The sequence below is a fragment of the Microcoleus sp. M2_D5 genome (genome assembly GCF_036701935.1).
Classification (GTDB): Bacteria; Cyanobacteriota; Cyanobacteriia; order Cyanobacteriales; family Microcoleaceae; genus Microcoleus.
In genome coordinates this window covers 1-57,671 of record NZ_JAUBRP010000007.1, presented here as the reverse complement: position 1 = coordinate 57,671, position 57,671 = coordinate 1, and the positions used below count along the sequence as shown (strand labels likewise).

Here is a 57,671-nt window from a genome sequence, read left to right as displayed (position 1 = left end):
AGAGCAAATTGCGGCGTACCACTCCATCAGGGTCGAGCACCAAGTCGTTAAAACCAACTCGATCGGGCGGTATCCCCGGAGGCGCAGGCACTCCCGGACTTTCTGAATCGCTCAATTGGTCGATCGCCACCACATTCGGTGCTTTCAGCGCCGCCAGCAATTCTTGGTGTCCCGGCGCTTGAGGCAAATCCCGGTACAAATCCAAACCGATGACTTTTGGCTGATACTTTTGCAGTTTTGTCAAGGTTTGAGCGATCGCACCGTCGGAAATCGGAAATCTCCCCAAAGCTTGAATATCGGCCTCAGAAATGGCCACTACCAGCAGTCGCGGATCGGGGCCGGAATCTGGCTGGAAGCGCACTAACGAGTCAAAACTCGCCAATTCCAAGCTTTGCAGGCCTCCCAACTGCCGAACTCCCATATTCAGCAGCGTTACAGTCGCGCCCGCAAGCATTGCAGGCAAAATCCTCACCCGTCGGTTTTGAGAACTCAGGTTGAGGCCAGTTGCCACAGACATGACATATCGAAGATTTCGAGAGAATTTGGCAGTCACAGAAAAAATATGTCGGTGCAAATTAGCTTTGCACAAGTCTGTTCTTACAGAATTGAGCTTAATATGAGATTGAATGTAATTTTTTCAGAACTTGTGCCGCAACCGAGTTTCTTTAAGCTAATTACTCGATGCAGGCAAAGTATTTCTCGAATGGGAACCTGGTTTTTGAAGATTTGCCGACAAATCCTGTCTTTCATTCCTTGTTTCCCCAAATTCGCACAAGCGTTAAAATTTAGTCGATCGAACTTTCAGGATATTTTTGAGATTATGGCGAATCAACTTCCGATTCCGGTGATTGTTAACGGTGCTGCAGGCAAAATGGGCCGCGAAGTAATTAAGGCGATCGCCCATGCTAGTGACATGACCTTATTTGGGGCTGTAGACCGCTCTCCTGAGTGCCTCCACGCCGATGCCGGCGAATTAGCCGGATGCGGCCCGTTAGAAGTTCCCGTGACTGACGACTTGCAAGGAATGCTGGTATTAGCAGCTCAGGAAAAGCAGTTAGGGGTGATGGTAGATTTTACGCACCCTTCGTCAGTTTATGAAAACGTGCGATCGGCCATAGCTTACGGCATTCGCCCGGTAGTCGGCACTACTGGCTTGAGCAGCGAGCAAATTCAAAAATTAGCTGAATTTGCCGATAAAGCTAGCATCGGCTGTTTGATCGTACCCAATTTCTCGATCGGCATGGTTTTGCTCCAACAAGCCGCCGTCACGGCATCTCAGTATTTTGAACACGTAGAAATTATCGAGCTCCACCACAATCAAAAAGCCGACGCCCCCAGCGGTACGGCAATTCAAACTGCCCAAATGTTAGCAGAAATGGGAAAAACGTTCAATCCTCCCGAAGTAGAGGAAACCGAAAAATTAGCCGGAGCTCGAGGTTCACTGGCGGATGAAGGGATTCGCATTCACAGCATCCGTTTACCCGGTTTAATTGCCCACCAAGAGGTAATTTTTGGCGGCGCAGGTCAAGTTTATACTTTACGACACGATACGAGCGATCGAGCTTGTTATATGCCAGGAGTCTTGCTGTCTGTACGCAAAGTCATTGAATTGCGATCGCTCGTTTACGGCCTGGAAAAAATCTTGTAGTCATCAATCATTAGTCATCAGTCATTGGTAATGTGGAATTAATCTGACTTCTAATATTATGTCCGGTCGATTACCCCTAATACGCTAGGGGCGGGTTCACGAAAAATATCAGCCAACAATCTCCAATCTCAAAAACCCGCCCTTTTAATCGCGGTTACTCGATCGCACATGATATAACTTCTGATTTGTGACTTAAACATCAATCAGTTAAATCTGTTAAATGCCTTAATATAATCAGCTTCCGAACAGACAGCCGTTTCATCCCGTACATTGCTCGTTGCCAAACTTCCTATGCTAATTCCCTTAACCCGCGAAACCTTTCAAGAACTAATTCCCGCCGTCGCCACGGGAGCGCAATACAAATATATCTGGGGAAAACCGCCCGATTTTTTGAGGCGAATGTTAATCTCTGCAGTCAGCGTAGTTTTCCTCCTGGTAGTCTACAACTTCGCCGGTTCCGATGTCGCGCCGCTAGTTTTAATCACCGGATTGATAGCTGGTTTGTACTGGCTGTGGGGGCCTATTCTGTGGGCGAGTTTGCGGAATGCAGAATGTCGCAAATATCAATACTGCGGTTTTTGGCAAGGACGAGTTTTGGATATATATATTACAGATGAAGTCACAAGTCAAGAAGAAACAGTCAATCAAAAAGGACAACTCGTAATAGTTGACAACCTAGAACCGCGCATCAACTTAGAAGTTGGTGACAAAACCGGATTTACTACTACACTTCGAGCTCCATTGCGGAAAGATCACCAAGGAATTGTCCCCGGTCAAGCTGCTTTAATGTTAATTATGTCAAATCAAGAAGATTTAGGCAGAATTGCCAAAGTTTCAGATATTTATATTCCCAGCCGTGACGTGTGGGTGAGCGACTATCCTTATTTACGCAGAGATTTGTTTGTCGAAATGAGCCAGCAGATTAAAAAAGGCAGGAAAAAAGACCGCGATCGCACTAATCAAAGCAGAGAGGTAAAAAGGCGATCGCCCGCTGATTATTAATCTGGGACTTATGCACGGGTGCGTGGGCAGAAACCGGGTTTTGGGGAGATACTTGGTTGTAGTCGCAAATTCAGGTGAAAAACCCGGTTTCTCGGAACTCATATCAATTCCGTTATTATAGGAATGACAAGCGAGGAGACGGCAGTGCCGTTTCCCTACCGAAAATAATATAGTAGGGAAACGGCACTGCCGTCTCCTAAATTTTGGCTAATAATTCCGATGCAACCGGAAACGATCTCACAGATAGAATGACTACTGACTACTGACTACTGACTAATGACTGCTGACTTCTGGCTCAACTGTTCCCCTCTTGGCCGTAAGCTTGCCAAGCCAAATCCACCAGCCCGTTAACAATAGCCACAGCCACCACCGCAGATCCCTTGCGGCCCTCAATCCGAATGTGAGGAATCATCGAATCGTGCAGCCGCGACTTAGCCACGTCCACCCCCACAAACCCAGAAGGCGTCCCAATTACCAAAGCCGGCCGAATTTCCTCAGATTCAATCAAATCTACGATCGCCGACAAAGCAGTTTGAGCCTGGCCCACCACAAAAATCCCTTCAGGATAGCGTCTTGCCAAAGTTTCAATCCCCCAAGCCGCCCGCGTCCTTTCCCTTTGGGGGCGCGTCAAAGCCTCCATCGAACAGTAAACCGGATTCGCAAAGGTACTTTGGATCAAGGGCGTAATGCCCACCTGCACCATCGGCACATCTACCACGATCGTAGTCCGAGCAGCCAAAGCGGCCGCCCCAGCCTGCAAAGCCTGATCGGAAAAACTAATTAAAGACTTGTACTCAAAATCAGCAGTAGCATAAATCACGCGGCGGACTATTTCGTACTCCGCCGCTGAAAAACCGTGGTCGCCAATTTCGTTATCGATTAATCCCAGACTCTGGGCATCGCTTACGTGCCATTCCATTTGTTGGATAGCTGTTGCCTGTGAGTTGTCAGGTATCAGCTTACCAGCTTTTAGTCATTAGTTGATTGTTGATTGTTGACTGTTGACTGCCAACTGACAACTAAGGATCGTCAATTAAATAATTTCCCTTTTTTCTTGTGGGACGGGCGGGACGCCCGCCCAGAAAGGACGGGCGGGACGCCCATCCCACAACAAACATGAAAAGTGGATTTTATTTAATTCTCATTCCTAAGTTTCCGACGAAGAAGATTTGCCCAACACCGGAGTCAGGAATGCCACCAAAACTCCGATCGCAAAACCGGACACATTCCGAACCACAGGCAACCAGTCAGAAGTCCGAGTCACCACGGGCCCCAGTCCGAAAGCAAAAAACAGAATGCCCCACAGCGGCGAAAAAATCAGCGCCCACTGCCAAGCCACAACCTGTCCCGGCTTCCGAGGCTGAGCCGCAAACCCGCAGATGACGCCGCCAACCACCGACGTAATTAAGGTTAGAACCCACTGTTCCCTCGGCAAACCGGGAACCACGCGGCATCCGCCCTGACGCAAACAGCCTTCTATGGACTCCAAAGATTCAATAATCGCTCGATCTTCCCCATTGTCCCGCACAAAAAATTGATTGCCGTAGCGGGTTTGCAGTTCCACCCAAAAAGTGCGCGGCAGCAGCGGATACAGCGAGTCGCCCACATTAAAATTGAGCAAATTGCCCCCTCGCGGGTCAGCAACTAATAACACACTCTTGTCATCTAGCCCCCAATAGCTTTTGACAGCCAAACCGGGGGTGCGATCGTACTGAGTCAGCACTCGCAGTTTCCAGCCGGTTTCGGCTTCAAATGCCTTTAAATTTTTTGCCAAACTTTGTTCTTCAATATCCGTGAGGGCTTTAGCTAAATCAATGATCGGCGTCTGAGTTGAGGGCAACAAATCGGGATTGTTGAAAGCGTGGGCCGCAGGTGCGATCGTCCACACCGACAAAGCCAGAAAAAATGCGGCAACAGAGGCTAGAAATTTTCGCGGGAAAAGCTGTGACATAGGAAATTCTAATCGGGGTCTTAATTGTGAATGCTAGCTGGCGGTCTTAACCAGAGGATAAGAGAAAACTCATATTTCTTTACAATTATTTACTTTACAGGAAGCCGAGAGCAAGGGGAAGGAAAAAATAGTTTTTGAGAAAGGGGGAGGGGGAGAAGGGGGGAGGGAGAGAGGGGGAAGGGGGGAGAAATTAGCGATCGAGCTCCTCAAGCGGGTGAGTAAAATCGAAAATCCACTCAATTCCCCAATCGAAAATCTAAAATCTAAAATCGAAAATCCACTCAATTCCCCAATCGAAAATCTAAAATCTAAAATCTAAAATCGATTTGGTTTTGTCCCAACCCCCTCACAGAGACGCCGATCGCGATCGCTCACATTAGGATTAGTTCTCAGATAATCCCCCACCCAGTCACAGCCCCTCACCAGCAAATCGTCAAGATCCAAATTCCACAAAATCACCCGATTATCCCGGCCAGCAGAAGCCAGAACCTTCCCATCCGGGCTAAAACTCACACTCATCACGCTATCTTTGTGACCCGTCAAAGTTTTCAGCAAAGTCCCGCTGCGGCTCCAAAGCTTCACCTTATGATCGTAACTGCCCGAAGCAACCAACAAACCATCGGGGCTAAAAGCAACGCTAGTCACGCTGTCGCTAGAACCCTTCAGCAGCGTCGCCACCAAAGTCCCGTCCACCTTCCACAATTTCACCGAATTGTCGTAACCCGCCGAAGCCAGCATTTTGCCGTCAGGGCTAAAAGCAACCCCCAACACAAAACTGTTGTGAGCCCCTTCAAAAGTTCTCAGCAAACGACCGTCCCGATTCCAGAGTTTTACAGTACCGTCATCGCTTGCAGAAGCCAGCATTTCTCCGTCGGGACTGAAAGTCACCCCAGTCACCCAGCCTGTGTGCCCCGTCAAAGTCTTAATCAGCCTGCCGTTTCTAGTCCAGAGTTTCACACTCTTATCCTTGCTAGCCGTTGCCAGAATCTCGCTGTCGGGGCTAAAACTCACGCTCATCACGCTGTCGGCGTGGCCGTCGAGAGTCAACAGCACAGAAGGCGAACACGGGAATAGGGGAGCCGAAGGACAAGGGAGAATATTATTCATGCCATCTTCTGTCAAACTCCAGACTTTCACCGTTTTGTCGTAACTCCCAGAAGCAAGTAGCTGGCCGTCGGGGCTGAAACTGACGCTGGCGACTCTCTGAGTGTGTCCTTCCAAGGTTTCCAGCAAAACCCCCGTGCGGCTCCAGAGTTTGATAGTGTTGTCCGTAGAAGCAGAAGCCAGCCTTTGGCCGTTGGGGCTAAAAGTCACGCCTTGCACCCGGTTTTGGTGTCCGTCGAGGGTTTTGAGCGGCACGTCGTCGAGTCGCCACAGCCGGATAGTTTTGTCAAAACTTGCCGAAGCCAAGGTTTTGCCTTCCGGGCTAAAACTCACCTGAGTAACTCGATCGGCGTGTCCCTCAAAAGTTCTCAGCAAGCGACTCTCTGGTTTAATGTTGCTAGCATCGGTTGGGCGTTTGTCGCCAACACCAGCAAGACTCCAGAGTTTGACAGTCCCGTCTGCACCTCCAGAAGCAAGTGTTTGACCGTCGGGGGAGAAACTGACACCAAATACCCACTTGGTGTGTCCCCGCAAAGTTGTTAACAGTTCACCTTTTTTTGCTGGTGTTGAATTTTCTGTTGGTGGGTGTTTGAGTGCAGCGATGCTCCAGATTTTCACCGTTTTATCTTCACCCGCACTGGCGATCGTTTCACCATCGGGGGAGAAACTGACGGTGTAAATTTTCGAGGGTTGTCTGTTTTCGCTGTGCCATAAATTAGCGATTAACTTACCGTCAGAACTCCACAGTTTCACACTACCGTCATCGCTCGCCACAGCGATTATTTTGCCGTCGCGGCTGAAGCTTAGCCAATTTACGGGAGCAAATTGTTCGATCGTTCGCAGCAGCGTGCCGTCGGTTTTCCAAAGTTTGATAGTTTTGTCTGTAGAGCCACTGGCGATCGTTTGACCGTCAGAACTAAAAGCCACGCTGGTAACGCTATTAGTATGTCCTTTGAAAGTTGCCAGCAAACTGCCGTCTGTTTGCCAAATTTTTACAGTTTTATCTAAACTTGCCGACGCTATGGTTTTGTTGTCGGGACTGAACGCGACACAGGAGACACTGTTAGTGTGGTCTTTGAAAGTTGCCAGCAAACTGCCGTCGCGCCGCCAAAGTTTGACGGTTTTATCTACACTGGAGGAAGCTATGGTTTCGCCGTCTGGACTGAAGCTAAGACCCCAAACTACATCGCCGTGTCCCTCCAAGCGGTTGCGTTCTTTGACTCCATAAACGGCCTGCTGGAGGGCTGCAGAAATCAAGATTTCGGTGTCTTTGAGAGTATACATTTGTTGGGAGTGTTCGATCTGTTTCCACTTTTTACCAGCTCTCAAACTTTCCATCATGGCGTCAAATTTGTTGTTTGAGAAATAAAGTGCTTCCGAAGCTGCTGTCAGGGTACTGATTTCGGCTCTCTGAGTTTGAGCGACAGCTAGCTGTTTTTGACCCACAGCCCGCCACCAAAAATTTACGGCTGCGATGGTGGAACTGGTGAGCAGCATGACCCCAATCACTGCTACTCCCAGCAGTTGTTTGAGAAAAGTATTGGCTCGGTAGAGCTGTGCTTGACTCATTTTTTTGTCTGCTTCTGCTTTGTGGAGTCTCGCTTCTAAGCCGAATCTTTGGCGAATCGGTCGCACTAAATAGTCGTGTACCAATTGATAGCGGTCTTCGGGCGCTTCCCGTAGCAAAAATAGCAAACCGTGACCAACCAAAATGTCTAAAATTAAGTCCAGGTTGTCGGTTTTCTTGGGTCGGCTTTCAGGGTATGCAGCGAACTGTCGCGGTAGGGAAATTCGGTTTCTGCCGATCGCCGATAATTCGGTTTCGCGGGCATCGGCTGGCTGCGTGCCTGTAACTAACGAGAGTTCGTGTTTGGTTTTTATCAGTCTAACGCCTCTTTCATCTGTCAGGGAAAACAAGATTTTCCAAGCTGCTTCTTCGTTAACGGGCCCGCAGTCAGAGATGACTCTTTCGAGCGATCGTTTCACTAATTCCGCTTTGGGATTGTCCCCCAATTGCTGGTATTGTGCTAGACTGATAATACCTTCTTCTTGCAGTTGCGCTCCTACTACCTGCAATTCGATCGGTCGCACTTCTTGCAGTTCGTCTGCTAAATCTTCTACGAAGGCATCGATCAGTGCAGGCTCTAAATAAAATTCCGCCCGTTCAGTTAAGTGTCCGATGACAGCCCGCGCGTCTTTGATAGAAAAACTCCGCAGTTGGTAGCGGATACTTTTGTCGAGAATATTATTGTTAATAGCGTCAAGATTTGGGAAGCGATCGCAATCTAGTAAGTAGTGCAAATAATCTTCGCGCAAGCACAGAATTATCTTGACATAAGGCAAGTTCAAAAACAAACGCAAAAAATTATAAAAAAGTTGTCTTTGTGCCACTGAGGTCGAAACAAAGAAAAACTCTTCAAATTGATCGAAAATCAGCACCGTTAACAAATTATTTGTGGCATTTTCGCGCAACTGTTCTATAATAAAAGAAGAGACTTCCGAGCTGCGAGCAGGAATAACCGAGCAACTTTTTTTATTGATTTCCTGTACTCCTTTCGAGATTAATTTCCTTTCCTCTTCGGCTTGTTTGTCGTACAGCGCGCTGTTCAAAGCATTTTCTAACTCCACCAGCCAGTCGGTGTAAACCTTGACTACTACGGGCAAGGTATCGCGCGCGCCCGGAGTAATATTTTTCAAAGCTGGTACTAAGCCGGCATTGACTAGAGAACTTTTCCCAACTCCGCTGGGCCCGTGAATAATAGTTAATTTATGATCGTCTCTGCTAATTCTTTCTAGCAAGCGATTGATATCTTTCTGGCGGGAGTAGGCTGTCATGGACGCTGCAATGGCAGCTTGGTTTTGAGCTGAAGGCCCCGAAGGATTGACGGCTTGGCGCTGCTGCTGTAATTGGCTGGCTCCGATAAAAGCTCTAAATCCGTATTGATATTCGATCGAACGTTGGGTTTTTTTTATCCGAAAAGCTTTGAGATACTCTCCCTGCTCGAAATAAACCGCTTGCAATTCCGTCAAAATATCGATGTAAAGTCGGGGGTCGTACTTCGGCTCGCTTTGAGATTGAGCCAACTCCAAAGAATGAACCGCCGCTTCCCACTGCCCTAACTGCCGCAAACTTCTGGCTAAAAGTAAAAGATACGAACTCCTGTCGGATTTGGGATGTTGGATTTTAGATTTGGGTTCGTTACTTAACTCGTTAGGGCCCACAAATTCTGGATAATTTCCCTCAAACCCCAATCTCAAATCTTCAATCAGCAATCTCAAATCATGAGGCGTTTGATCCAAAATCGCCAAAGCCAACTCGGCTAGCTGGCGGGCTTGACTCCACCTCGACTGTTGCAGGGCAACTTCAGCCAAAAAGCCGTAATCTTGAGCTAGTTGGCTGGGAGTACCGTAAGTGAAGTGCAACTGCAAAGAATTTTCCGCTAATGCTTGCAACTCTCCCCAAGCTTTCAGGCGCTGCAGCACTTCTCCGAGGTGTGCTGTCACCTCAGCTACCAATTCCGGGCGTGAGGCAAGGGAGAAAGCGTTTCTAGATTGTTCCAGGCTAATCCTAGCTTGTTCCCAGTGGTGGCGGTTGGCTACCGGGTTTCTGGCTGCTTGCAAGCGGTGACACAGGGCTATGTGAAACAGCACTATGCCTTCTCTCTCTAAAAATAAAATTTTGGGGACAGGATTTGACAAGGAGGAGAAGGTTTCTGGGTTTTCGGAATGTTCCAAGTTTTCCAGTTCCCAGCGGCCCGTTTTCTGCTGCCAAAAGACTAAACTTTCTTGGTAGTGAATTAAGGCAGTTTCGGTTTGGTCGCTGACATAGTAATCTCGACCGAGAACGAATTGCAGGCTGGCTTTGAGGGCGGGTTCTAATTCTTCACCGCGATTTTGTAAATCTCTTAAAGCTAATTCTAGTTCTCGGCGTGGCAAAGAGCCGATCGCCAAATCGAAGGTATTGCCGGGACTCAACGGCGAGTACGAGTGGACATCTGATTGTCGTCGGTTTTGGGGCCCTGAGTTAAAAGTTAGAAAGCGTTCTCCAGGGCTGATTTCGTGCTCCCGGCCGCGTTTTTCGCACGGGGTTTCGCAAGTTTCACAATTAGCGATCGTGCTGGCGTTGCTGCTGGCGAGTTCTTGATTGAGTTCGCCTATTTTAAATATAGTATCTGCCCGCCTAGCGAGGAAATTAATTAATTCGTCAACGCCCATTTCAAATTTTATTGTGGCGGCGGCCCAACTTTTGAAATCCGGGGCCAGACGAATCATTTTGGTTACGATGTCATCTGTTACCCACAAAATCACCGGGCAGGAAAAATTTTTGCGAAATTCGTCTCGCACTTGATTGGTAGAAGCCATCAGTTCGTCGATCGCTACTACTGTTTCTAAACCGAATACCATCAAAGCCGAGGCGACACCGACAGGCGAGTACCCCTCCTGGAAAGTGCTTGAGAGCAGAGTAGTGTAGAGGGTTTTGACTGAAGGTGGCAGGACGATATCTTGAATTGGAACTGGGGACACTTCTCGCAGCCGCTGCGCCCAGCCCTGCCGCAACTGCTCGTAGTTGCAGCGCACCAAAATTAGCGAGAATTGGTGTTGAGACATTGTGATTGACCTGACCAGAGTTTTGAGCGAGCGCTCGTTGTAGTTGGCAGTTTCTTGTACCTTAATTAGATCGGTCATGCGTGCACCTCTTTTGCATTAATCAATTACCTAACGCTCGCCAATCGTGACTGAAAGCGTATCTACTTAGACAGCGCCGTCTCTGTCTGACGCTTTATCTCTGTATAAATACGTAGTTTTTCCTACTTGTTCTATCAATACTTACCATATTTATTAGATCCAATGTAAAGATATCATACCTCTCTATCTCCGAGAATGCTAGAGTTGCGAATAAAAATTTAAGGTTATCTTAGATTTTTTGATTCAGCTATATATAAAGGACTACAGATCGTAAATAGCCAACTGCTTAGTTCACGCTCGTACCGAGGGCTAGCTATTAGTAAACAACTTCGATATATCTGTAGCAGGCATTTAGCATAACAGCAAAAAAAAATGTTCTCCGGTATGGGATTATGTGAAATTAAGAGCAACAGGTAAAAACAGACATAGGGGGTCTGACATTGCAGATATGATATTTGAGAGTGGGCAAAGTCCTTAGCGGTGGCAACGTTTTACACGACAATAAAATTCACCGCCTATAGCCAGCATTCAACAGAAATTAGCCAGGGGAAAAAACCGCTGACTGCTTTCTGTATTGGATGGTAAAATTTCGGAGTTGTGAGCGATGAATTTTCAGTTGAATTCTTTCTAAATCCCTCGTAGTTAAGGGTTCTTAGAGTCACGAAGCTATCTCAAAAATCCCAACTATTTTGGCTCACTGCGCTGCAGCCACTCCTTATATTTTCTGGTTTCTGCTAGGGCTGGATTAATCCCAAACCAACGACCTTCTCGATCGCGGTATTCAAAGACAAACATACTTCGCAACAAGATTTGAGACTCTTCTTCGCCTGTTACACTTTGTCGGTTGACAACTTGAAACAGTAATTCCCATTCCATGTCATTGATGGCTCCCAAAAGGTCATCGCGATATTCTTGAATGACGCTTTCGAGGCATTCGCCAGAGAAGGGAGGGTCTTCGTGCTGCAAACAGCTATACAAAAGCATCAGTAGGTTGCGAACGTGACCGCCACTAATCCGACAAAGGCGGTCTAAAGTTTCGGGAGAGTCAAACACCTGGGAAATCAAATCAATGCGTCGATCGGGAGCAACTGCGGGGAAAGCTCTAGCTAATACTAGCTGCCGCAGCAGTGCCATTCCCTCCTTGTGGTCTTCGCCCGATCGCACTTGCACTGGTACCATGGGCATCACCTTGGGCTTGACTCCAAATCGACTGGCGAGGCGGCCGAAGTCGTTGGAAAAAATCAAAGTCAAGGGAATCGTGTAGACAACATGGCAATTAAGTTTTTTCAACTGTTCGCCCCGGTCTAAAAACAGGTATTCTGGCTGTGTGCGTCCGCTGGGTTTGAGGGAGGCGTCGAGGCGATCGAGGTTGTCAACGATGACTGCGAGCCCTTTTTTACCTTGCTGCTTGAGTTCGGCGTTAGCTTTGTTGAGGAGTTCTTCGTTGATCGACTGCAAGATGCTGTTGGTGCGGGGTTCGAGATATTGCCTGAGTTGCGATCGCAGTTTGGGAGAGTCTTTAGTTTTAGCAGTCACTCTAGCAATGCCTACAGATAACTCGGCTTCCGCTGACAAATCTATGGGAGTCTGCAAAAATTCTGCCACTTCTGCAAACAGATTGGTAAAATAGCTCGGTCTGAGTTTAATTTTAGCCGATTCCATAGTTTCGCTAACTTGGCGGGCAATGCTCAGCAAAATATCGCTGATATCTACATCCCCCATGTCTAAGTCTTGGGAAGACTCGAAGTAGACGACGCAAAAACCCTCTTGCTCTAACTCAGCTTTTAGTCGAAACAATTCCGTAGATTTGCCACACCCGATATGCCCTGTAAATAGCTGACAGGTTGGCTCATTGGGGGAGATGCGGGTAATGGTTCGCTGTAAAGATTCAATGATTTTGCCGCCACGCACGGAACCAAAATCAATGTAGTATTGATAATCCCCTGGGTCTCCCGCAACAAGGGTCTTGCTGGGGTTGCAGGCTTTATAGAATCTGTCTAATTCGAGTGCGATCACAATTGAAGCCGAATAAAAGTTAAAAAGTTAATCGAAAGTCTAAACTTTCTTTACTTGAGTTTAGTTTGATTTGTAACCTTTTGCCCTGTGGGGTAATGCCCTAAATACCCAAAGAACCTTGAGCTGGTAAGGGGTTTTCCCGGCGCTGGAATTGGGAATTTTTAATTAATAATTTTTTATTACTTAGCGGGATCAGTGATATTACTGATATTGCCCGGAGGATGGGTAAATTTGCGGATATCTGGTTAAATGGTAGGGGAAAACAGGGTTCGAGAGAGAAAGATTAAACAGTTTTGAATTTGTGCTAATCGTTAATTACTATATTGTCAAGAGGTAGATGGCTAGTTTTGGAGCGGTTTCTCAAACAGAGTTAGGGCGCAGGCGCCAAAAGTTGCGGCAGATCCGTCGCGCTCGATTGGCGGCTGTGGTGTGGCAAATGCTGGCAGCAAGCGCAATGGCTGGAGGTTTGTTGTGGTGGATTGCTCAGCCGGCTTGGTTGATTGCCCGATCGGAACAAGTGAAGGTGGAGGGCAATCAGTGGCTATCGGATAAGGCGGTGCGGTCTTTAGTGCCGCTGTCTTACCCGCAGTCGCTGTGGGGGATTCAACCGCAGGCCCTGGCCCAAAAGCTGGAGTCCACCGGGCCGATCGCCAAAGCGAAGGTGACTCGTAACTTGTTTCCACCGAGTTTGACTATAGAAGTGGCAGAACGCTTGCCCGTGGCGGTGGCGCAGCCGACGGCGGTGTTGAGATCGAACAGTGACAAGGAAAAAGTGGGGTGGCTGGACGCTCGCGGAGGTTGGATGCCGTCGGATAGTTATACTGCTGTACGATCGCACAATAGTTCGATCGGGCCCGGCAGCATTGCGGGACCTCCGCCTCAGCGTTCTTTGCCAACTTTAAAAGTCATCGGGCCTTTGGAACAGTATCGCGCGTCTTGGCCGAAGTTTTACCAAGGACTCAGCGGCTTGACGGTGAAAGTATTTGAGATTAATTGGCAAAACCCGAACAACTTGATATTGAAAACAGAAATCGGTACCGTACACTTAGGGCCGTACAGTTCCAAGACTGCGGAGCAACTTAAGGTTTTAGACCGAATGCGACAATTGCCAAAACAGATAGATTCAAGCCTCATAGCCTACATTGACTTAAAAAATCCTGCTTCGCCGATCGTCCATTTGCCACAACTCCCCGGCAGTTTGGAGTCGGACTTAATTGCTAAATAGTTTGCTAAACTTATCTAAAGTTGATTGTTGAGAGGAATTTCCATGTTTGCCGTCAAGCGAGCGCTCAAATTGAATAATAGGGAAGCAACCTTGATGGCAAAACACGCAGGATTCCGGCGTGTAGTATTTAACATGGGATTGAGCTTGCGAGTCCAAATGTACGGTGAGGGCAATTTTTCAGACTCAAAGGTCATCAACGAAGTCAAGAAAGTTCTCACCAACCACGTCAAGAAACAACCTGAATGCGCTTGGATGAACCAGTTGTCCAGTCGAGTTTACCAAAACGCTTTGATTGACTTGAAAGATGCGTTCAGTCGGTATCGCTTGGGAAAAGCCGATCATCCGAAATTTGCCAGCCGCCGGGATGGGCAATCATTCACGGTTGATTCGTCTAATGGAAAAGTTTTACTAACTGCTGGCAACACCATTAAGATTCCCACGCAGGGAACTTTTCGACTTCACGAGCCACTGGAATGCGGTTTTGTCTCTCAAACTTTTACCATTTCACAAGAAGGAAATCGCTGGTTCGTCTCTTTCTGTGTTGATGCGGAACTTTTACCAATTCAACAACCCGAAAGCTCTGTAGGGATTGACGTGGGTATTAAATATTTTGCTACCCTGTCAAACAGTCAAGTGTTTGATGCACCAAAGCCATTAAAGCAAGCGAAAACCAAGCTTGCACGGTTGCAGCGCAAGGCATCAAGACAAATAAAAGCCTCAAACAATCAGCGCAAAACTTACAACAAGCTCGGCAGACTTCACGCACGAATAGCTTGCATTCGCAAAGATTTCCTTCAAAAGTTAACGACTTATTTAGCTAAAACTTTCAAGTCAATCAATATAGAAGACTTGAACGTAAGCGGAATAATGGCAAATCACAAGTTGGCTGGGGCAATATCCGACTTAGGGTTTTACGAATTCAGGCGGCAGCTAAATTATAAGTGCAAAATGTATGGAGCTAATTTAGTGCTGGTAGATCGATGGTTCCCCAGTTCTAAGACTTGTGCGAATTGCGGGCATAAAAAAGATATGCCACTAAGCGTTCGGACTTATGATTGTCCTGCTTGTGGCTCCTCAATAGATCGCGATCTCAATGCCAGTTTAAATATTTTAAATTGGGAACCCAAGGCTATTGGGGGATAGCCTGCTTATCTTGGGATGGCCGACCACCCAACAGCGCAGGAAGTCAACTCCGAATTGCGGCTAAAGGTGGCTTTAGCAAAGTTTGGGTAAGTTTGACAAAGCAGAGTTCCACTCGCGCACCCACTCGCGCCCAGAATTGATCCTCTGTCAACAGAAGGTAGAAGGTATCGATCGACAGGCAGAATTTTTGCCCATCAGGATCGATAGGGCTTCAAATCAGCACAGTTTTTGGATAGCGCTCCGCGTCTGGGGCTAGTATCCATTTTTTTCCTTCTGACGCAGCTTACAACTGCCTTAATCCGGTCAAGTACCTGGATGGCGTCAAGCGAGGTCTGGGCTAGCGAGGTCGGCCAAATCCGAGATTGCTAACATTAAGCATCGATCTGTGTTAGTTTTTCGCGCAACTTAGCCTATAGTTGATTGTGAATTGGCGTTTAGTTAACAAGCTCTAATCTACCATCCCCGACTCTAATGAAGCTTAATAATAGACAGGGGTCTGACCAAGACAGTCCCCCTTCGGAAGAAGTAAAAAATTTTCCGGTGGCAGCAGATTCCGCCAATCCCTTTAGACGCAAGTCTGGTTATGTAAATGTAGATAGTATTGATATCGATCCTATGGTCAATCCCAAAGACATAATGCCCAGCAGTGCCGCCAAAATCAAAGTAATTGGCGTCGGCGGTGGTGGGGGCAACGCCGTTAACCGGATGATTGCTAGCGAGGTTTCTGGTGTCGAGTTTTGGTGCGTGAATACAGATTCCCAAGCTCTGGTTCTCTCAAATGCTCCGAAACGCTTGCAAGTCGGACAGAAGTTGACGCGCGGTTTGGGCGCGGGGGGCAATCCGGCGATCGGTCAAAAGGCTGCGGAGGAATCCCGCGATGAAGTTGCTAATGCTCTGAATCATGCGGATTTGGTATTTATCACGGCCGGTATGGGCGGTGGTACGGGCACGGGCGCGGCTCCGATCGTGGCTGAGGTCGCTAAGGAAATGGGCGCCTTAACTGTGGGCATAGTAACGCGGCCTTTTACGTTTGAGGGACGGCGGCGCACCAGCCAAGCTGAGGAAGGAATCGCGGCTTTGCAAACTCGGGTGGATACGCTGATCGTAATTCCTAACGACAAGCTGCTGTCTGTGATTTCGGAACAAATGCCGGTACAAGAGGCTTTTCGAGTTGCTGACGATATCCTGCGCCAAGGGGTTCAGGGTATTTCTGACATTATTACTATTCCCGGTTTGGTGAATGTTGACTTTGCTGACGTGCGGGCAGTAATGGCGGATGCGGGTTCGGCTTTGATGGGCATTGGCGTGGGTTCTGGCAAGTCGCGGGCTAGGGAGGCGGCGATGCAGGCTATTTCTTCGCCTCTGCTGGAAGCTTCGTCTATTGAGGGCGCTAGAGGTGTGGTGTTTAACATCACTGGCGGTACTGACATGACGCTGCACGAGGTGAATGCGGCGGCTGAGACGATTTACGAGGTTGTCGATCCGAATGCCAATATTATTTTTGGAGCGGTGATTGACGAGCGGCTTCAGGGCGAAATTAAGATTACTGTGATCGCTACTGGTTTTTCGGGGGAAGTTGCGTCGCCTCCGCCTCCGGGGCGCACGCAAAATGTTAATGCTCCTTGGCGGGCTGCAACTGTTCCGGTGACTCCTGCTCAACAGACGCCCGATCCGAAAGCGAAACCGCCGCAGGATTTGGGATTGGATATTCCTGAGTTTTTGCGTAACCGTCGTCCGCCAAGATGATTTTAGATTTTAGATTTTAGATTTTAGATTGGGGATTTGGCGATTGGGGATTTGGCGATTGGGGATTTGGCGATTGGGGATTTGGCAATATTGAATCTCCAATCTCCCATCTAAAAAATCGAAAATATCGAGCATCTAAAATCTAAAATCTAAAAAATCTAAAATCTAAAATCTAAAATCTAAAATTTCCAGGGTTTGGCCTGGTTCGGGTTCGAGGAGTTGGGTGGAGAGGCCGGATTTTGCTAGTAAATCGCGAAATTCGGGGATGCTGCCGATCGATCGCACTAACATTGGTAAAATGCCTGTGGTTCTGATGTCTCCCGCCGCTGTCGGCAGGAAAAACCGAGGTTTGAGTGTTTGGGCGAGGCTGAGGGCTTCCGAAGGGCCGATGATGACTTGTCCGAGGAAGGGGAAGATTTGACCGACGACTGGGGCGATGGCTACGTCTACTGTGTCTATTTTCTGTTTGACTTTTTCTAAGGGCGGTAAGTGCGGTTCGTAATAAAGTGTCTCGCTGCTGCTTAAATCTTTGAGCAAATAGCCGTTTTCTTCCTGTCCGGGCCCGATTTCGGCTCCGGGTACGGCGGTAATTTGTAACTTTTCTTGATAATTAAATTCTTGCCAATTTGCTAAAGATGTGATATGGGTGTAGCCTAAACTGCTGAGGACTTTGGCGGCGGTGGGTGAGGCGATCGCGGGAATTGTGCGATCGAGCTGTTCGAGTGTTGGCCTGTGACAGTGGTCGTCTAATCCTTGGGAAATTAGGATGAGGTCGATCGGCGGTAAGGTGCTGGGAGTGAAGGATCCGGGGGTGTTGTGGTAGGCGGTGAACAGCCAGGGTTGACCGTAAAATACGAGGGGATCGACTAGCCAGGGATCGACGAGGATGGTTTGGCCTGCGATGTGGAAGATCCAAGAGTTGAGGTCGATTCGGGTGATTTTCACAGTTGTTTGCAATAATTCTTTACATTTGGTTTAATCATAGCTAATTTTGTTTGGGGAATTTTAACCCCTTCGGAAGCACAGGCGGGACGCCCGTGCCACGGGGAAGCACAGGCGGGACGCCCGTGCCACGGGAAGCACAGGCGGGACGCCCGTGCCACGGAAGCACAGGCGGGACGCCCGTGCCACAGATATGATTGGGATGTGTCTGGGGAATTTTGGTGTTTATCTGGGGTGAAAGAAGATGATTAAATCTAGGATTCCTGTGGCTTTGACTGTGGCGGGTTCTGATAGTGGCGGCGGGGCTGGGATTCAGGCGGATTTGCGGACTTTTGCGTTTCACTGCGTGCACGGTACAAGTGCTTTGACTTGCGTGACGGCTCAAAATACTTTGGGGGTGACGCGGGTGGATGCTTTGTCTGCGGAGGCTGTGGCGGCTCAAATTGAGGCGGTGGTTGGGGATATTGGGGTGGATGCTGTGAAGACTGGGATGCTGTTGAACCGGGAAATTATGGCGGCGGTGGCTTCACAGGTTGAGGCTTTGGGAATCGGGAATTTGGTTGTCGATCCGGTGATGGTATCACGATCGGGCGATCGATTGATCGATGATGGGGCGATCGCATTTTTGCAGGATGTTTTGATTCCAATGGCTGCTGTTGTGACTCCGAATCGGTTTGAGGCCCAGATTTTGAGCGGTTTGCAGATTGTTTCTCTAGACGATATGCGATCGGTGGCGAAGAAAATTCACAGTTTAGGGGCGAAGGCGGTTTTGGTAAAGGGTGGCGGGATGAAGGGGGATTTGCGAGGGATTGATGTTTGGTTTGACGGTACGCGGTTGGAGGTGTTGAAGACTGAGAATGTTGATACTCCCAATACTCACGGGACTGGTTGTACTTTGAGTGCTGCGATCGCCGCTAATTTAGCATTAGGTAAAGATTTGTTTACAGCTGTGAGATTGGCTAAGGATTATGTTACTCATGCTCTCAAATATGCTTTGGATATTGGGGAAGGCCAAGGGCCAGTAGGTCATTTTTTCCCCCTGTTACAGAAGTAATAAGTTATTTGTTACTTGTTGGAGTCTGCTAATAATATCAAATCCACGATTCATCAAAATTATTCCTCTCTCTTCTCTTCCTCTGTGTTCTCTGCGTACTCTGCGGTTAAATCATTCCGATCCAACCGGAATTGATATAACCAATCACATGAGTGAACCGCCAACAGTCAAAAATCAGTTAATTTCTTAATTTTTCAGGCGAAAGAGCGATCGCCACCAAGTCTTCAATTTTCTTAATATTCGGATCGCCGGCCAAATAACCAATCCCTCGGTGCAAGTGCAGGCGAAACTGTCTCGCTAGAGTTTCTTTTTCTGTGCCTAAATTGTCTTGGTGACACCGCTGCTTGAGGGCCATTATCAAGATATCGGCCATGTCGCCGCCGAAGACATCCCAGCTTAATTCGACGTTGCTGTCGCTGGGAATTGGTACTGGGGATGGGATGCTGGGTTCGGCTAGCGATCGGCAAAATCCCCACCGACAGAGGATGTTCCAGCGATCGATTTTAGTCGATCGTTTGAGTTTTGACAGTTGGTCCTTGGCTGTTTGGGATAAAAGGATGCGATCGACTGGTGGTTCCATGAGTTTAAGATTTTTTGGTATATTGTAAAAAGTGTTAATCTTGGGGAAGCAAAGCCTCTAGATAACTGGAAATAATTAACATTTTTTTACACGGCGCGACTTGATTAAATCGGTTTTTTTTGGTATTCTGATTGTAGTAGGATTTATCCTTAATAATGGGATGGTGGCAAAAATAAAATTTTCGCAACCATCCCATTATGCTATATATACTACCGCAACTCCCCAGCAAAGTCAAGGGGGTTGCGGCTATTTTTTAGGGCGAATTTTTATTCCCAAAAATAACCAGTTTCGACGGTGGTTTGGTGTTTGGCGGAGTCGTATTTGAGGAGGTAGCTGTGGGCTATCGCCTCTAATTCTTGGAGTTTTTCATATTCTACTTTTCTAATTTCCGTGTCGGTAGAAAGCAGGATGACTTGGTGGCTGGCCGAGGGGAAATAGCGTTCCACTAGGTTGTTTCTGTGGGAGGAGTCGAGGCGGCCCAAGGGTGTGTCGATCGCCACTGGCAATTGTCTCCCGGATACTCTAGCCAATCCCCACAAAAAGGCGATCGCCAGCAATTGTTTTTCCCCGGCTGAAAGTCGGTGTTTGGGTACTGGTTTGCCTTCTGGATCGTAAATCGAAAGGCTAAATGTTTGAGTGTCGATCGCAACTCTGTGCACGAGGTCGGTTTTGTGCAACAGGTAGCGGAAACAGTCGGTAATTTCTATTTCGAGTTTGTTGAGTTTTTTGAGGGTGAGTTTTTCTTTAAAGAGTTTCAGGGTAGCTTGGGCTTTGGCGATGGAGGCGATGACGTGTTGGCTGTTTCTGATGGTGATGTATTCGCTGCTGTAGTTTTCTAGTTCTTTTTGGTTTTTGGCTAATTCTCTCTCTAATTCATCGACGCGGCGGTTGGCTGATTCTAAGGCTGCGGCTGCGATAGCGACTGCTTTTTGGGCTTTCCTAACCTCTTCTTCTAGTTTTTCGTAGGCTTCGGGGGAAGCGGCGGCTGCGAGTTGTCTGTCTGTAAAGTCAATTTCTGCTTCGATGCTTTTGATTTCTTCTATTTGGTCGCGGGCTAGAATTTGCTGGGCTTTGATTTGGTAGCCAAGAAGGTTTTCGAGTTGCTGGATGCTGTTGTTGTCGGCGTTCATCCAGGGCGGGGCGTCTGTTCCCGCTTGCCGTTCGAGTTCTTGGTTTTCTTGGCGGATGAAGTCTTGAATTTTATCTAGCTGTTGGGGATTTAACGAGATTTCCGCGATATAGTTGAGAAGGCGATCGCTTCTTTGTTTGATAACATTTTGGGCAATCTTTGCTTGCTGCTGGCTTGCTTCTGTTTCTGCTTGAATTTTTGCTTCACTTAGCAAGGGCGAAATTAAGGCTAGCGGTAGCGTATTTGATGCCAATTCCATCAGGGCTTGACGGGTTTTGTCTGCCTGATTTCTGTAGTCGTTTAGCTGTCTGTCTAGTTGACTGCGATCGGCGGCAATTTTCCCGCCTTCATAAATAAACTTTTCTGATGCTTGTTGCTGATTTTTTTGAGCTTTATCTAATTCGTTTTTAAAGCTGGCTTGTTCTTGCTTAGCTAAGTCTATTTCATCAGTAATTTTCTTAAAAGTTTGTTCGATTTTATCTAAAGCAGCCAAGTCTTTTTTGCCAGCAATTTCTTTTCGCTTGCGGCCTGCTAATATTTCTAAATCGACGGCGAGGCGTTCTGCTAATTCTAAACCTAAAAGAGATTTAATCGCCCCGACGACAAACTCTGGCGGTGTTTCGAGTTCGGCGAGTTCTTTTACTTGTTCGCCGTCAAACAGAAATAGGTTGGATATTCCGACTGGCAAAAGGGTTTCGATGTATTCGTCCCAGGTGTTAGTAATTGCTTTGTCCGACCACCAATCGCTAACAATCTCGCTGTAGATGAGAATGCTTAGGTTGTCTTTGATATCTAATTTTTTCCAGTATCTAACTATTTTGAATTGAGTTAATTTGTCATCTTGGACTTGTTCAAATGTTAGTTCGACGCGGGTATCTTCTAATGGGGGAGTGTGGCGGTTGACGCATTGATTGAGAAAGTCGCTGTAGCTTAAATTGCCTCTGGTGGAACATTGGGCGCGGCCGCCGTATAGGGCGAGGCGAATGCCGTCCATGAGGGTGGTTTTGCCGCCGCCGTTCATGCCGCCAAATAAAATGACTGGGCAGGGATTTCCGTCTTTTTCGGGGCGGAGATTGATGGTTTGGGTGCCTGCATAGGGGCCGAAGTTTTTGAGGACGAGTTCGAGGAATTGCATTGTAGATGTTGTTGGTTGGTGGGGGGGCGGTTAGCAGCGGATTTTGTAACGGATTTAACGGATGGGTGGTTGGTGGGGGGTTCGGCAGCGGATTTTGTAACGGATTTAACGGATGGGTGGTTGGTGGGGGGTTCGGCAGCGGATTTTGTAACGGATTTTACGGATGGGTTGTTGGTGGGGGGTTCGGCAGCAGATTTTGTAACGGATTTTACGGATGGGTTGTTGGTGGGGGGTTCGGCAGCGGATTTTGTAACGGATTTTACGGATGGGTTGTTGGTTGGTGGGAACATATTAGGAAGGAATTAGATTTGATAATTAATCAGTGACTAATCATCCGTTAAATCCTTTATAAAATACGTTGCTAATCATCCGTTACATCCGTTACAAAATCCGTTGCTAACCGCTTCCCCCCTTGCTACCAATCAATTACATCAGTTGAATCTTCCTCCTGATTCTGGGGTCTAATGCTGGGAGGTAAGGGGAGTTCCGCATCTGTTTCTTCATAGGTTCCTGAACTTCCCCTCATCCAGCCTCTGCCACTTGTTCTGGGCCGCCACAAGTATTGTTGAATGTGTTTCTGCCAACCTTGTACAGATTTTGGTGGGAGGATTCGGTGATATTCTAATTTGCTGCGTCCAAAGTTTATAAATAAACCTACTTGTGCTCCTGTAGCTGCTAGGTAAGCTATTATTTGAGCTTTATCTTTGTCGGTCATTGGATAATTTACGGCTTTATCCTCTACTACAATACATTCATTGACCCAATGGTCTAGATAGAGGATTCCCATCCAAACTTGACCGTCGTAAATTTGTTTGGGATATTCCATTTCTGTGGTAATTCCAGATTCAAGCATTTCTGCATCAAAGGATCTTTGGTAATGTTTTTCTCTTAAACCTTTTTGTGTCCTCCGGTGTACTCTCATTGCACAGCCGATGATGCTGTATGTCATATCCTGATGGGGAATATTAGGATCTATCATGGTCGTAAAAATTTTGTAATTTAAACGATGAGGGTTTTGTAATGCTGCGGTTAGTTGACAACCATTATATGCGATCGCACGGAGTGGCTGTCAACAAGTTTGGGGTTTAACCGCAGGCGGTTGCGTGCTAATCTTTGATATTTCCCTCTCCTACATCTGGAGTTGAAAATTTGATATCTGCCCAAGATAGCTGCTTCCCTTGATTGCTGTTGCTTTCAAGTTCTTGTTTGAGTTTGGCAATATCAACGGTACCGTTTTTGGCGGAACTGTTGGTTTGGGCGATCGCATCTTTGAATTGCTGAATTTTTTCCGTCGGATTTGCTTTAATATCTTCCACCGCTTTTTTTAAATTGCGTTGATAGTGGGCGTTGCCAATCGCTTCTTCCTTCGATCGCGAACTGGTTTCAAAGCATTTGTCTAAATCGCCGTAAATGCCTGTACGGCGGGGTTTCGTGTAGTATTGGCGTTCTGTATCCAGGAGTTTTGCCATCAATTCGAGGTGCATTTTGTCCTCGCTGCAAATCTCTTCAATCGCAGCCCATTCGTCGCTACCTAGGAGTTTTCTTTCGGCGGCGGGACGGGAATCTTCAAAAGGTTCGCCCGTGACTTCTTCGTAAATCCGGGGCAAAGAGTCGTCAAATTCATGCTTTTCTTCCAGCCAAATGCGGCGGATTTCGCTAAGTTCTTCTGGGGTAATTAAGGTGATGTCGCGCATTTCTAGGGGTGCGGTTTTGCGGATTTGGGTTTGTGCTTCCAAGACTCGTCTCAGCCAGTGTTCTCGCCAGAATTTGGTGTAGGGCCCTGGGATGGGTTCGACGGAGGTTGTGTCGTCGCCCATGTTGCGTTCAAACAGTTCTACTCTACCGTAAATGCGTCGGAAGTCTCTTTTTGGGCGATCGTCTTTTATATCTAATTCGTTGCGAATATCGAGAAGAGGTTGCATCCATTCTTTTTCTTCATCGTTTTGAATCATTGCCTCCATAGATTTGTCTTGGCTTACCATTGTGCAAACCCAGCAGCCAAAGCGAGAACTGCCGCAGCTAGGTGTAGACGTATCGACAACTAAAGGACATTCATTGTCTGCTGTTGCGCCTCGATACATGGTAAATAAATCTTTGTTGCTATTTTCCCAAGGATTAGGCCACTGATTCAGATAAATCCAGACTTCATCAGTTCGCCAATCTTCTATCGGACTATAAATTAGGGAATTAGGCAGACTAGGACTCTGATAAAGCAGAGATTTAATGGAACTAGATTTATCATTTAGACGGTCACTCATGCGACCTATTTCATGTTTCTCCATTGAAACAGCGCGTTTAATGCTTTCAGCTTTGCGAGTACCCAATATCAGAATTACTTCTCCATTGATTCTCACCATATCACGAACAAACCGATTAGAAGGAAGGATTTTCAGGCGTTCAGTACACCAGCGAAATCCATGTCTCGGTGCTGGGTAGCCTTTTCCCATTAAGTTGACCCAGAAAGTATCTTTGACATCTGGATAAAGCATATGAGGCTCTATTGGGAGCTGCTGCTTTATAGCCGCAGACTTCATCTGTTTTAATGACTGACGTACCCAAGTAGAAACTATCGGGTTCTCTACCAGTGTATCTGTGGTAATTACATAAATTTTTTTCGTCCTTTTTTCATGTGGTAATTCTGCTATTGCATACCAGATAAGCTGCACTACCGCCGTGCTGTCTTTCCCACCGGAATATCCTAAAACCCAAGGTAGATCATCTAAACAATATAAATCTCTAATTTCTTGACTTAATTTTTTTATTTCTTCCACTAAGTCCCTAACGGTACGGGGTGGAAAAAGTGGTAGCATTGTTTCTGTCATGTCTTCAACCTCACTTACTTTATTAAGCTCTAAATACATTCCGCCGATGCCATTCTAGCGATTCAAGTCTTGGTAAATCTTGGTCGGAAGTGGGCAGGAGAATAGTTTCACTATGAAAATCTTTCATACATCTGGCATTGGGGGATTCCTCTTCTAAGTCATTAGCGACGATAATTCTGTAATTATCATCTATAGCAAACCAACCCTGGTCAAAAGCCCAATGATGATTTTTGCACAATGATATCCCATTATTAATTTGATTATCATAAAACTTTGAAAATGGCTTAATATGTGAGCCATCTACAATAGTTTGAGTGAGATTTCTGATGACTTTCAATCGACAAAATGCACACTTGTAATCATATGTATGTACTACTGCTTTCCTGAAAAAAGCATTTCTAACAGCAGATTTGGTTAAATAAAATTTCGGTTCTGCGTCAGGAATTACTGCTGAGTCTGATAGTTCTCTTTCTGTCTGAGTAACTTTTTCAAAATCTTGATTAACTTGTAAAATATCTCCAATATCGTCCCTATTTAATGAAAACCATGTCGCAATCAGTGTATCTATTAATTCCGATCTCGAATTTGGGTCTAGAAGTAAATCGAATAATTCATTATCCCAACTACCGTATTCTACAGCTTCTCTTAGCTTGTTAGTGGTCTTAGGCTTTGAACCATTAAATCCCGACTTTAATTTTTTATGCCAGAAACCATCGCCTTCCAAATGCCAAAATGGATAGTGCAAACCACGATTGTGAGATTCAGAACCTAAGATATCCCAATATTTATTAAAGGTTTTAATTAATTCGTCTGAAACATAAATTTGATTCTCCCTAATTATTCCTTGAGCAATTAGATCGATGATTGATAATAGTAATATTGGCTTATGATTAGCTTGACCACGTTGGCGCGTATTACTGACATTAAGAGCGGCAAAACGTTGTCTATAATACGCTAAATTCTTATTTTCTGACTTTTCTCCTGTAGTCATTTTCTCCTCCCGCTAGGATGAAATAAAATCCGAGCTAAAATTTTACACTCTTTTCAACAAAAAGTTAAGCACCGCAAGGCACAACCATAACGCAGAAACTAGACAATTTAAGCAGTGTCAGCAGACTAAAAAGTAATTTTCTAGCCTAAACAGGAGATAATTATATCACTGTCTGCGTGCCTCTGCGGTTTCCAAACCCAACCGCTTTTTCAAATAATCAGTCATCCAACTAACACTCGCCCTCGACTTAGAAATCCCCCCTTTCAACAAAATCCCACCCTCCCAATCAGGATTAGAAATCGACCAATCAACCTGCTGCAAAAGGCTCAAACGTTCCTCCCAACTCTCAGGATAAACCGATCGCAAAGCAGCCCCAACTTCCCCCAAACTCTCAAGCACAACACTGTGACAGTGCACGCAATCCCGGCGCATTTCCCCCGCCGCAACTTGCTTGTGCAGAACTAATTGCCAATCGGGAATAAAACTGCTAACCGCATTCCAATAACTAACCGCCAGTTGTATTTTTTGAGCAAGTTCTTCCTCTTTCTGTTCTTTTTTGGTGCGAGAAGCAGAGAGTTTTGCCTGTTCGCGGCCGTGAATATTAGACAGCAAAGCCACGATCGCCCGATCGATCGCACTCAGCGCAAACAATTTGTGCGATCGCCCGTTCAAACTCCCCCTCTCCATCTCAGTCAAACACCGGAAAACCTCAACCTGCTTAACAACAGCCTTCACCACAAAAGCGCGATCGTCCCGGTGGTTGTAAAGTAGACTTAGCGACGCCTCCAAAGGAACTTGAAAACTGTTCAAATCAGCAAACATCTGCTGAGATTTTTCCAACCCAACATCGAGAAACAAAATCAGCGCCACCGTCTCATATCCCAACTGCGGATTTTCCCTCAAAGCCATCTCAAAAGCCGCGCGCCGATGCTGCCCGTCATTAATAGTAAACTTAGCATCCATCGGCACTCGCAAGCGACCGATTTTCCGTTCTTCGACCTCATTTCCCACAGCTTCAAAAGTAATATCCGCATCAATCGAAGCAGCAATAGCCCCACAAGTATAATTTGTAGGATTCTTAACAAAGTAATCAGCTATTTCGGGAATCCTAGCTTTGTTAAGCGCGCGTTTCGCCCGCATAGACGGCGGCAAATCTTCTGATTCAAAGGGAAACAATTTCGGCAAAAAACGCACCGGACACATCGACACGTAATATTCGCGGCCCGCTTGAATTCCCCGAATTACCGGCAAAATGTATTCAAAAGAAGAAGTAGACATATTTTAGAATGGGGCATGGGGCATGGGGCATGGGGCATGGGGCATGGGGCATGGGGCATGGGGCATGGGGCATGGGGTATGGAAATTAAGCATTAATAGCTATTGACTTTTTGCAAATTTTATGGTTTTGAGGTGGGCAAGAAGGGCATAATTTAAGTATTTCACAATGTTTTTTTAAAAACAAGTGTTGACATAAAGTTTAATATATGATATTTTTTGAAAAAATAGCCTAATTATATAAAAACCGCCGATGAACGCCAACCCAGCGGATGACCTCGCTAGCAAAATTTTAGAAAAAGAAAATAGCGACAGACAGGAAATCGCACTTTTATTAGATAATTATTTAGGAAAGGACGATCGCATTTTCGTACAAAAAACCCAGATGGGAAACAGCGAAGCATACATCGGTTCAGTCACCCTAGAATGGTTAGACTCTCGCGTCCGTTTCGCCTCGCAAATGCCGCTTTTCCGCCAAAAATTTGACCTCCAAACCAACAACATCGTCCGCGACGACGAAACCATTGACGAAATTATCCAGCGTCCCTTAGATTGGTCGCGCCAAGCCGCCCTAACTCAATACTTAGCAGCCCGAAAATCGCACAAATTCCCCGCAGTTTTAGTAGTCGTCAGTCCCCCGTGGGTAGATAATCCTCTAGCCGAGGAATGGGATAAAAATGGCGTAGCAACCAAATCGGCGACTGAATTTACATCCTTTGATAAAAACGAGAACTTAGGGCTTTTGAATGTCTCTCAAAAAGTCTCAATTTTTGCCTTAGACGGTCAGCATCGGCTGATGGGAGTTCAAGGTTTAATGAGTTTAATTAAAACCGGAATCCTGCAAAGATACAACAAAAATAAAAAACCTGTCGGCGCTGCAATTACTCTGGAAGATTTAGCAGAAGAGTATCAAATTGACCCCGAAACAGTGTATAAATTAGCTCACGAAAAAATCGGAATTGAGTTTATCCCGGCGGCGGTAGCTGGGGAAACGCGACAGCAAGCACAGCGGCGCGTGCGATCGATCTTTGTGCACGTTAACCTAATGGCGGTAACGCTGAGTCAGGGACAGCTAGCATTATTGAACGAGGATAACGGATTTGCGATCGCAGCCCGAAAAATTGCCGTCACCCATCCCTTATTAAAAGAACAAGATGACAGAAACCCCCGCGTCAATTGGGATAGCGCGACAGTCGCAGCCAAATCAACAGTCTTAACAACATTGCAAGCGCTGCAAGATATGTCCGAACGGTATTTAGAATACAAATTCCCTCATTGGAAGCCGGAACGAAAAGGTTTAATTCCCATGCGTCCCGAAGATGAAGAACTAAAAGAGGGAATTGAAGAGTTTAAAAAATTGTTCGATCATTTAGCAACTTTACCCAGCTATCAAAGAATTGAAAGCGGCGAAGAAACGGCCGAATTGCGCCGATTTAGTTTTGAAAAGCCAGCGGGCGAGGGAAATCTTTTGTTCCGTCCAGTCGGTCAAATTGCTTTAGCTAATGCTTTGGGAATTCTAGTATTCAGAAAGAAACTTTCCCTGAAATCTATTTTCGACAAACTCCGCAGGTACGATGTGGATGAAGGATTTAGCCACATGGACAATCCTGAGTCTGCGTGGTACGGGATTTTGTACGATCCGAACAAAAAGCGAATGCTAGTTTCTGGAAAGGATTTAGCGACGAAGTTAATTGTATATTTGGTGGGGGGAATTCAGGACGATATGGAGCGAGCTCATTTGCGGCAAGCGGTAGCGGAAGCGAGGACTTTTGAGGATAAAGCTATTAGTTTTAACGGCAGGTTTGTGCAGCCGCAAGAGGTGGGATTGCCGCCTGTGCTTAGCTAATTTTCTATTATATCGAGTACGATGAAATACAGGATACGGCACTGCCGTATCCCTAGCTTCATTCAATTGCTGCGATTTCTTGCCACTTCTAACTTTCGGCGAATTGCGGCTTGAACTTTCTCATCAAAATCTGGATCGCCGGGACTTGCAATAATCCTCAGCGGATGCTGATTGATTCTGTCTAAATACGCCTGAAAAGCGGCTCGATTTCCACGATGTTTAAGAAAATATTGTTTCAATTCAGTATTCGACATGGCGTTATAGTTAACTTGGCTCATCAGCAAACTCCCCATTGGGTAAAATTTGGAACTCAAGCTCTTCATCGTACCCAGCCAATATGTATACGTTACGAGTGCGATCGTCAACACAAATCAGATGTATAGGCTGAAGCATCGTGTAGGTCAGTTGATAACTGATGCGATATAAACTCTCTAGCTGGGCAGCAGTAGGCATTTGTCAATCACTCAACCTAATAGTTATTTTAACATATAGCTCAATGAAAGTTGTATGTTTCTATTATCAGTTTTAGCAATTTTTGTCTATAAAACACTACTACCGCTCGATAGTAGACCAAAGTTTACCTCTCAATTTATATACATTATACCGCTTCCTTTAACAAAATAAGTTCTGCTCCTACAGGCAAATGATCGGACTCAGTTGCCTCCAAAACCGAACTCGATTTAGCGCCCCAATGCTTTGAATACCAAATATAATCAATCCGGCAAACGGGATAATTCAATCTCCAATTTAACCTTTTTACCAATAAGTTAAGTTCCCAACCGTGAGGCCAGGTAAAACCAAACCCAAATCCAGATTTTCGGAAAGAATCTTGCAAGACTTTCTTTACCCTGTAATAGTCTTGAGTTTCGTCTGTCATATTAAAATCGCCCGCGACAATGACTGGCAGAGTTTCTCGCTCAACTCGCTGCACTAAGTCTTGAATTTCAGGCGATCGTTTGCCATATATGTAAACAGGAAGTTTGAAAAAACGCAATTTTCTAGCTCTGGTCAACCACGGCCCGGTAGCTTGCATATTATAAATCACTACTTCTTGTTCGTTAAATTTAATAATTGCCCGCTGCTGCGTTTCTGGATGGCCGGCTAAGTGCAGTATTTCGCTGGAGACAATCGGATATTTACTGAGAATTCCTACAGGGGGATTGCCAATTTGATAGGGGTAGTCTGCTTTTAACCAAGTGAAAGCTCTTTCGGTATGTTTACTAACGATTTCTTGTAAAAAGATAATATCGGGTTTTTGATTCTGAATCAGTTTAGCTAAACTTGGCGACTGAGTGTTATACCAACGGACGTTATGGGATAAAATTTTGATGCTGGGGTGCGAATCTGTGATGTTTATTGGTGTGGGAGAAAAGTATTTAATGTGCAGCCAACTTATTAGGATAATGCAGGCGATCCCAGAAAGAATAGTGAACCATCTTTTTTTGATAATTGACAATCCGATGATGGGAAGCAGGAAAGTTGGGAATAAAATTAAGGGAATAAAAGTGGTAATTAAGGCAATAACTCCTATTCTATCCCAAAGGATTAGTTTGAGAATGAAATAGCAGATCATGAATACTGAGTAGCCGTAAGCCAAAAATTTGGCAGATTCCTTAAGCCCTTTCTTTACGATATCTGCTAGTACATACTTCATTGGGCACCTATTAAAATAAGAACTTGCTTAAATCGAATTCTTCATTTGACCGATGTTGGTTGTCTCTTTCAGAAATCAAAACCAACAACAGGCGATCGGTATAATCCGCCGCACCCCGCAACTCTTCTCGCAATATTTCCAGTCCACCATTAGCATATTCTTCAAAAATTTGCAAGCGTTCTGCTTCCAATTGTTCGTCGAGATGGGAGAGAATTTGAGGATTTTTGGTTTCGGCGATCGCAATTAACTTAATCGCCATATCGTAACCCCTCGATACAAAAATATCAACATCTATCGCACCCGGTTCTCGTTTAGAAATTTCCCCCAAAGGCGATCGTTTTTTCCGCTGCTTTCCCAAGGAGGCGGCGAAAGCGATGACATCGGCGTAAGTCTGGAAAGGGCCAGTGTGGTTATCCGATAAAGTTAATGATTTGACTAACTCCGCTTTATCTTTAGCAATTCTAATTTTGTTAGCAGCCATTGCCATAATATCTAGTTTCTAATTATAATACATCTCGCAAATATCCAACAGTCCGCACAGGCAGACTTCCTTTGTGTAGCGCCCGGTTTCAACCGGGCACACTTCACAATGTCCGCAACAACATAATTTTTTGTGCAAAACCTCCTCTTGCTTCGCGCCGCTTCATTTGTTCCGCCAAAAGTCGATCGCCCGAAATGCCAAAACTCGCCATCACCGCATCTATTACCTCATACAAATCCGCCAATTCCGCCACCAAATCTTCCTCGTCGGCGGAAGCCGCTTCCCCCGCTTCTTCAATCAATTTTTGCAGCAAAGCTTGACGGTATTCTGCATCCGACAAAATTACCACCTCACATTCACTCCCGCTTTTGCGAATAATTTCAGGAATGCGATCGCGCACCAACTTATGATACTCTTTTTCCACGTCAAACTCCCTTCAACCTTGACTAAAATTTTGAATCAACCAGCGATTAATTTCCCCATCATCTTGCGTTTGACTCCGATTCAAAGCTTCCTCAACTAACCGGATTTCCAGTCCCGGTAAAACCCGCGACTCTTGAATTCTCCCGCTACCTCCGCCATTAATCGCAAACGCAAAAACCTCCTGCGTATTCGCACGATCCACCCAATATTCGCTAATTCCTGCGTCTTCGTAAAGCAACCGCTTGCTGCCTAAATCATCATTCCAAGAAGATGCACCAATTTCTATTACCAAATTAGGCGCATCGTATCGATCCAAATTAACAGGTGAATTGCTGTCTTTAGGAGGCACTCTCAAATCAGAACCTATGTAGTAAGCTAGATCGGGTTGAAACTCGCGGATACCTGCTTTGCGAAAACTGGTATTTGCAAACTGAACTACTCGGATATTTCTCAATGTTGCAAACAGAATAACTACATAGGAAACAATCGAATTATCGCTACCGTGCAATGGGCCTACTGGTGACATTTCTACCCTCATGTGTTCTTGATAGTAATAAAACTTGCCCTTTTCCCATGCTGAATCCTCAGCAAAATTCAGAAACTCTTCCCACGTCGCTTTCACCCAAATATCCGTTTCCAAAACCTGCGTAATTGCCGAATTAGAAGTCATAATCCACCTCTACAATTTCCGTATATTCAAATTCATTCGGACTGCGCTTAACTAAAGGATAGCGCGTCCCGCCAAGTTCGATCGCATCTTCTTCACAATCAGCTTTCGGAGAATTGTACACCAGCACGTATTCCCGACCAATGGAACTTTCCATCTCTCGAGCAACTTCTCCGCGCCACTGAGTTTTAGTTACCAAAACTACCAATTGATTCGCCAACTTCGGCAGCTTATTCGCGATTTGCTTGCGATAAATCTCGTCCAAACTACCAAAAGGAGAATCCATCACAATTGGAAACGTACTGCTATCCGGGCCCATCAAAGTATTCTTTTGACTCCACTCCCGCACGCCCTCAATAATTCCCCCGATAAACGATAAACTGAGAATTTGATTTTCTCCCGTAGAAGCGGCAACTAAAGATTCTTTACCCGACGTATTTTCTACTAGCGTCAGTTCGTATTTATCGCTCAACTTGGGGATGTAAGGAGTAAAAGAAATTTGACTAAAAATATCTTGCACCCGCTGTTCCAACTGAGAACAAAACTGTTTTTCTAAGCGATCTCGCACTTCAGTGAGGCGATCGATCGCATCCTGAGTCGCAGCAATCCGGCGCTGTGCCAATACTTGCCTTTGCTCGTTCAGTTGCTGCTTGTCGATTTGCTTGTCCAAAGCCGACACCTGCACATTCAAACTCTCAATCTGCTGCTGGTTAGAGCCTGTTTCCCGGTGTAAATCGCCAATTTTTGCCTCAATTTCATCCAAGCGCTTTTGCAAGCGGCTGACATCCTCGTCAGGAAAATTTCGCAGCTTGTTGTGAATATCGTCTAACTGATTTTCCACCCGCGAAAGTTCGGTTCTGTCGCGGCTGATATTGCCTTGGTGTCGGTCAATTTCCTCCCAAAAATCAGCCACTTGTTTATCAATTTCATTTACCCGATCGCTAATCCGAATAGTTGTTTCTTCCACATCGCCAACACCCGCCTTATTCATCCAACCGCTAACCTGTTGGCGAGACTCAGAACCCTCCACTAATTCTGCACCGCAGATACACCGCTGCTGCGCTAATAACTCTTCCAAAAACGGTCGTTGAATCCCCGAAAGCAACGCGCCTTTTTCCCGCAAACCCCCGACAATCACTTCAAATTCAGCCGCCGCATCCGACAGAAAAACCGCGTAACCGCGCACAGAAATTGCTCGTTTTAGAGCATCTGTAGCCTGTACAATCTGTTGCCTCAATAAATCTCGTTGCTTTTGCAATTCGTCTCGCAAATTTTGTAAATCCGCAGCACCGCTTAGTTCCAACAAGTTACCATTAACTGCTTTCTTTAACTCCCCTTGGTGCGCCAATTCCCGCTCTATTTCTACTTGTCTGAGCGAAAGTTGCTCAGCTTCTTGCTCAATTTTTTGCTTATCTTTTAAAAGTTTCTTAGTTTCAGCATTCCCAATTATATTTAAATCAGTCTCTAGAGATTTTTTTGCTTCTAGTAAATGCCGGAGCGATCTATTCAACACTTCAACTCCCAGCAACTCCTTAGTAGCTTCCGCAATTTCTGCCTTCTTGTCATAGCGGACAATTTGCTCGATTCGCTCCCCGTCAAAAAAGAAATATTTATGTAAACTTTCCGGCAAAATCCGCCCGATAATATCATCGGGATGCTGATCCGGCTTCAGCCACAGACCGTTATCTTTTGCTACATTCAGAAACAATTCAGCCTTACCGTGTTCTACAGTATTTTCACTTTTATAAGCACGGCAAATTCGTCTTGCTTGGTAGCGCGTGCTGTCATGTTCAAACACAATTTCCGCCCAACAACCTACGGCTTTTCCCATTTCCGCCTCAGCCAGAGCGCGCTTGTTTACTAATTGTTCTTCTGCCGCAAAAGCCGCGCTAAATCTTCCGTAAAGTACCCACGTAAAGGCATTCATCAAGGCAGTTTTTCCAGCGCCATTATTCCCGTGAATTACTGTAATATTTTGCCCGCCCCAAGCTAGTTTAATTTCGGGACTTTTGCCGTAAAATTGACGAAAGTTGCATAGAGTAATTGAGATCAACTTCATACAATTGCTTCCTTAATGATTTTTAAAATGTCATCGTTAATGTGGCGGGGAGCTCTCATGTACAGTTTATCTTTTTCAATTTCCAATACCCGCTCAATAATTTGTCTAACTTCCGGTGGCGCGCTAGTAATTGGTTGCTGTACGTCGCTGAATTCCTGATGAGTTTGATAAGAAGAACGCTTTTCTGCTAAAATGCTTGTCGGTACGGCTGCGATCGCACTATCTTCATATCTAAATGCCATAATCAGATTTTCATTCAGATTTTCCGTCATATTTTTTTGCAAATATTAAAATATACAGGGCCTAGGCTCATGGGCGAGAAACCCGGTTTCTACGAGTTTTGCGAACACTCACGAGAAATCTACAAAGAAACCGGGTTTCTGAACTATGCGTGCGATCGCGAACTAAACTAGCAACTCAAACTACGATCGAATAATTCTCTATTCTAAAACATAAACCGAACCTTAATAAATGTCAAATGTCTAATAGCCCGTAACGCCTCTGAATTTGAAGCAATTTCACTCTAGCTTCCCCAGCATTGTCAGCTAAATCGGCAAATTCCAAGAACCGTTTCAACTCTTTTCGTAGCAAATTGCGCTCGACTTCTAAGGTTTCCCGACCCAAATCGGGAGGCAAAACTATCATGTCAAATAAAGTTGCCCTTTCCTTCCCCGGATGCGGCCGCAAAATGCGTCCCCGGCGCTGAATAAACTGGCGCGGATTGCTACTGCTTGCTAAAATTACAGCATTGCGAATTGCTGGAATATCAACGCCTTCATCCAAACAGCGAATCGCTACCAAACCTTGCAATTCTCCACTCTCAAATTGTCGGCGCAATCGTTCTCTTTCTGCTAAAGGAGTTGCCGCAGTATAAGTGTTAACTCGGTAGCCTAATTCTGAACCCAATAACTTCGCGGTTTCTGTTAGTTGGCGGTTGTTATTTCGGCGCGCCCCTCCTTCGATCGCACCGTCGCCACAGTAAAATAAAGTGTGGGCGGTGTCGAGACGGTGAATCATTAATTCTCGCAACGCTACTAATTTATTAGCCGCAGCCCCAATTAACCGAGCTCGCTGCATTAATAAAGTTGTTAAAGCATCGTTTTCTTCTACTTTTTCATCGCCCCAAAGCGCCCAGCCAATCTTTTGAGTTAAGCGGGAATATTTGCGGGTTTCGGCTTCGGTCAATTCTACTAAAATTGGATAGTATAAATAATGTACTAAGGCTTTTTGGCGGATGGCGTCGGCTAAGGTAAGTTCCGGCTGCAAAACCGGGCCGAAATAATCTAAAATAGCTTCAGTTCCTTGTTCGTCGAAATGCCTTTCTGGGGTGGCGGAAAGGGCGAGTCGCAGTCCAATATTGCGCGGCAAACTTTCTCCTAAACGGGGCGCGCCTAAGTTGTGAACTTCGTCTCCAATAATCAGGGTTTTTTCTGGGAAATAGCGCAGTTGCGATCGCAAACTATCTCCCATTAAGGTAGCATTAGTAGTGATGATTGTGAGAAATAGCCGATCGCCAGATCGCACTTCATACAAACCCGCAGCCAGCTTATTCTGCCAACTACGGGCGCTATCAAAAGCCAAAATAGGTTTTAAACCAAATTTCTCCGATTCGCGCGCCCACTGATTCACCAGGTGACAGTAAGGGCAAATTACGAGCAGGACTTGCAGGTTAATTTTATTGTATAATTCAGTGGCGATCGCCAGCGCAGTAATCGTCTTGCCACTACCCGTCGCCATCTTCAGCGTACCGCGTCCCTGATTCGCAAACCAATTAGCCACCGCCACTCGCTGATACTGTCGCAATTGCAGCGATGGCGGCATCTTCGGAAATCCAAATTGCGAATTATTAGCCGTTGAGCGATTCACCTTTAAATGCCGTTAGATGCAAAATTCCCTATACTCAACTTTAACTCACGGGCGATCGAAACTTAACAGCGCAAACAAATCATCGGCCGACAGTTGCAAATCCGACAGCACATCGAGCACAGGTAAAATATCCTGATTCTCTTTCGCCTCTGGTTGCTGCTGCGGTTTAAAAACCAGAACTAATTTTTCTTCCGGGTCAATCAACCAACCCAGTTTAGCATTGTGATTTAAGCAAAACAAAATATTATTAATGACCCGAGTTGGATTTTGATCCGGCGATAAAATCTCAATTGTCCAATCCGGGACAATTTTAAACCTGTTTTCTATTTCTCCATCAGCATTGAGAAGAATGCGCGACCACTCAAACACTGCTATATCTGGAACAATAGAACGTCCTCCAAAAGTGCAGCGCAATTCAGAAAAAGCAAAAGCTAACTTTTGCGGTTCTCCCACCTGATTAATTCTATTCCCAAAACGTGTTTGCAACGTGCTGTGTTTTCCTTGCGGCATAGCTTTTTGATAAATTTGACCGTCAACATACTCGCTAGCAGGCTTAGTTTCTGGAAGCAGCAGAAACTCTTCGAGAGAAATCTTGGACGGAGACTGAATTGACGTTACCATAAACAATTAACCCCTCAACAACTCAACTGCCGTCTTAAAAAGGATTCATATCGCTGTCAGTTTCCCAATCAGCACAACTCTCCGATTCCACACCAGTAGGGTGCATCGCACAAACCAACAAATTGCCACCGTAAACTTGACCGTGATAGTTGCGACAACCGCGACAAGCCGGCTGCTGCGTCGGTGAAGGGTCTACATAAGTCACCATCGACAAATCTATCTCATCAAACTCCGGGTCGAAGTCGCGGCAAATTTCAATTATCGGTTCGATAAATTCATTAAATAAACCGTCAAATTCATTGAAATAACCGTCAATGTCGTTAATCAGATTATTTTGTACTTGTTCTGTAAAGTCTTCCGACATTTTTGCCAAAACGTCCAGCATTTCGACAAACTCTTCGCCCATTTCGCTGAAAAAATGCTCTACTTCAGAAACAGCATTTTCCATTACTCCAAAAAAATCTTTAGACCAATCTTCCATGAATTTGACAGTTGGCTATTACAAAATATTTTACAGACAAGTGCAGCCAGCCTCAAGCGAAGCGATCGCACCTACTTTCAATTCTATTACCTATTGCCGGATATCCGGTCAAGTTTAACAGGACAGATATTCAAAAAGGGAACTCAAGAGTATTATCTTGAGTTCCCTTCCTGCTTTGCTGAGCGAGCTTTTTCCTGCTTAATCCCGCTTCAGCCGCCGCAATTCCTCTTGTAAATTCTGCACTTGTTCGCGGAGCTTGTCTACGCCGCCTGTCTCTTTAGCATCTTTTGCCGAGACATCTTCTTCCTCAGAAACAATTTCAATCCGCCGAGGTTCAGCGGGTTTTTCGTTCCCAGCCGAGGCTACGGGAGGCTGCTGCTGAGCCTGTTGTACCATATCGTCAACAAAGCGGCGAGCTTCTTCCGTGGACATCTCGCCCCGCTTCACCAATTCGTCTGCCAGCTTTTGGGCTTCAGTGCGTAATTCAGTTAACTTGCTGCCAGCTTTTTCACCAGCGTAGGAAGCTAGCCCGACACCAAGGTAAACTGCTTTCTGTAAAATATCTCCGAAACCAGGCATAGGAGCTACACCTCAAAAAACTGGGTGAACCGGAGACCACGCCTATTACAAGCATCCCGTGTTGCTGCTACCTTCCGGTCCTGACAAGATTTGGGCGTTGGAATCGCGTGGGTCCAGTTCATTTATGAGTATAACACAGTTATTTATTCTTCAACCACACACCAGTGATAAATTTCATAAATAACGCAACCGTTCTTCACCAGCGGGTCTTCAGCGACGATCGCCCTCGCCTCATCCATCGAACCCGCCTCAAACAGCAACATACCGCCGCCCCGCCGCCCCCAGTAGCCAGTTTTCGCTCGGTGTCCTTTAGAAATCAACTCTCGGACATAAGCTCTGTGAGCTGGCACGTATTGGTCAAAGACAGGCTTTTCGACAATTCCTTGCTCAATTTTGACAAACCAAGGCATTTTAAATTTTAGATTTTAGATTTTGGATTTTGGATTGTAGATTGGGAATGGAGTTTTTGGTACAAGCCTTGAGTAAATACTCGATTTTCCATACTCCGCCATTTCTTCCTCACTGCGATGTTATCCCATGAACCCGTCAAAACAGCGATTTTTTATTGCCCTAGTGCCGCCTCCCGATATTGAACAACACATTACTGAGATTAAACTATATTTTGCGGAACATTACAACAGCCGCGGTGCTTTGAATTCCCCGCCGCACATCACGCTGCAACCTCCTTTTCACTCGTTAGCGGAGGATGTTGCCAAATTAGAGGAAAGTTTGAACCAGTTTTCTGCAAATCGGCGGCCCATTCCCGTTACTCTATCCGGTTTTGCTGCTTTCACGCCCCGCGTCATTTACGCTGATGTTTTCAAATCGCCCGAATTGCTGGAGATTCACTCATCTTTGATGAGTTATTTGGAGGCAAATTTGGGAATTGTCGATCGAGTTTCTCAAAGTCGCCCATTTGTACCGCACATGACAGTAGCATTTCGCGATTTAACTAAGGAGAATTTTCAAACAGCTTGGTTGGAATTTGCAGGGCGATCGCTCCACTTTGAGTTTACCGCTTCGGCGTTAACTTTACTGCTTCACGACGGCAGCCGGTGGAACATCAGCAATCAATTCCCGCTTTCCGCCTAAACTCTCTCCCTTCTCTTTCTTTGCGTCAATAGCGTCTTCGCGGTTCCTTTTTCCCAAAAAATCTTGTTAGTAAATCATCATTAATCAACACTTCGGACAGTTTCATGGCTGACTCGCGAGGGGCGAGAAACCCGGTTTATACGACTTTTACCTCGATGAACGAGAACTATTCGTAGAAATCGGGTTTCTGAGGTCACAAGTGAGTCAACAAATTTGATGACTTTAGTCCTCACTACAAATCTGTTGAAATTTAAATGCCGTCACAGCTTACCTATTAATCTTATTCGGAGTTGCAAGTGCCACAGTTCCATAAACCGAAATTCCCGATTGTTCCAAAATTTTAATTGCCGACTTAACCGTAGTACCGCTAGTGTAAATATCATCAACTAACAGCACTCGATCGCGCGGGAGGCGACGACGGAAATCTTTCCCCAAACCTAAAGCATTTTTCATTTCCGCTTGGCGCTGCTGCGGCGTCAGAGCGAATAAAGCCTGAGTATTTTTCACCCGTTCCAAACCGTGCCGCTGCAAAGGCAAACCAGTCAGATCGCAAAAACTTTCAGCCAAAAGTTCCGCCTGGTTAAAACCGCGCTGCTTGAGCTTTTCTTTGTGCAGGGGAATCGGTACAACAGTTAAATTGTCTATAGCTAATTCGGGAAAACTCAGCCAAGCTTCCGCCAGCCAGCCGCCGAGAGGTTTGGCTAATTGCGGATTGCCGTCATATTTCAAAGCTGCGATCGCCCGTTTGAGAGCCCCGCCATACTCACCCCACACAAAAACACGCTGCTGTGAATGCCAAAATCGACCCGGATCGCTTAATTGACATTGCTGAAGCTGCTTGTCACAGTAGGGACAAAACTCTCCGGCGGCCGGTCGCTGACAAAGAGGACAGTTAGACTTAAGAAATAGATTGAGAAAAGATTTGACTAATCCCGTCCATTGTCGCTTGTTCATCCTAAAATTGTCGTAAGTGATTAATGGGAAAAACTATCAAATTCAATCTGTTTCCACGGACAGGCTCGCAGCGTGAAAAACCTCTACTGGTTAGACAAAATTCAACCTTCAGACAGAGATGCAGTGGGAGAAAAAGCATTTTACTTGAGCTGTTTGCTCCAGAAAAATCATCCCGTTGTACCGGGTTTTGTCGTGCCGGCTACTACATTCTGGCAGTTTTTAGAGTCGATCGACTGCCTAGAACCGCTGTTTGCTGACTGGCCACACTCTTCCCTGCACTTGAATGTCGATGAACCCAGACAACTGCAATCGATCGCCCGCAGCATCCGCCACCAAATCCTCACCGGCAAACTGCCCGATTCACTGCTCTCCACCCTAGAGTCTGCTGTTTCTCAACTCAACTCACAGTCAAACTTAAACTCCACAGCCTTAATTTTTCGCCCTTCCCTGACTTCCTGGAACCCGAAAACAGTAGGCATTTTGGAATCTCAGGCAGTACGGGCAGAACCCGAAGCCATTGGGGCCGGACTCAAACGAGCTTGGGCAGAAATGTTCAGAGCCCGAAGTCTATTTTACTGGCAGCGGTGCGGGCTGCGGGTACAGCAAATCAATCCCGCAGTTTTGGTGCAGCCACTTCAAGAAGCCATCGCCGCGGGCGAGGTGAAAACAAAGGCGGGCGCACAGTGGGAAATCCAAGCCACCAGCGGTTTGGGATTGTCCCTGGCTAGGGGAGAAACCATCCCCGATTACTATCAAGTGCAGCCGGAAACAAGCGCGGTTAAATTCCAGCGGATCGGTTACAAAACATTAGCCTACAATCTCAAAGTCGGCGATAGTGAACCGAAAAAAAAACTGCTACTGGGCAAGTTTGCTGCTTTCCCAATTCCCGATTCTCCCTTTATACTTTCTGATTTTGCTGACTGTTGCGTGCAAGTTTTAGCGCTGGGAGAAGAAGCACAAACACAATACGTTTTAGAGGAATCGCAACTGCAAGAAATCATTGAATTGAGTAAAAAAGCGATCGCCGAATTTGACTCAGATTTAATTTTGGAGTGGACGCTAAACCAGACAGAAAACAGCGGCGAACTGCAGTTTTATTTCACTCAAGTTCGTCTTGTCAAAGCGGAAAAAGTCGCGCCGGTAGAGGAAAATCCGAGATACCTCCGGCAGCCAAACTCGATCGCAAGAGCCCGAACTCCTGCCATACTCAGAGGTGTGGCAGCAGCATCAGGAAAAGCCGAAGCAATTGCCCAAGTTATGACTAATTCCCACCCAGAAAACGCGGAATTCCTAGCCGGAGGCATTTTAGTAGCCCGGACAATCGAGCCGAATTGGCTACCTTGGCTGAAGGTTGCTGCTGGGGTGGTTGCCGAACAAGGAGGTATGACAGGCCACGGCGCCATTTTAGCAAGAGAATTGGGGATTCCCGCCGTTGTGGGAGTGACCGGGGCCACGCGGGCGATCGCCTCGGGCGATTCGGTTTTGGTAGACGGCGATACCGGAGAAGTTTTTGCCCTCGCCCAACCCGATGCCATCGAGATAGCAGACAGCCGCCGACTTCTGGACACAGCAAAAAAGGCAGATATATACAGTACAGCAGCCAAAATGTCAATAGCCAAGCACCAATCTTCTACCTCCGATCGATCGTCCAATTCCGATCCTAAATCTCGACAATCTGAGTCTACTCAATATGTTTGGGGCCCACCAACGGCAACTCAACTGCTAGTTAATGTCAGCCAAACAAGTTCGATTGACCGCCTCAAAAATCTGCCAATAGACGGCATCGGATTGCTGCGATCGGAATTAATGGCATTAGAAGCTTTGGACTGTCAAAACCCCAAAGTTTGGCTACAAGACGGCCGCCAATCGGAATTTGTCGATCGCATGGCGGATTGCCTCAGCTTATTTGCTGCTGCCGTTTCGCCGCGCCCAATATTTTATCGATCTCTCGATTTACGCGACTCAGGCGCCCACGGCAGTTTCAGTTATACCTTTGAACCGGAATTATTTGATTGGGAACTCTGCGTACTTCAAAAAGTCTGCGAGTCAGGTCATACAAATGTTAATTTAATTTTGCCTTTCGTGCGATCGGTTGACGAGTTTATCTACTGCCGCCAGCGCTTAGAAACTGTTTGGAAAAACCGCTCAACGGAGTTTCAAATGTGGATTATGGCGGAAGTTCCTTCGGTGTTATTTTTATTGCCAGATTACGTAAAAGCCGGAGTTCAAGGAGTTTCTATCGGCACTAACGATTTAACCCAATTGCTGTTAGGAATTCACCGCAACTCCGACCAGGTAGCAGGTGCATTCAACGGGCGCGATCGAGCAGTGATGAGGGCGATAGAACAATTAATCAGACAGGCCCGAACCGCCGGTATTCCTTGCTCGATCTGCGGCGACGCTCCCGCATTGTATCCCGATACAGTTGAATCCTTCGTGCGGTGGGGAATTTCGTCTATTTCGGTCAATTTCGATGCTGTAGAACAAACTAGCAGGGCGATCGTCCGCGCCGAACAGCGCCTGCTGCTAGAAGCCGCTCGATCGATAATTAACAATTAACCACTCCCGGACGCACTTGACCTCAGAAATCCGGTTTCTACTCTAAATTATAGCTTTGGCAAGCAGCCACCCGCTCAGAAATCGGATTTCTAGACAACCAGTGCGTCCACGAATATTAACAACTATAGAAACCCCGTTTCTGAGTATATCTACCAACCGCGCCCGACGTTTAGGAACTTCTTAATTTCTCAAACCCTGGCTTTTATTCCTTTTATTGCTTCTTCCTTCTTCCTTTTTCATTCCACTAAGGATCGCGAATTAAATAACTTATAATTTTAATTGTTATTGTGGGATGGGCTCTTATAGCCCGTCCTTAAAAGACGGGCTATAAGAGCCCATCCCACTTTCAAGAGTGGAAGTTATTTAATTCTCATTCCTAACATCCCATTTTAAAGCTAGGATAGAAATATAACCAATTCTTGACCACGAATTTCAAAGGTGGTACCCGCCAGGTGATTTATCCGTGGATTCAATCCAAAATCGAAAATCGAAAATCCTTGCGTCCCCCGCATTTATCCGTGGGGTCGCCTCCAAAATCGAAAATCTAAAATCTAAAATCGAATGACCCGGAGGTACAAACAGTGAAATCAAAAATTCTTGCAACCGCAGCAATACTTGCCGCTCTAGGCTTTCTGCATCCCCATCCAGCATTATCTCAACCTGCAACTGACGGCGGCCAAAAACCCGGATTCTGGCAACCTCAAGCGCAGGTTGACAATACTCGCAACATTACCCTCAGACTGTTAAATGAAACGGGATTAAACCTAGAATACGGTGAATCAGGTGGCAGCTTGTCATCCTTGCCAGTCGGAGCCAGCAAAAACATCATTGTTCGTATCAGCAATCGCACCGGCGACATTGCCAATATTCCGATTAATGCCACAACAGCAACCACAACTTTGAAATACGACTATAACGTTGACTCGCAGACAAACATTTTGACGATTCGCATCACCAGAGCAGACGGCCGCACTAGGCAAGACCGATCAGTTTATATTGATGAAAAAGGGCGAGTTTACTCTTTTTAAGATTAACGCTCATCAACCCGCTTTCTCCTGACAAATTTTGCTTTTAGCAGTCAGGTATCGCCCAAGAAATCGGGTTTCTAGACTAGCGTGCCTAAATTCTGTCTTGCTCAAAAAGTTATGAATCAAGTGCAGCCAACAAAGAATCGATGTTTTTGTGCAGCGGATTTGACATTTCATCCCCAAAATCAACTGCTGCTTGCAATTCGGCGCTACTGGCGCACTGGTGCATCAGGTGGGTTCCGAGAGGATGTCAACCGCCGCATCGCCGACTAATATCGGTCGTTTCTATTGATAGCTGCGCCTCGATTTCCCTCTTCTTTCGGTTTAGCTTTGTTCACTCGCAAGGGGCGGCCCATCCACTCTGCACCGTCTAATTCGGCAATTGCAGCGTCTTCTTGGGCATCCTCCATCATCTCAACAAATGCAAAACCGCGCATCCGACCGGTTTCCCTGTCGGTAGGCAAGACAACTCGCTTGACTGTGCCGTATTCTGCAAATACTGCTTTCAGGTCTTCTTCGGTGGCGCGGTAAGACAGATTTCCAATGTAGATAGTCATGTCGATCGAACTGAACTTGTTGTGCTATAAATAATAACCTGTTAATTTAACTGTCAAGTGCTATCTAGCATACAACTGGGCGATCGACTCTGACTAAAAGGGTTTGCCACACTCACCGAAAGCATCCAGGATACAAGCCCCCTGATTTATGCGTGGATAAATAAAAAACCTGTATCCGAGAAACTTGCCTAACGTATTTATCTCGCGCAAGTCAATGCTTCAATTCTAAAATCTAAAATCTAAAATCGCGCAATCGATTGACAAACCCTTGGTACTGGCTGCAATAGTTAGCTCAATCAAAACTCATATCCTCACTCGCCCTGCGGATGAGTGAGGATATGAGTTTTGGGGGCGACGAGGAATCCCACCCCTGAACAATACTTGATTTTAATCGGATCGCTGATGGGTGGGCGACGAATCACCAAGCATCTTCGGAAACAAAGCGACTAACAAGGTATAATATATTAGGTTGCTCTGGGCCACGATCGTTGATATAGCGGTTCTCAACTTTCGTGAGGTACTTGCCAGTTAATTACCCATTCCCCACTTCTTCAATTCTTTAATTCTTTTATCTAAAATCTAAATCTGTACCTCACTCATTTGAGGAAACCTACTTCACGTCTCCCCAGCCCTTGCCTAAACGGGGAGATGTCACTTTCAATCCTCGGGCAAAATTTGGAATTGCCAAGTGGAAATGATGAATGCGACAAATTTTCTCTCCATCTCCTTCATCCCCAGTTTAGGATATTACTTTCTTTTCTCAATTAAACTAAGGATTTGAGATTTAAAGCCGCTTTGTTAAGTGTTTGAGTGCCAATTCGACTTTGGGTAATACCGCTGGCTGTTTCCGCTGCTCCTTTATTCAGAACATTCATCGCATCTACCACTTGCTCAATAGCGATCGCCTGCTGTTTGGTATTCAGATAAATTTGCTGACTGCTGACAACAACACTGTTAATAGCATTAGCAACATTGTTAAAATTATCCGCCGTACCTTCAGTCAATTTCAGGCTATTATCTAAAGTTTTCTTGCCCTCATCTGTTACCATCACTGTTTTATTAATGGAATTCTTAATACCGTTTATCAAATCACTAATCTGATCCGACGATTTTTTGCTTTGATCTGCCAGTCTGCGAATTTCCGTCGCCACCACCCCAAACCCCTTTCCTTGTTCTCCCGTGCGTACTGCTTCCACTGTTGCGTTAATCGCCAGCATATTAGTTTGATTAGCCAAATCGCTGACTAAATTGGTAATATTAGCAATCTGATTGGTTTGCTGGCTCAAATTTAAAACTTGAGCGGCAATTGCTCCAACTTTTTCCGTCAAACTTAACATTCCCTGCTGGGTTTTATACACCACTTTACTGCCTTCTGCAGCCATATTTAAGACATTACTGGCATTTTCAAGGGCTGATTGGGCTTGCATAGCTGATTGCCTCGATGATGCCCCCAATTCATCCATTGTGGTAGTTGTTTGATTAACAGAAGCAGCTTGTTGTACAGCAATACGTTCCTGTTGCTCAATTGTAGCAGCGATCTCGGTAGAAGAACTGACAATCATATTAATAATACCTTTGAGCGCTCGATCTAAAGGTTTGGCGATCGCTATGCTTAAAGATATGCCTAAAATAATCGCTATTACCGGCCCCAATGTCATGCCCAATACTACAGCTATTTGTGTTTTTTTAATATCGTTTTCTGCGCTTCTATAAGCTGCGTCTGCTTCCTTTCGGTTGGAGTCAGCTACTGCTAAAGTGGCTTGTTCAGATTTGATAAATCTAACACGAATCACCTTAGCTTGCTGACTAAGTTTATTCAAAAGGTTAGTAGCTGTGTTTGCTCTTGCCATTTCCGGCGAATTACTTTTACCCTGCTTAAGTAATTCAATCTGCAAAGCCAAAGGATTGAAAATTCCCAGTGTTTCAAATTCTTTATTAATTAGCAGGAGTTCTTGAGCTTCCTGCTGCCACTCCTCCCAATACTTAAGCATTTGTTGATATAGTGCGTCTTCATCTGAGGTACGAGGAAGCACTTCGTATGCTTTAAACCCATTTTTAATCTGCTGCCAAGCCTTGTCCATTCTGTTGAAAGCATCTTGCCTTTCTGCTTGACTGAGTGCGGGATTAATTAGCGCTCTTTCTGATGACTCAATTTGGGTTTGTCCCTCGTTAATTTTCAATAATGCTTCAATACTCGGTAATTTATTTTTACCGAGAGTCTCAATGTGTTGACTGAGATTGGATGTTGAACTCCATCCTACCCAGGCTACTAAAAATACTAAAAGTCCCATCGTCAGAAAGGCACTGATTAGTCTGGTTTGTAAATTCATTTTTCTCAACATACTATTTCTGCTTACTTCTACTACAGTTATCCTCGCTGCAATTATGGACATATCTTGTATATTATAGCTTCTATCAGGTATATGAATTACCTATTAAAAGTTTACATTTGAGGTTTTACCTGTTTAAAAAAAGTAGTAATGAATTGATGAGTAAGCTGTTCGGCATTTAAAAGACGATAGTAGGGTGTGTCATTACAGAAATGTTTCCCGCATAAGCTCGTAAGTGTTAACTCCTGACAAGCGAATTTCAAAGGTGATACCCGCCACGTGATTTATCTGTGGAATCAATCGAAAGCATCTCAAATCGAAAATCCTCAAGAAAGAGCATTTATCTCGCGCAAGTCAATTCTTTAATCGAAAATCTAAAATCTTAAATCGATTGACGCACCGTACAAGCCTCGTTACTGCTTTAAATGCTCCACAGCTTATAGCAATCCTCGCATCAGTTGTACAAATATGTAGGGGTAGTGCCCTGTGCCTACCCCCCACGGATTGGGGGGGCGTGAGTTTTGCCCCTACAACAATTACACAATTCACTTGGAATCGCTATAAGCTGTTGCGGCATTTAAATTATATGTCAAAAAACAATCAAACTCTTGTGGGGAGTAGGGTTGGGCTTCTAGCCCGCCCCGAATATAGAATTTAAATGCGCGACAGCTTATAAGTGAATTTAATAATGAAAATGATACAATTATATTTGAGGATTTTATGCTCAGGTAACTTACCGAGATTATGGAAAAATGCTTTGGGAGTGATGGAGAATAATCATAGAAACAGACAAAATAATTAAATAAAGTAATCAATAAAAAGGGCGGAAGTAATATACTTGTCGCCCCCTTCGCCCGATCGCTCGCAAACCTGAAAAATTAGGATCAAAATTTAAAAGTATTTTCAGTTTTATTCACAAAAAATATCAATAATTAGGAAAGGCGATAGAGTTGGCATTTGGTCAACTTTCTCAGCAAGATATTTGGAACTGGTTTACAAACTGCTGTTATTGTACTTCATCTATCTGAGAAAGGCTATACGGGAATCGCTTGTGTCTGTGCAGACTTACTAGCGGGAAGTGAGAAATTCAGTATAGCCAAGTGTGGAAATCCCGTCAGGGAAAAACGCGAAAAGCCAAAGTGTGAAGTTTGGAAGCCCACGCCATAACTGCAATCAGTTTGGCGTTGGGAGGATGTTACTGCTTTTCCTTAGTCGATCGAGATTGACTGAGGCCCGCTGCTTTTACCGTTGGTGGGTTCGGCTGGGGGAGTAGTGTAGGAAGTTGAACCGGCTTGTTCGTCGATCCAGCTTTTAACGGGATCTTCGTGAAGGTTGAGTCGAAGCAGGCCAGATAAAAATCCGCCCGCGAAGGCGATGGGCTGTTCGATCAATTCTTTCGCCATTGGGATGAGTTCGTCGAGGAACATTCAAGAGTCTCCTTGTGCTGCAGGGGTTCTACCTTAACTTTATCGTTTGTGCTGCGATGCTGGCAGCGGCCTGCAAAAAACCTTCCAGCGCTGAAGATGGGCGATCCTCTTCGTTGGCGTAGCCCCCGTAGGGGCGGGCTTCGCTAACGGGCAATTTTTCGGCTAATGACTTACAATGCTAATCACATTGCTGCAAAAATTTTATGTGCCGTTTGCTGGGCTACCTAGGGGAGCCGATTTTACTTGATGCTATTCTGTACAAGCCGGAACATTCCCTAATTGTGCAGAGTTACCAGCCCCGCGAAATGACTTCTGGCCTACTCAATGCTGACGGTTTTGGTATTGGTTGGTATCACCCGCACCTAGATACTGACCCGTTTACCTATAAAAATGTACAGCCAATTTGGAGCGACATTAACCTTCCGAGTATCAGTCGATTCGTTGAATCTGGATGCGCGATGGGATACGTTCGCAGTGCAACTTCAGGACAAGCTGTAGATTTGAGCAACTGTCAGCCGTTTCAGAACGATCGCCTGCTGTTCGTACACAACGGCTTCGTGAAGAATTTTCGGCAAACTCTTTACAGACCAATTCGCGATCGACTCAGCGATACGCTTTATCAATCAATTAACGGGACTACAGATTCAGAGCATATTTTCGGCTTGTTTGTCAATGAATTGACAGCAGCTAATCTGACTCTAGAAGCTGCTTTGCAAAACTCGCTGAAAATTTTGGCAGAGCTAGCAAACTTTCACCAAGTAGAATTTTCAGCTAATATAATTATCAGCGACGGACACCAGCTCGTTGCCTCTCGCTTTGCTTCCCAAAAAGCCCCTCCTTCCCTCTATTGGCTGCGAGACGATTTAAATTTCCCGGATTCTGTCATCATTGCTTCTGAACCTTTATTTGCTGGCAATTGGCACGAGTGTCCAGTCCAGAGCATTATCAGTACCGGAGTAGAGCGTGATATCGAAATCTATCCAATCTTGTAGAGAGGCAATTTATCGCGATTTGCAGCAGTGTCGCCGAGGCACTTTCAAGCTATTTACAGACATCGATTATGATACTTTCTGCCGCCAAGCTCATCCTGATTTCAGTCCAGTTGGCTGGCACTTAGGTCACATTGCTTATACTGAGGATTTGTGGCTGTTGCAGCGATGTGCTGGCTTGGAACCGGTCTTTCCTCAGTATCACCAACTGTTTGCTGCTGATATTTTGCCGAAAAAACAACGGGTTTTTCTGCCGACGTTACCTGAAGTCGAATTATATCTGAACGCGGTGAGAAAAAAGGTGTTAGATTATTTGGAAGTAGCGCCGATCGACGAGCAAGAACGTCTCTGGCGGTTTATTATTCAGCACGAAAGCCAGCACTGTGAAACTGTTGCTTTCGTGTTGCAAATGCACGGGAAGAAGGAAGGAAGGCACGACACGGATTTGGACACGGATACACGGATTAATTCTATCCAACAGAGAGGAATAAAGCAGCAGAAATTCCCAATGCCCAATGCCCAATGCCCAATGCCCAATGCTCAATTCCCAATGCCCAATTCCCGATTCCCAATTACCGATTCCCCGGTGATTGAAATTCCGCGCGGAGAATTTTACATGGGAAGCGATGCTGCTGAGGCTTTGGATAACGAGCGATCGCGCCACCTGTGTTATCTAGAAGCATACTCGATCGATCGCTACCCCGTCACTTGCCGTGAATACCGAGATTTCATGGAATCCGGCGGCTATCAAAACCCTGATTGGTGGTCAGCGGACGGCTGGAAATGGCTGCAAGGCGAAGCCGTCTCTCAACCGCTTTACTGGTCAGAAAATCCTGCTTTCAACAACCATCCAGTTTGCGGCGTGAGTTGGTACGAAGCCGAAGCTTACTGCAACTTTATCGGCAAGCGTTTGCCATCGGAAGCCGAATGGGAAAAAGCTGCGAGTTGGGATGCCGCCAATCAAACATATCGCATCTATCCTTGGGGAGAAGAACCCCCCAACGGCAGCCTGTGCAATCACGGCAATAATATTGCCAATACCTCGCCTGTTGATGCCTTTCCCAATGGAGCAAGCGCGGCAGGCTGCTATGATATGTTGGGCAATGTTTGGGAGTGGACTGCTTCAACTTTTGACGCCTATCCGGGATTTGAAAGTTATCCTTACAGGGGATATTCTCAAGTTTATTTTGATGGAGAACACCGGGTTTTGAAAGGGGGGAGTTGGGCTACTTTTCCGCAGGCTCTGCGATCGACCTTTCGGAATTGGTACTATCCGGGCGTGCGGCAAATTATTGCTGGTTTTCGCTGCGCTAAGTAGTTGGCTAGGTAATTATAATCACCCTCAAAGTTGTTGAGAGTGATGAATTTATTCATCCGAATTTTCAGATGGACAAATTCCTTAATAATAATTGCATTATAAAGCTTATTTGACGAACATCAGATCAATGGCTGGAGAGGGAAATGGAGAAAAAAAATGTTTGCGAAATGGTCAACTTTTTTCCATGTAACAAGCTCAAACAAATCAAGTTTGGTTAAGTATTTAATAAATTGTGTGGATAAATTTTAAGTTTTAATTGTGGATGCGATCGCCCTCCCGTGAGAAAATACAGAACCGATATGGCAGGAAAAATCTGACTTGAGCGCGATATTTGGCAACGCGACGGCGTGCTATACCCATATGTGCATCTAAAAATTACTCTATGAAATCCCCAAGACTGTCCGACACGGCAAACTCAGCCTCAACGAAAGAAAACCGGCTGCACTTAGAGCGACTGGTGAGCGCTGCGGCACTGACACCCGCAGAAATCAATGCTGGCAGCGATGCAGTTAGCGGGTTGACTCAAACCCCCAAATCCCTGCCTCCAAAGTATTTCTACGACGATCGCGGATCGAAGCTGTTTGAGTTGATTTGCCAGTTGCCGGAATACTACCTGACACGCACTGAGACGGCAATTTTGCAGGGATGCGCGGGGGCGATCGCAAATTTAACTGGCCCCTGCGAAATCGTCGAACTCGGCAGCGGCAGTTCAACCAAAACTCGGATTCTCCTCGATGCTTACAGTCAACTGGAATATCCCCTGCACTATTTGCCGATCGACATCAGTCCTACTATCCTAGAAAGCAGCGCTTGTCAACTGTTGGCAGATTATCCGTCGCTCCAGATTCACGGACTTGTCAGCACTTACGAATTAGCCTTAGCTAAAATTGCACCGTCGCCGTTGCCAACCCGAATGATTTGCTTTCTCGGCAGTACCCTCGGCAATCTCAACGCTCGAGAATGCGATTTGTTCTTCTCGCAAATTGTCGGTGCATTGCAGCAGGGAGAGTATTTTTTGCTGGGAATTGACTTGGACAAATCTAAGGATATTTTAGAGCCTGCATACGATGACAGTCAAGGAGTAACGGCAGCATTTAACTTGAATATGCTGCGGCATTTAAATCGAAAATATGAGGGAAATTTTGATTTAGCACAGTTCGAGCATTGGGCTTTTTACAATCAAGAGGAATGTCAAATTGAAATGCACTTAAAAAGTAAAAAAGCGCAAACAGTGCATTTGCGTTCTCTCAATTTAACGGTTGAATTTGCAGCGGGAGAAACTATCCGCAGCGAAATATCGCGCAAGTTTAATCTCAATACTGTAAAAAAAGAACTGTCGCAGCGCGGTTTAATGCCTGTGCAGGTTTGGACAGATCCAAATCAGTGGTTTGGCTTGATGCTTTGTCAAATTTCTGATGTTAATAAATGAGTTCTTCTGATATTATCCACACTTAGGACACGGCACTGCCGTGTCCCTGCAAATCGGGCGATGGCGTCGGGTTATCGCCCGTGCTACGACGTTTTGGGGTAGGGACACGGCACTGCCGTCTCCTCAATTTCTGTGTTGTCGATGGTTCTGAATTCAGGATATCCTGTTAGGAATGTGAATTCAATAACTTCCACAAGTTTGTGGGACGGGCCTGAAAGCCCGTCCCACAATAACAATTAAAATTGTAAGTTATTTAATTCGCGATCCTTAGCAATTACCAATTACCAATTAACAAATCGGCCGCTGTCCGGGTTTGACGGCGTGAATGTACTCGCTGCCCGATGTCGGCCATCCCCGCTTGTAATAAGCTTCCTCCGGCTTCCCCCAGCCCAACTGCAACAAAATTTCTAGAAAATCCAACTTTTCCCACTTCGAGAGACTGGCCCATTCTGTGCGCTGGGCTATAGCCTCTACATCAACCGGCTCGATCGATCGAAAATCCTTCCCGCTGTTAATGCTTAAATACAAATCCATCCCGACAGTCACCTCCTGCCAGAATTCCAACATACCAATCTTAGCTGCCTTCAGCGCGATCAAATCAACCGGTAGAGCTATTAATTCGTCATCCACTACCGGATAGCGTAGAGTATTGCCTTTAACCGCCATTTCCCGCCAGACAATCCCAGAAACTTGATGTTCCCGCTGGTATTCGTGCACGGCAGCCTTAAAATTTTGATAAGCAGTGAACTTCTGAACTCCCTCAGACTTGAGAAAGCGGTCAATCACGGGGTTGCCTGTAGCAGGAGTTTGAGTCAAGTTGAGACGCCGCCCATGCAAGCAGGCTTGGCGCTCTTCTTCGAGGATTTTAATGAGTTCCGCCGTGCTGTAGACCTTGGACATCTTTATTGAGGCAAAATCAAGATATTGGCTGATATTCGGCTGGTTTTCTCGACTAATCTTCGGTAAAGATAGTTTGGCTGTTCTGGGCAATATTCAGTTTTGCCGTTATTCTAACTTTTCTTGCTGCTTAATTCTAGTGTGAGAGTTTACAGGAGTCGAGCCGCGAAATCCCGACAGCCTCTTAAAAAAAGCAGTTAGGAATGAGAATTAAATAACTTCCACAAGTTTGTGGGATGGGCGTCCCGCCCGTCATGAGTGGACGGGCGGGACGCCCATCCCACAATAACAGTTAAAATTGTAAGTTATTTAATTCGCGCTCCTTAAGAGGGTACGAATCACGAACTAGACTGGGAACCGCACCGCCGACGTACCTCGCGGGATTTTTCGCCAAAAACAAAGCCCCCTCGAAGGAGGGGGCAAAACTGATGCCAGAGGTTTGGGAGTTTTATTCGATGGGTCGATCGAACAACCCGAAAAAAAAGCAGCATTCGCACCTGCCGTCAACTACCAAAACTCAAATTTTCCTTGTCAAAGTTTAGTAGCGTCCGCGTGCAGGGCGATCGTTGTCGCCCCAGCCGCCGCCGCCCGAAGGGCGTCTGTTGTTGTTGTTCTCGCGAGGTTTGGCTTTGTTGACTTTCAAGTCGCGGCCCATCCACTCAGCACCGTCTAAAGCTGCGATGGCTGCTGCTTCTTCTGCCTCGCTTGCCATTTCCACAAAAGCAAAACCCCGCATCCTGCCTGTTTCCCGGTCCACTGGCACTTGGACGCGGCTTACAGTACCGTACTCGGCAAATACTTCGTTGAGGTCGTCTGATGTTACCTCATATGAAAGATTACCCACGTAAATCGACATAAAATCTCCAGAATCATTAGGGTGCAGAGACTTAGATTCGGAGAGACGCTTGTAAATAAACACCAACAAACTACGCAACCGAATTTAATTCTTGGAAAACCACTATAACATGAAGCCAGCATAATCAGCAATTAACTGGCATAATTTTCAATTTTGGGTGCCGTCGGGCAATCGCCAACAGAAAGTATTCGTGATAACTGACATCTTACACTCTTGGCGTCCTCCGCTTGGTTTCTTGCTGTGCGATCGCCCTGATATCTGAGATTTTTAGTCCCTGTTACCGGGTTGATTGGGTCTGATTGAGAACAGCGCCTGAGATTCAGTTATAACTGACAAAGTTCATCGACTACCTTAGACATTGACTTGAATATTCGGTTATTGAAAAAACCTGACGGTCAATTGAGTACAGTTAGACCGCAGGCTTCTTTTTCCTTTTTTTTAAAGGCTTTTTATAGTGAGGTAGTTCCACCCCCACTTGCTAATATACTATCAGATTATTTCCAGATTATCAAGGGATATAGCGCTACTTTCTGGGCAGTGCGATCGTCTTAAGCGCCGATCGACGTGCGGTGACTTGTACTGTCTTATTTTTGAGTGAGGTACGACGCTAATTCTGGAATTTCACCGGCGCGCTGCCACTCGGCTTCCCCGCGCCGCACTTTGGTTCGGGCTGTGATTTCCTGAACTTCCCATAATTGCAATTTGGTATAGGGCCCTTTGGCTTCACCGCTGCGAAAGACGTACCATTGAGCAACTTCAGGAGTTGGCTGGGTCGATCGTCTCACTGACTTCATCCGATTCATTCCAGTTGTGGTTTTGAGCTGGTTGAGCTCTTGTTCTACCGGATTGGGAGGCGGTGAGTTAGAATTGGGCGATCGCTTTTTCTTAGCTTCCGGCTTACCTCTAGCAATTTCTACTTCGCGCGGCCACCCCCAGAAATGCCACACCGCCACCCACACTAGCGCCACGGCCGATCCTAAAATATCTTCTTGTGTTTCTGACCATTCTTTCGACTCTCCAAACAGCAGAAAACCGATCGCACCGAGTACGATCGCTATGAGGTTTAGGTAAATTAGGTTGGTAGTGTCGTTAGCTGCTAAGTGCCAACTGGTTGTGTGCCGAACAAAAGATTGGCTGGTTGCTGTTTTGTTGTGTTTCCAGGCTTTTCGGGCTTGAAGGCGACTGTAACCAGGAGAGTCAGCGGGCCACCAAGTCGCGGCCCAATTAACTAGATGCGCGGACCAATACTGCAAAGCTGCATATCCCACTATCCCGCTTAGCAGTACGCAAATAACTAACAGAAAGGTTGTCAGCGACAGTAGCTGTATTGGCACGATTTCTGCCGTCGCAACAGTTAGCAGAAAAAACGGAGTACCAGTTAATACTGGAACTAACAAAAGTTCAAGTATCTTTAGAAGGTCTGCATAGAAAATCCCTAAGAATTTAACAATAATTTTAAGCAGCTTTGCAAAGCGGAAGTGATACAGGTAAGCAGAGGCGATCGCACTTCCTAGAATTACAGCAACGAGGGCGCCCGAAAAGCTTCTGATCGGCAGCATAAAAAAGGCAGTCGGCGGAATTCCCATCAAAATCGCAGCAGGTAGCGTCAGAAATGCGATAATGCCTTCCCTCCAGTGGTGCCAAGCCGATACAGTCGGCGGTTGCTGATTGTGTCGGCGAATTTCCACCCACTCTGCAAGCTTGGTTAACCCCCAGTGATAGAAAGCAAATAACCAGATTTGGCACAACCAAGCAAGTACGATCGGGGATTCCCAGTCAGAGCTCCTGATGGTGTACCAGTACGTCCTGCTAAATCCGTAGGAATAGTAGTAAGCATTGGGCCACAGCAAAGAAACAATCAGCCAAAAGCTAATGCTTAAGGCAAACCCTCTGCCGCACGATCTAGGATCGGGGAGGAATTTCGGCCAATTATTCATGGTTGGGATAATTTGACGGGATATCAATATTGTCCCATTGCGCCGAGCGTTCTGGGCTGTGCGATCTTAAGCGCCGATCGCTTGAGACCGATCGCCCGATCTGGGACTATTTAAATTAAGTTGCTGAAATTTACCAACTTTAGAATAAAGATAACTTTGCTTCTGCCAGTTCCTTGTCCATCAAAAAATCATCTATTCTACTAGCGACAATCTGACAGTAATCAGCCCTAATTTCAAATCCAATAACTTGTCGCTGCCAACCCAGAGCCACAATTGCTGTAGTCTCGGAACCCATAAACGGATCTAAAACAATTTCGTTTAAATTCGAGGCCGACTTGATGATGCGATCGACAACAGCAACAGGAAATTGAGCGGGGTGAGGCGTGCGTTCTTTTGAAGCTCAGTTTTTCCCCGACGTAACTTTTGGGAACTGCCAAACATCCGTCGGATTTTTGCCTTCTAAGTTTACTTTAATTTTACGGTTCTTTTTCTGATTCGGATATTTCACATTTTGGTCGCGCACTTCATCCAAATTAAATGTATACTTGTCTTGATTTTTTACCTACCAGAGAAACTTTTGATTGCGGGGTGAAAAGAACTTGCGGCCGACAACTCCCGCGCCTTAGTTCCAGACAACTTTTTGAATCAGATAAATTAGGCAATTAGGAGCTTGGAAGTACGGTTTAGCTAAAAGCTTCGCGATATCAGTCAAGCTCATGAAATATTTGGGAGATATTTTGTTGACAAGATGCAATACTTATAGTAAGTGACTTGAGAAATATTGTCAAACTCATCTGGATTGGGCGATCGCCCTGCCGGATACAAAAGGTTACAATCACAAATAGATTCTATTTCCATAACATTACTGTTTATAGATTGAACTGCTCAGTGACAAATAACAACACCTCAACTCAATCCTTTCAATTTGACTCAATTGACAGCGCCCTCGTAGACCTCAAAGCAGGTCGCCCCCTGGTAGTAGTCGATGACGAAAATCGCGAAAACGAAGGCGATGTGATATGTGCCGCCCAATTCGCCACCCCCGACAACATCAATTTTATGGCCGTGAACGCGCGGGGTTTGATTTGTCTGGCATTGAGCGGCGAAAGGCTCGATCGCCTGGAACTGCCCCTGATGGTCAGCAAAAACACCGACAACAACCAAACTGCCTTCACCGTCAGCATCGATGCAGTCAACGGCGTCAGTACCGGTATCTCCGCCGAAGACCGCGCCCGCACCATCCAAGTCGCCATCCACCCGGACACCAAACCTCAAGACTTGCGCCGTCCCGGTCACATTTTCCCCCTGCGGGCCATCGACGGTGGCGTCCTCAAACGCGCCGGCCACACCGAGGCCTCCGTTGACCTCGCCAGACTCGCCGGCTTGTATCCCAGCGGCGTGATCTGCGAAATTCAAAACCCCGACGGTTCGATGGCGAGGTTGCCGGAATTAATCGACTACGCCAAAACCCACAACCTCAAAATAATCAGTATTGCCGACTTAATTAGCTACCGGCTCAAGCACGATCGATTCGTCCGCCGCGAAACCGTCGCCAAATTGCCCACTCAATTCGGCGAGTTTATGATTTACGCCTACCGCGACACCCAAGACAATTCAGAACACGTTGCTATTGTCAAGGGCGACCCGGCAGAATTTAAAGACAAACCCGTGATGGTGCGGGTGCATTCCGAATGCCTGACCGGCGATGCTTTGGGTTCCCTGCGCTGCGACTGCCGGATGCAACTGCAAGCGGCACTGAAAATGATCGAAAATGTCGGTTCTGGCGTCATAGTTTACTTGCGCCAAGAAGGTAGGGGCATTGGATTGGTAAATAAACTAAAAGCTTACTCTCTGCAAGATTTGGGATTCGATACAGTCGAAGCTAACGAACGGTTGGGATTTCCCGCCGACTTGCGGAACTACGGCGTCGGAGCACAAATGCTCAACGATTTGGGAGTTCAAAAAATTCGGTTGATTACCAACAACCCGCGCAAAATTGCAGGGTTGAAAGGTTACGGGATTGAAGTAGCCGATCGCGTCCCATTACTAATTGAAGCCACAGATTACAACTCGATCTATCTGGCAACAAAAGCCGAAAAACTCGGTCATATGCTGCTGCAAACTTATTTAGTAACAGTGGCGATTCAGTGGAACGAAAAAGCCGAAGGAAAAGAGGAAGATTCTGCCATTCAAAATCGGTACGAACACCTCGAAAAACTGCGGCATTTGGCGGCTAACCAGCACTTGCTGCTGCAAGAAGAAGCGCGGCCGGTGGGCATAGCCCTTTTCGGAGAAGGCTCCCTCATCGTTCACCTCGGCTTCGATCAAGCCGGACTCGCAGCCCCCGATTGGTACTCGGAGGTAAACCATCCTTACGTCAAGGCGATCGGCCAAATTTTGGGTGAAATCAGCACTGATCCGAATTTGCAAACATTAGAATTCATGGTTTCTTCCGGTGCAGATCCGCTCAAAACCCTGCAAGTCCAGCTCGATCGCGAGACATTCCTTTTGTCGGAATTAGTCGAAATTTGCGATCGGCTCGAACCTCAAAAAATCTACAGTTTTGCTCCTCTTCCCTGAAGGCAGAAGGTAGAACCCTTCCCCCCTACCCCAGCAGGGGGGAAGGCTCAAGCCAAGAAAAACTGTGAATTTCTGAACAATACTTGTTGATGCCAGCATCTTCCTTTCGTCAGAAAGCAGCCACCAATAACAACAGTGAATAACAATGTGGATTGCCGTCTAATATTATGTCCGGTCGATTACCAGAAATCAGGTAGGGGCGGGTAAACCTGCCAATATCGGCCAATAATTGACCGTCTCAAAAACCCGCCCGACCGAGATATTGCGGTCAATGTTGATTGCCGTCTAATATTATGTCCGGTCGATTACCAGAAATCAGGTAGGGGCGGGTTCGCCAACAATATCTGCCAATAATTGACCATTTCAAAAACCCGCCCGGCCGGGATATTACGGTCAATAGATCGGACATGATATAACAAGTCGATGCAGCGAACACTTGAGAGAGCATCGTCAATGCAAAATTATATTATTAAGCAGTATTAATACTCATAAAATCCTTCAATACAAAATTTAATTAGGGTTTGCTGAATAATCGATCGCACGTTACGTAGCGAAAGCGATCGAGAGCGTGCGAGCGAGTGAAAAGTGCAAG

The 57,671-nt window shown here is 46.0% G+C and carries 48 protein-coding genes, 1 other RNA gene and 1 pseudogene (1 of these 50 running past the window's edge); 16 read left to right on the top strand and 34 right to left on the bottom strand.

The annotated features are described in order from the left end of the window. A protein-coding gene (locus QUA50_RS05095) for an EAL domain-containing protein (protein ID WP_333266793.1) crosses the window boundary here: on the bottom strand, window positions 1-517 show its beginning. Its footprint begins 2,006 nt before the window's first position; only the first 517 of its 2,523 coding nucleotides appear in the window; it begins with the start codon at window positions 515-517; its stop codon lies beyond the left edge, outside the window. 303 nt (window positions 518-820) lie between these two features. Between QUA50_RS05095 and dapB the strand changes: the two genes are divergently transcribed. Both dapB and QUA50_RS05085 read left to right on the top strand, forming a co-directional pair. After that, window positions 821-1,648, top strand: a complete 828-nt coding sequence (gene dapB / locus QUA50_RS05090) for a 4-hydroxy-tetrahydrodipicolinate reductase (protein ID WP_333266811.1) — start codon at window positions 821-823, stop codon at window positions 1,646-1,648. Window positions 1,649-1,939: 291 nt separating this feature from the next. Beyond that, window positions 1,940-2,650 carry a phosphate ABC transporter permease gene (locus tag QUA50_RS05085; protein WP_333266792.1) on the top strand — a complete coding sequence of 237 codons (711 nt, stop codon included), beginning with the start codon at window positions 1,940-1,942 and terminating at the stop codon, window positions 2,648-2,650. A 295-nt stretch (window positions 2,651-2,945) separates the two neighbouring features. Here the strand turns inward: QUA50_RS05085 and QUA50_RS05080 are convergent, their stop codons facing one another. The 4 genes from QUA50_RS05080 to QUA50_RS05065 all read right to left on the bottom strand — a co-directional run bounded on the left by QUA50_RS05080 (window position 2,946) and on the right by QUA50_RS05065 (window position 12,407). Next, a complete protein-coding gene (locus QUA50_RS05080) occupies window positions 2,946-3,569 on the bottom strand; it encodes a precorrin-8X methylmutase (protein WP_333058319.1) in 624 nt (207 codons plus the stop codon). 228 nt (window positions 3,570-3,797) lie between these two features. After that, window positions 3,798-4,601: a TPM domain-containing protein gene (locus QUA50_RS05075; protein ID WP_333266790.1), complete on the bottom strand. Its 804-nt coding sequence runs from the start codon at window positions 4,599-4,601 to the stop codon at window positions 3,798-3,800. A 315-nt stretch (window positions 4,602-4,916) separates the two neighbouring features. Further along, window positions 4,917-10,391, bottom strand: a complete 5,475-nt coding sequence (locus QUA50_RS05070; RefSeq protein WP_333266788.1) for a WD40 domain-containing protein — start codon at window positions 10,389-10,391, stop codon at window positions 4,917-4,919. A 684-nt stretch (window positions 10,392-11,075) separates the two neighbouring features. Continuing rightward, the gene (locus tag QUA50_RS05065) at window positions 11,076-12,407 is read right to left on the bottom strand and encodes a P-loop NTPase fold protein (RefSeq protein WP_333266786.1); all 1,332 of its coding nucleotides are present in this window, start codon (window positions 12,405-12,407) and stop codon (window positions 11,076-11,078) included. 337 nt (window positions 12,408-12,744) lie between these two features. On the opposite strand from QUA50_RS05065, the gene QUA50_RS05060 reads away from it, so the two are divergent. The 3 genes from QUA50_RS05060 to ftsZ all read left to right on the top strand — a co-directional run bounded on the left by QUA50_RS05060 (window position 12,745) and on the right by ftsZ (window position 16,521). After that, window positions 12,745-13,632, top strand: coding sequence for an FtsQ-type POTRA domain-containing protein (locus QUA50_RS05060; RefSeq protein WP_333266784.1), 888 nt, complete (start codon window positions 12,745-12,747; stop codon window positions 13,630-13,632). Window positions 13,633-13,674: 42 nt separating this feature from the next. Continuing rightward, on the top strand, window positions 13,675-14,775 hold the full coding sequence (locus tag QUA50_RS05055) for a transposase (protein WP_333243777.1): 1,101 nt from the start codon (window positions 13,675-13,677) through the stop codon (window positions 14,773-14,775). Window positions 14,776-15,246: 471 nt separating this feature from the next. After that, window positions 15,247-16,521: a cell division protein FtsZ gene (ftsZ, locus tag QUA50_RS05050; protein ID WP_333056121.1), complete on the top strand. Its 1,275-nt coding sequence runs from the start codon at window positions 15,247-15,249 to the stop codon at window positions 16,519-16,521. A 165-nt stretch (window positions 16,522-16,686) separates the two neighbouring features. Here ftsZ and QUA50_RS05045 read toward each other — a convergent pair whose 3' ends face one another. After that, window positions 16,687-17,466, bottom strand: coding sequence for an MBL fold metallo-hydrolase (locus QUA50_RS05045; RefSeq protein WP_333266782.1), 780 nt, complete (start codon window positions 17,464-17,466; stop codon window positions 16,687-16,689). Window positions 17,467-17,707: 241 nt separating this feature from the next. On the opposite strand from QUA50_RS05045, the gene thiD reads away from it, so the two are divergent. Beyond that, window positions 17,708-18,517 (top strand): bifunctional hydroxymethylpyrimidine kinase/phosphomethylpyrimidine kinase, encoded by an 810-nt coding sequence (gene thiD, locus QUA50_RS05040; protein WP_333266780.1) that lies wholly within the window; start codon window positions 17,708-17,710, stop codon window positions 18,515-18,517. A 178-nt stretch (window positions 18,518-18,695) separates the two neighbouring features. Here the strand turns inward: thiD and dndE are convergent, their stop codons facing one another. Both dndE and dndD read right to left on the bottom strand, forming a co-directional pair. Then, window positions 18,696-19,097 carry a DNA sulfur modification protein DndE gene (dndE, locus tag QUA50_RS05035; RefSeq protein ID WP_333266778.1) on the bottom strand — a complete coding sequence of 134 codons (402 nt, stop codon included), beginning with the start codon at window positions 19,095-19,097 and terminating at the stop codon, window positions 18,696-18,698. 266 nt (window positions 19,098-19,363) lie between these two features. Continuing rightward, window positions 19,364-21,361 carry a DNA sulfur modification protein DndD gene (dndD, locus tag QUA50_RS05030; RefSeq protein ID WP_333266775.1) on the bottom strand — a complete coding sequence of 666 codons (1,998 nt, stop codon included), beginning with the start codon at window positions 21,359-21,361 and terminating at the stop codon, window positions 19,364-19,366. 18 nt (window positions 21,362-21,379) lie between these two features. On the opposite strand from dndD, the gene QUA50_RS05025 reads away from it, so the two are divergent. Continuing rightward, complete coding sequence (locus QUA50_RS05025; RefSeq protein ID WP_333433649.1) at window positions 21,380-21,667, top strand: hypothetical protein; 288 nt, start codon at window positions 21,380-21,382, stop codon at window positions 21,665-21,667. A 109-nt stretch (window positions 21,668-21,776) separates the two neighbouring features. Here QUA50_RS05025 and QUA50_RS05020 read toward each other — a convergent pair whose 3' ends face one another. The 4 genes from QUA50_RS05020 to dndB form a co-directional block, all read right to left on the bottom strand. Continuing rightward, complete coding sequence (locus QUA50_RS05020) at window positions 21,777-22,340, bottom strand: GxxExxY protein (protein WP_333267166.1); 564 nt, start codon at window positions 22,338-22,340, stop codon at window positions 21,777-21,779. Between the two features lie 127 nt (window positions 22,341-22,467). Then, the gene (gene dndC, locus QUA50_RS05015) at window positions 22,468-24,183 is read right to left on the bottom strand and encodes a DNA phosphorothioation system sulfurtransferase DndC (protein WP_333267168.1); all 1,716 of its coding nucleotides are present in this window, start codon (window positions 24,181-24,183) and stop codon (window positions 22,468-22,470) included. A gap of 22 nt (window positions 24,184-24,205) precedes the next feature. Then, the gene (locus tag QUA50_RS05010; protein WP_333267170.1) at window positions 24,206-25,174 is read right to left on the bottom strand and encodes an HNH endonuclease; all 969 of its coding nucleotides are present in this window, start codon (window positions 25,172-25,174) and stop codon (window positions 24,206-24,208) included. 165 nt (window positions 25,175-25,339) lie between these two features. After that, window positions 25,340-26,452 carry a DNA sulfur modification protein DndB gene (dndB, locus tag QUA50_RS05005; protein WP_333267172.1) on the bottom strand — a complete coding sequence of 371 codons (1,113 nt, stop codon included), beginning with the start codon at window positions 26,450-26,452 and terminating at the stop codon, window positions 25,340-25,342. A gap of 250 nt (window positions 26,453-26,702) precedes the next feature. Between dndB and QUA50_RS05000 the strand changes: the two genes are divergently transcribed. Beyond that, window positions 26,703-28,295 carry a DGQHR domain-containing protein gene (locus QUA50_RS05000; protein WP_333267174.1) on the top strand — a complete coding sequence of 531 codons (1,593 nt, stop codon included), beginning with the start codon at window positions 26,703-26,705 and terminating at the stop codon, window positions 28,293-28,295. Between the two features lie 62 nt (window positions 28,296-28,357). Here the strand turns inward: QUA50_RS05000 and QUA50_RS04995 are convergent, their stop codons facing one another. From QUA50_RS04995 to QUA50_RS04930, 14 genes are all read right to left on the bottom strand, one after another. Continuing rightward, window positions 28,358-28,573 (bottom strand): DUF6887 family protein, encoded by a 216-nt coding sequence (locus tag QUA50_RS04995; RefSeq protein WP_333267175.1) that lies wholly within the window; start codon window positions 28,571-28,573, stop codon window positions 28,358-28,360. Then, complete coding sequence (locus QUA50_RS04990; protein ID WP_333077086.1) at window positions 28,560-28,748, bottom strand: DUF6888 family protein; 189 nt, start codon at window positions 28,746-28,748, stop codon at window positions 28,560-28,562. Before QUA50_RS04990 ends, QUA50_RS04995 begins: the two co-directional genes overlap by 14 nt. 145 nt (window positions 28,749-28,893) lie before the next feature. After that, on the bottom strand, window positions 28,894-29,949 hold the full coding sequence (locus tag QUA50_RS04985) for an endonuclease/exonuclease/phosphatase family protein (protein WP_333267177.1): 1,056 nt from the start codon (window positions 29,947-29,949) through the stop codon (window positions 28,894-28,896). Window positions 29,950-29,959: 10 nt separating this feature from the next. Beyond that, a complete protein-coding gene (locus QUA50_RS04980; protein WP_333105229.1) occupies window positions 29,960-30,430 on the bottom strand; it encodes a DNA phosphorothioation-associated protein 4 in 471 nt (156 codons plus the stop codon). A gap of 103 nt (window positions 30,431-30,533) precedes the next feature. Next, entirely contained in the window at window positions 30,534-30,854 is a 321-nt protein-coding gene (locus QUA50_RS04975; RefSeq protein WP_333267179.1) for a nucleoside triphosphate pyrophosphohydrolase, read from the bottom strand. 12 nt (window positions 30,855-30,866) lie between these two features. Next, the gene (locus tag QUA50_RS04970; protein ID WP_333267180.1) at window positions 30,867-31,523 is read right to left on the bottom strand and encodes a Uma2 family endonuclease; all 657 of its coding nucleotides are present in this window, start codon (window positions 31,521-31,523) and stop codon (window positions 30,867-30,869) included. Further along, entirely contained in the window at window positions 31,513-33,579 is a 2,067-nt protein-coding gene (locus QUA50_RS04965) for an AAA family ATPase (protein ID WP_333267182.1), read from the bottom strand. The genes QUA50_RS04970 and QUA50_RS04965 overlap by 11 nt, the downstream gene beginning before the upstream one ends. After that, window positions 33,576-33,851 carry a hypothetical protein gene (locus QUA50_RS04960; RefSeq protein ID WP_190660639.1) on the bottom strand — a complete coding sequence of 92 codons (276 nt, stop codon included), beginning with the start codon at window positions 33,849-33,851 and terminating at the stop codon, window positions 33,576-33,578. The genes QUA50_RS04965 and QUA50_RS04960 overlap by 4 nt, the downstream gene beginning before the upstream one ends. 202 nt (window positions 33,852-34,053) lie before the next feature. Beyond that, window positions 34,054-35,400 (bottom strand): DNA phosphorothioation system restriction enzyme, encoded by a 1,347-nt coding sequence (locus tag QUA50_RS04955; RefSeq protein ID WP_333232642.1) that lies wholly within the window; start codon window positions 35,398-35,400, stop codon window positions 34,054-34,056. A 90-nt stretch (window positions 35,401-35,490) separates the two neighbouring features. Further along, window positions 35,491-36,066 (bottom strand): Uma2 family endonuclease, encoded by a 576-nt coding sequence (locus QUA50_RS04950; RefSeq protein WP_333056141.1) that lies wholly within the window; start codon window positions 36,064-36,066, stop codon window positions 35,491-35,493. A 34-nt stretch (window positions 36,067-36,100) separates the two neighbouring features. Further along, on the bottom strand, window positions 36,101-36,547 hold the full coding sequence (locus tag QUA50_RS04945; protein WP_333208463.1) for a hypothetical protein: 447 nt from the start codon (window positions 36,545-36,547) through the stop codon (window positions 36,101-36,103). A gap of 198 nt (window positions 36,548-36,745) precedes the next feature. Next, on the bottom strand, window positions 36,746-37,126 hold the full coding sequence (locus QUA50_RS04940) for a phasin-related domain-containing protein (protein ID WP_333056143.1): 381 nt from the start codon (window positions 37,124-37,126) through the stop codon (window positions 36,746-36,748). 23 nt (window positions 37,127-37,149) lie between these two features. Further along, window positions 37,150-37,246, bottom strand: an RNA gene (gene ffs / locus QUA50_RS04935) — signal recognition particle sRNA small type. Window positions 37,247-37,269: 23 nt separating this feature from the next. Beyond that, window positions 37,270-37,536: a YciI family protein gene (locus QUA50_RS04930; RefSeq protein ID WP_333056144.1), complete on the bottom strand. Its 267-nt coding sequence runs from the start codon at window positions 37,534-37,536 to the stop codon at window positions 37,270-37,272. Window positions 37,537-37,663: 127 nt separating this feature from the next. Here QUA50_RS04930 and QUA50_RS04925 point away from each other — a divergent pair, with 127 nt between their 5' ends. Next, on the top strand, window positions 37,664-38,218 hold the full coding sequence (locus QUA50_RS04925; RefSeq protein WP_333056146.1) for a 2'-5' RNA ligase family protein: 555 nt from the start codon (window positions 37,664-37,666) through the stop codon (window positions 38,216-38,218). A 267-nt stretch (window positions 38,219-38,485) separates the two neighbouring features. Here QUA50_RS04925 and QUA50_RS04920 read toward each other — a convergent pair whose 3' ends face one another. Then, entirely contained in the window at window positions 38,486-39,172 is a 687-nt protein-coding gene (locus QUA50_RS04920) for a ComF family protein (protein ID WP_333056147.1), read from the bottom strand. 72 nt (window positions 39,173-39,244) lie between these two features. On the opposite strand from QUA50_RS04920, the gene QUA50_RS04915 reads away from it, so the two are divergent. The 3 genes from QUA50_RS04915 (at window position 39,245) to QUA50_RS04905 (ending at window position 43,032) form a co-directional block, all read left to right on the top strand. Continuing rightward, window positions 39,245-41,731 (top strand): putative PEP-binding protein, encoded by a 2,487-nt coding sequence (locus QUA50_RS04915; protein ID WP_333267185.1) that lies wholly within the window; start codon window positions 39,245-39,247, stop codon window positions 41,729-41,731. 581 nt (window positions 41,732-42,312) lie between these two features. Next, a complete protein-coding gene (locus QUA50_RS04910; RefSeq protein ID WP_333267187.1) occupies window positions 42,313-42,759 on the top strand; it encodes a hypothetical protein in 447 nt (148 codons plus the stop codon). An 87-nt stretch (window positions 42,760-42,846) separates the two neighbouring features. Then, window positions 42,847-43,032, top strand: coding sequence for a hypothetical protein (locus tag QUA50_RS04905; RefSeq protein ID WP_333299501.1), 186 nt, complete (start codon window positions 42,847-42,849; stop codon window positions 43,030-43,032). Here QUA50_RS04905 and QUA50_RS04900 read toward each other — a convergent pair. From QUA50_RS04900 to QUA50_RS04890, 3 genes are all read right to left on the bottom strand, one after another. Next, window positions 43,029-43,316 carry an RNA-binding protein gene (locus QUA50_RS04900; RefSeq protein ID WP_333267191.1) on the bottom strand — a complete coding sequence of 96 codons (288 nt, stop codon included), beginning with the start codon at window positions 43,314-43,316 and terminating at the stop codon, window positions 43,029-43,031. The two genes, QUA50_RS04905 and QUA50_RS04900, sit on opposite strands and share 4 nt — an antisense overlap. A gap of 764 nt (window positions 43,317-44,080) precedes the next feature. Continuing rightward, window positions 44,081-45,646, bottom strand: coding sequence for a methyl-accepting chemotaxis protein (locus QUA50_RS04895; RefSeq protein ID WP_333267193.1), 1,566 nt, complete (start codon window positions 45,644-45,646; stop codon window positions 44,081-44,083). Window positions 45,647-46,854: 1,208 nt separating this feature from the next. After that, a complete protein-coding gene (locus tag QUA50_RS04890) occupies window positions 46,855-47,073 on the bottom strand; it encodes a hypothetical protein (protein WP_333206003.1) in 219 nt (72 codons plus the stop codon). Between the two features lie 203 nt (window positions 47,074-47,276). Here QUA50_RS04890 and egtC point away from each other — a divergent pair, with 203 nt between their 5' ends. From egtC to egtD, 3 genes are all read left to right on the top strand, one after another. After that, window positions 47,277-48,065, top strand: coding sequence for an ergothioneine biosynthesis protein EgtC (gene egtC / locus QUA50_RS04885; protein ID WP_333267195.1), 789 nt, complete (start codon window positions 47,277-47,279; stop codon window positions 48,063-48,065). Beyond that, the gene (locus QUA50_RS04880; RefSeq protein WP_333267197.1) at window positions 48,037-49,380 is read left to right on the top strand and encodes an ergothioneine biosynthesis protein EgtB; all 1,344 of its coding nucleotides are present in this window, start codon (window positions 48,037-48,039) and stop codon (window positions 49,378-49,380) included. The genes egtC and QUA50_RS04880 overlap by 29 nt, the downstream gene beginning before the upstream one ends. Window positions 49,381-49,762: 382 nt before the next feature. Next, the gene (egtD, locus tag QUA50_RS04875) at window positions 49,763-50,809 is read left to right on the top strand and encodes an L-histidine N(alpha)-methyltransferase (RefSeq protein WP_333232614.1); all 1,047 of its coding nucleotides are present in this window, start codon (window positions 49,763-49,765) and stop codon (window positions 50,807-50,809) included. A 288-nt stretch (window positions 50,810-51,097) separates the two neighbouring features. Here egtD and QUA50_RS04870 read toward each other — a convergent pair whose 3' ends face one another. The 4 genes and pseudogenes from QUA50_RS04870 to QUA50_RS04855 all read right to left on the bottom strand — a co-directional run. Further along, on the bottom strand, window positions 51,098-51,709 hold the full coding sequence (locus tag QUA50_RS04870; protein ID WP_333267199.1) for a hypothetical protein: 612 nt from the start codon (window positions 51,707-51,709) through the stop codon (window positions 51,098-51,100). A gap of 535 nt (window positions 51,710-52,244) precedes the next feature. Next, window positions 52,245-52,562: an RNA-binding protein gene (locus tag QUA50_RS04865; RefSeq protein ID WP_333208470.1), complete on the bottom strand. Its 318-nt coding sequence runs from the start codon at window positions 52,560-52,562 to the stop codon at window positions 52,245-52,247. Window positions 52,563-53,146: 584 nt separating this feature from the next. Beyond that, window positions 53,147-54,499, bottom strand: coding sequence for a DUF4339 domain-containing protein (locus QUA50_RS04860; RefSeq protein WP_333267201.1), 1,353 nt, complete (start codon window positions 54,497-54,499; stop codon window positions 53,147-53,149). Between the two features lie 139 nt (window positions 54,500-54,638). Next, window positions 54,639-54,881, bottom strand: a pseudogene (locus tag QUA50_RS04855) (DNA methyltransferase); the annotation flags it as partial. Between the two features lie 506 nt (window positions 54,882-55,387). Here QUA50_RS04855 and ribBA point away from each other — a divergent pair. Further along, a complete protein-coding gene (gene ribBA, locus QUA50_RS04850) occupies window positions 55,388-57,079 on the top strand; it encodes a bifunctional 3,4-dihydroxy-2-butanone-4-phosphate synthase/GTP cyclohydrolase II (RefSeq protein WP_333267203.1) in 1,692 nt (563 codons plus the stop codon). Window positions 57,080-57,671 lie beyond the last annotated feature (592 nt).

Excerpts from the sequence above, each read along its gene's own strand:
- dapB (WP_333266811.1), top strand. The coding sequence starts at position 821 with ATGGCGAATCAACTTCCGATTCCGGTGATTGTTAACGGTGCTGCAGGC.
- QUA50_RS05085 (WP_333266792.1), top strand. The coding sequence starts at position 1,940 with ATGCTAATTCCCTTAACCCGCGAAACCTTTCAAGAACTAATTCCCGCC.
- QUA50_RS05080 (WP_333058319.1), bottom strand. The coding sequence starts at position 3,569 with ATGGAATGGCACGTAAGCGATGCCCAGAGTCTGGGATTAATCGATAAC.
- QUA50_RS05075 (WP_333266790.1), bottom strand. The coding sequence starts at position 4,601 with ATGTCACAGCTTTTCCCGCGAAAATTTCTAGCCTCTGTTGCCGCATTT.
- QUA50_RS05070 (WP_333266788.1), bottom strand. The coding sequence starts at position 10,391 with ATGACCGATCTAATTAAGGTACAAGAAACTGCCAACTACAACGAGCGC.
- QUA50_RS05060 (WP_333266784.1), top strand. The coding sequence starts at position 12,745 with ATGGCTAGTTTTGGAGCGGTTTCTCAAACAGAGTTAGGGCGCAGGCGC.
- QUA50_RS05055 (WP_333243777.1), top strand. The coding sequence starts at position 13,675 with ATGTTTGCCGTCAAGCGAGCGCTCAAATTGAATAATAGGGAAGCAACC.
- ftsZ (WP_333056121.1), top strand. The coding sequence starts at position 15,247 with ATGAAGCTTAATAATAGACAGGGGTCTGACCAAGACAGTCCCCCTTCG.
- thiD (WP_333266780.1), top strand. The coding sequence starts at position 17,708 with ATGATTAAATCTAGGATTCCTGTGGCTTTGACTGTGGCGGGTTCTGAT.
- dndE (WP_333266778.1), bottom strand. The coding sequence starts at position 19,097 with ATGGAACCACCAGTCGATCGCATCCTTTTATCCCAAACAGCCAAGGAC.
- dndD (WP_333266775.1), bottom strand. The coding sequence starts at position 21,361 with ATGCAATTCCTCGAACTCGTCCTCAAAAACTTCGGCCCCTATGCAGGC.
- QUA50_RS05020 (WP_333267166.1), bottom strand. The coding sequence starts at position 22,340 with ATGATAGATCCTAATATTCCCCATCAGGATATGACATACAGCATCATC.
- dndC (WP_333267168.1), bottom strand. The coding sequence starts at position 24,183 with ATGACAGAAACAATGCTACCACTTTTTCCACCCCGTACCGTTAGGGAC.
- QUA50_RS05010 (WP_333267170.1), bottom strand. The coding sequence starts at position 25,174 with ATGACTACAGGAGAAAAGTCAGAAAATAAGAATTTAGCGTATTATAGA.
- dndB (WP_333267172.1), bottom strand. The coding sequence starts at position 26,452 with ATGTCTACTTCTTCTTTTGAATACATTTTGCCGGTAATTCGGGGAATT.
- QUA50_RS05000 (WP_333267174.1), top strand. The coding sequence starts at position 26,703 with ATGAACGCCAACCCAGCGGATGACCTCGCTAGCAAAATTTTAGAAAAA.
- QUA50_RS04995 (WP_333267175.1), bottom strand. The coding sequence starts at position 28,573 with ATGAGCCAAGTTAACTATAACGCCATGTCGAATACTGAATTGAAACAA.
- QUA50_RS04990 (WP_333077086.1), bottom strand. The coding sequence starts at position 28,748 with ATGCCTACTGCTGCCCAGCTAGAGAGTTTATATCGCATCAGTTATCAA.
- QUA50_RS04985 (WP_333267177.1), bottom strand. The coding sequence starts at position 29,949 with ATGAAGTATGTACTAGCAGATATCGTAAAGAAAGGGCTTAAGGAATCT.
- QUA50_RS04980 (WP_333105229.1), bottom strand. The coding sequence starts at position 30,430 with ATGGCTGCTAACAAAATTAGAATTGCTAAAGATAAAGCGGAGTTAGTC.
- QUA50_RS04970 (WP_333267180.1), bottom strand. The coding sequence starts at position 31,523 with ATGACTTCTAATTCGGCAATTACGCAGGTTTTGGAAACGGATATTTGG.
- QUA50_RS04965 (WP_333267182.1), bottom strand. The coding sequence starts at position 33,579 with ATGAAGTTGATCTCAATTACTCTATGCAACTTTCGTCAATTTTACGGC.
- QUA50_RS04960 (WP_190660639.1), bottom strand. The coding sequence starts at position 33,851 with ATGACGGAAAATCTGAATGAAAATCTGATTATGGCATTTAGATATGAA.
- QUA50_RS04955 (WP_333232642.1), bottom strand. The coding sequence starts at position 35,400 with ATGCCGCCATCGCTGCAATTGCGACAGTATCAGCGAGTGGCGGTGGCT.
- QUA50_RS04950 (WP_333056141.1), bottom strand. The coding sequence starts at position 36,066 with ATGGTAACGTCAATTCAGTCTCCGTCCAAGATTTCTCTCGAAGAGTTT.
- QUA50_RS04945 (WP_333208463.1), bottom strand. The coding sequence starts at position 36,547 with ATGGAAGATTGGTCTAAAGATTTTTTTGGAGTAATGGAAAATGCTGTT.
- QUA50_RS04940 (WP_333056143.1), bottom strand. The coding sequence starts at position 37,126 with ATGCCTGGTTTCGGAGATATTTTACAGAAAGCAGTTTACCTTGGTGTC.
- QUA50_RS04930 (WP_333056144.1), bottom strand. The coding sequence starts at position 37,536 with ATGCCTTGGTTTGTCAAAATTGAGCAAGGAATTGTCGAAAAGCCTGTC.
- QUA50_RS04925 (WP_333056146.1), top strand. The coding sequence starts at position 37,664 with ATGAACCCGTCAAAACAGCGATTTTTTATTGCCCTAGTGCCGCCTCCC.
- QUA50_RS04920 (WP_333056147.1), bottom strand. The coding sequence starts at position 39,172 with ATGAACAAGCGACAATGGACGGGATTAGTCAAATCTTTTCTCAATCTA.
- QUA50_RS04900 (WP_333267191.1), bottom strand. The coding sequence starts at position 43,316 with ATGACTATCTACATTGGAAATCTGTCTTACCGCGCCACCGAAGAAGAC.
- QUA50_RS04895 (WP_333267193.1), bottom strand. The coding sequence starts at position 45,646 with ATGAATTTACAAACCAGACTAATCAGTGCCTTTCTGACGATGGGACTT.
- QUA50_RS04890 (WP_333206003.1), bottom strand. The coding sequence starts at position 47,073 with ATGTTCCTCGACGAACTCATCCCAATGGCGAAAGAATTGATCGAACAG.
- egtC (WP_333267195.1), top strand. The coding sequence starts at position 47,277 with ATGTGCCGTTTGCTGGGCTACCTAGGGGAGCCGATTTTACTTGATGCT.
- egtD (WP_333232614.1), top strand. The coding sequence starts at position 49,763 with ATGAAATCCCCAAGACTGTCCGACACGGCAAACTCAGCCTCAACGAAA.
- QUA50_RS04870 (WP_333267199.1), bottom strand. The coding sequence starts at position 51,709 with ATGTCCAAGGTCTACAGCACGGCGGAACTCATTAAAATCCTCGAAGAA.
- QUA50_RS04865 (WP_333208470.1), bottom strand. The coding sequence starts at position 52,562 with ATGTCGATTTACGTGGGTAATCTTTCATATGAGGTAACATCAGACGAC.
- QUA50_RS04860 (WP_333267201.1), bottom strand. The coding sequence starts at position 54,499 with ATGAATAATTGGCCGAAATTCCTCCCCGATCCTAGATCGTGCGGCAGA.